General features: G+C 69.7%; 56 protein-coding genes (2 of these 56 running past the window's edge). 24 read left to right on the top strand and 32 right to left on the bottom strand.

All coding sequences use genetic code 11. From position 1 onward, the window contains the following. A protein-coding gene (locus ACUDCK_RS18415; RefSeq protein WP_116791780.1) for an ABC transporter ATP-binding protein/permease crosses the window boundary here: on the top strand, positions 1–1,686 show its 3' portion. It extends 147 nt beyond the left edge of the window; only the last 1,686 of its 1,833 coding nucleotides appear in the window; its start codon lies off the left edge, out of view; its stop codon occupies positions 1,684–1,686. A 91-nt stretch (positions 1,687–1,777) separates the two neighbouring features. Here ACUDCK_RS18415 and ACUDCK_RS18410 read toward each other — a convergent pair whose 3' ends face one another. The 5 genes from ACUDCK_RS18410 to ACUDCK_RS18390 form a co-directional block, all read right to left on the bottom strand. Beyond that, positions 1,778–2,581 carry an aspartate dehydrogenase gene (locus ACUDCK_RS18410; protein WP_054502000.1) on the bottom strand — a complete coding sequence of 268 codons (804 nt, stop codon included), beginning with the start codon at positions 2,579–2,581 and terminating at the stop codon, positions 1,778–1,780. A gap of 175 nt (positions 2,582–2,756) precedes the next feature. Further along, positions 2,757–3,668, bottom strand: coding sequence for a BMP family ABC transporter substrate-binding protein (locus ACUDCK_RS18405; protein WP_175166697.1), 912 nt, complete (start codon positions 3,666–3,668; stop codon positions 2,757–2,759). Continuing rightward, complete coding sequence (locus ACUDCK_RS18400; protein WP_175166698.1) at positions 3,665–4,642, bottom strand: Bug family tripartite tricarboxylate transporter substrate binding protein; 978 nt, start codon at positions 4,640–4,642, stop codon at positions 3,665–3,667. The genes ACUDCK_RS18405 and ACUDCK_RS18400 overlap by 4 nt, the downstream gene beginning before the upstream one ends. Before the next feature lie 175 nt (positions 4,643–4,817). Next, positions 4,818–6,206, bottom strand: a complete 1,389-nt coding sequence (locus ACUDCK_RS18395; RefSeq protein ID WP_175166699.1) for an amidohydrolase — start codon at positions 6,204–6,206, stop codon at positions 4,818–4,820. 242 nt (positions 6,207–6,448) lie between these two features. After that, on the bottom strand, positions 6,449–7,942 hold the full coding sequence (locus ACUDCK_RS18390) for an MFS transporter (RefSeq protein WP_175166700.1): 1,494 nt from the start codon (positions 7,940–7,942) through the stop codon (positions 6,449–6,451). A gap of 137 nt (positions 7,943–8,079) precedes the next feature. On the opposite strand from ACUDCK_RS18390, the gene ACUDCK_RS18385 reads away from it, so the two are divergent. Then, complete coding sequence (locus ACUDCK_RS18385; RefSeq protein WP_244976819.1) at positions 8,080–8,838, top strand: TetR/AcrR family transcriptional regulator; 759 nt, start codon at positions 8,080–8,082, stop codon at positions 8,836–8,838. On the opposite strand, the gene ACUDCK_RS18380 is transcribed toward ACUDCK_RS18385, so the two are convergent. The 4 genes from ACUDCK_RS18380 to ACUDCK_RS18365 form a co-directional block, all read right to left on the bottom strand. Beyond that, entirely contained in the window at positions 8,825–9,775 is a 951-nt protein-coding gene (locus ACUDCK_RS18380) for a Bug family tripartite tricarboxylate transporter substrate binding protein (RefSeq protein ID WP_116791776.1), read from the bottom strand. The two genes, ACUDCK_RS18385 and ACUDCK_RS18380, sit on opposite strands and share 14 nt — an antisense overlap. 55 nt (positions 9,776–9,830) lie before the next feature. Continuing rightward, positions 9,831–11,096 carry a carboxylesterase/lipase family protein gene (locus tag ACUDCK_RS18375; RefSeq protein ID WP_064527832.1) on the bottom strand — a complete coding sequence of 422 codons (1,266 nt, stop codon included), beginning with the start codon at positions 11,094–11,096 and terminating at the stop codon, positions 9,831–9,833. Positions 11,097–11,260: 164 nt separating this feature from the next. Beyond that, on the bottom strand, positions 11,261–12,211 hold the full coding sequence (locus tag ACUDCK_RS18370) for an adenosine deaminase (RefSeq protein ID WP_175166701.1): 951 nt from the start codon (positions 12,209–12,211) through the stop codon (positions 11,261–11,263). 8 nt (positions 12,212–12,219) lie between these two features. Then, a complete protein-coding gene (locus tag ACUDCK_RS18365) occupies positions 12,220–13,140 on the bottom strand; it encodes a LysR family transcriptional regulator (RefSeq protein ID WP_054502008.1) in 921 nt (306 codons plus the stop codon). 112 nt (positions 13,141–13,252) lie between these two features. Between ACUDCK_RS18365 and ACUDCK_RS18360 the strand changes: the two genes are divergently transcribed. The 5 genes from ACUDCK_RS18360 (at position 13,253) to ACUDCK_RS18340 (ending at position 17,175) form a co-directional block, all read left to right on the top strand. Beyond that, on the top strand, positions 13,253–13,978 hold the full coding sequence (locus tag ACUDCK_RS18360) for a hypothetical protein (protein ID WP_244976820.1): 726 nt from the start codon (positions 13,253–13,255) through the stop codon (positions 13,976–13,978). Between the two features lie 99 nt (positions 13,979–14,077). Next, complete coding sequence (locus tag ACUDCK_RS18355) at positions 14,078–15,673, top strand: lytic murein transglycosylase (RefSeq protein ID WP_175166702.1); 1,596 nt, start codon at positions 14,078–14,080, stop codon at positions 15,671–15,673. Further along, positions 15,670–16,305, top strand: a complete 636-nt coding sequence (locus ACUDCK_RS18350) for a class I SAM-dependent methyltransferase (RefSeq protein WP_054502010.1) — start codon at positions 15,670–15,672, stop codon at positions 16,303–16,305. Before ACUDCK_RS18355 ends, ACUDCK_RS18350 begins: the two co-directional genes overlap by 4 nt. A gap of 91 nt (positions 16,306–16,396) precedes the next feature. Further along, positions 16,397–16,972 (top strand): GNAT family N-acetyltransferase, encoded by a 576-nt coding sequence (locus ACUDCK_RS18345; RefSeq protein WP_175143141.1) that lies wholly within the window; start codon positions 16,397–16,399, stop codon positions 16,970–16,972. After that, positions 16,969–17,175 carry an oxidoreductase-like domain-containing protein gene (locus tag ACUDCK_RS18340; RefSeq protein WP_175143140.1) on the top strand — a complete coding sequence of 69 codons (207 nt, stop codon included), beginning with the start codon at positions 16,969–16,971 and terminating at the stop codon, positions 17,173–17,175. Before ACUDCK_RS18345 ends, ACUDCK_RS18340 begins: the two co-directional genes overlap by 4 nt. 47 nt (positions 17,176–17,222) lie before the next feature. On the opposite strand, the gene ACUDCK_RS18335 is transcribed toward ACUDCK_RS18340, so the two are convergent. The 10 genes from ACUDCK_RS18335 to ACUDCK_RS18290 form a co-directional block, all read right to left on the bottom strand. After that, positions 17,223–17,525, bottom strand: coding sequence for a type II toxin-antitoxin system RelE/ParE family toxin (locus tag ACUDCK_RS18335; protein ID WP_054502013.1), 303 nt, complete (start codon positions 17,523–17,525; stop codon positions 17,223–17,225). Then, the gene (locus tag ACUDCK_RS18330; protein WP_054502014.1) at positions 17,522–17,809 is read right to left on the bottom strand and encodes a CopG family ribbon-helix-helix protein; all 288 of its coding nucleotides are present in this window, start codon (positions 17,807–17,809) and stop codon (positions 17,522–17,524) included. The genes ACUDCK_RS18335 and ACUDCK_RS18330 overlap by 4 nt, the downstream gene beginning before the upstream one ends. A 184-nt stretch (positions 17,810–17,993) precedes the next feature. Then, positions 17,994–18,431: an acetyltransferase gene (locus ACUDCK_RS18325; RefSeq protein ID WP_054415951.1), complete on the bottom strand. Its 438-nt coding sequence runs from the start codon at positions 18,429–18,431 to the stop codon at positions 17,994–17,996. A 14-nt stretch (positions 18,432–18,445) separates the two neighbouring features. Next, positions 18,446–20,185: a peptidase M14 gene (locus ACUDCK_RS18320; protein WP_175166703.1), complete on the bottom strand. Its 1,740-nt coding sequence runs from the start codon at positions 20,183–20,185 to the stop codon at positions 18,446–18,448. A 57-nt stretch (positions 20,186–20,242) separates the two neighbouring features. Continuing rightward, complete coding sequence (locus tag ACUDCK_RS18315; protein ID WP_175166704.1) at positions 20,243–21,103, bottom strand: ABC transporter permease; 861 nt, start codon at positions 21,101–21,103, stop codon at positions 20,243–20,245. A 5-nt stretch (positions 21,104–21,108) separates the two neighbouring features. Then, positions 21,109–22,032, bottom strand: a complete 924-nt coding sequence (locus tag ACUDCK_RS18310) for an ABC transporter permease (protein WP_006385014.1) — start codon at positions 22,030–22,032, stop codon at positions 21,109–21,111. 173 nt (positions 22,033–22,205) lie between these two features. Further along, positions 22,206–23,738, bottom strand: a complete 1,533-nt coding sequence (locus ACUDCK_RS18305; protein ID WP_047991245.1) for an ABC transporter substrate-binding protein — start codon at positions 23,736–23,738, stop codon at positions 22,206–22,208. 54 nt (positions 23,739–23,792) lie between these two features. Next, entirely contained in the window at positions 23,793–25,646 is a 1,854-nt protein-coding gene (locus tag ACUDCK_RS18300; protein ID WP_338077838.1) for an ABC transporter ATP-binding protein, read from the bottom strand. A 9-nt stretch (positions 25,647–25,655) separates the two neighbouring features. Beyond that, complete coding sequence (locus ACUDCK_RS18295; RefSeq protein ID WP_054415947.1) at positions 25,656–26,168, bottom strand: winged helix DNA-binding protein; 513 nt, start codon at positions 26,166–26,168, stop codon at positions 25,656–25,658. Between the two features lie 172 nt (positions 26,169–26,340). Next, positions 26,341–26,829, bottom strand: a complete 489-nt coding sequence (locus ACUDCK_RS18290; RefSeq protein ID WP_116791767.1) for an Lrp/AsnC family transcriptional regulator — start codon at positions 26,827–26,829, stop codon at positions 26,341–26,343. Between the two features lie 122 nt (positions 26,830–26,951). Between ACUDCK_RS18290 and ACUDCK_RS18285 the strand changes: the two genes are divergently transcribed. Next, entirely contained in the window at positions 26,952–28,427 is a 1,476-nt protein-coding gene (locus tag ACUDCK_RS18285) for an aminotransferase class V-fold PLP-dependent enzyme (protein WP_175166705.1), read from the top strand. Positions 28,428–28,481: 54 nt separating this feature from the next. On the opposite strand, the gene ACUDCK_RS18280 is transcribed toward ACUDCK_RS18285, so the two are convergent. Continuing rightward, on the bottom strand, positions 28,482–28,847 hold the full coding sequence (locus ACUDCK_RS18280; protein WP_064527817.1) for a hypothetical protein: 366 nt from the start codon (positions 28,845–28,847) through the stop codon (positions 28,482–28,484). A 320-nt stretch (positions 28,848–29,167) separates the two neighbouring features. Between ACUDCK_RS18280 and fmdA the strand changes: the two genes are divergently transcribed. Further along, a complete protein-coding gene (fmdA, locus tag ACUDCK_RS18275) occupies positions 29,168–30,397 on the top strand; it encodes a formamidase (protein WP_064527815.1) in 1,230 nt (409 codons plus the stop codon). Between the two features lie 22 nt (positions 30,398–30,419). Continuing rightward, entirely contained in the window at positions 30,420–30,752 is a 333-nt protein-coding gene (locus ACUDCK_RS18270; protein WP_064527813.1) for a zinc ribbon domain-containing protein, read from the top strand. A 92-nt stretch (positions 30,753–30,844) separates the two neighbouring features. Here the strand turns inward: ACUDCK_RS18270 and ACUDCK_RS18265 are convergent, their stop codons facing one another. The 11 genes from ACUDCK_RS18265 to ACUDCK_RS18215 all read right to left on the bottom strand — a co-directional run bounded on the left by ACUDCK_RS18265 (position 30,845) and on the right by ACUDCK_RS18215 (position 40,923). After that, positions 30,845–31,591, bottom strand: coding sequence for an ABC transporter substrate-binding protein (locus tag ACUDCK_RS18265; RefSeq protein ID WP_445659248.1), 747 nt, complete (start codon positions 31,589–31,591; stop codon positions 30,845–30,847). A gap of 152 nt (positions 31,592–31,743) precedes the next feature. Next, entirely contained in the window at positions 31,744–32,163 is a 420-nt protein-coding gene (locus ACUDCK_RS18260) for a copper resistance protein NlpE (protein WP_175166707.1), read from the bottom strand. Positions 32,164–32,296: 133 nt separating this feature from the next. After that, entirely contained in the window at positions 32,297–33,214 is a 918-nt protein-coding gene (locus ACUDCK_RS18255) for an SMP-30/gluconolactonase/LRE family protein (RefSeq protein ID WP_054502021.1), read from the bottom strand. 16 nt (positions 33,215–33,230) lie between these two features. Continuing rightward, a complete protein-coding gene (locus tag ACUDCK_RS18250) occupies positions 33,231–34,229 on the bottom strand; it encodes a Bug family tripartite tricarboxylate transporter substrate binding protein (protein ID WP_175166708.1) in 999 nt (332 codons plus the stop codon). Positions 34,230–34,288: 59 nt separating this feature from the next. Continuing rightward, entirely contained in the window at positions 34,289–35,239 is a 951-nt protein-coding gene (locus ACUDCK_RS18245) for a Bug family tripartite tricarboxylate transporter substrate binding protein (protein WP_175166709.1), read from the bottom strand. Between the two features lie 70 nt (positions 35,240–35,309). Next, positions 35,310–36,380, bottom strand: a complete 1,071-nt coding sequence (locus tag ACUDCK_RS18240) for a cyclase family protein (protein WP_064527803.1) — start codon at positions 36,378–36,380, stop codon at positions 35,310–35,312. Between the two features lie 11 nt (positions 36,381–36,391). Next, on the bottom strand, positions 36,392–37,339 hold the full coding sequence (locus tag ACUDCK_RS18235; RefSeq protein ID WP_064527801.1) for an NAD(P)-dependent oxidoreductase: 948 nt from the start codon (positions 37,337–37,339) through the stop codon (positions 36,392–36,394). Further along, positions 37,336–38,019 carry an RraA family protein gene (locus ACUDCK_RS18230; protein ID WP_020928512.1) on the bottom strand — a complete coding sequence of 228 codons (684 nt, stop codon included), beginning with the start codon at positions 38,017–38,019 and terminating at the stop codon, positions 37,336–37,338. Before ACUDCK_RS18230 ends, ACUDCK_RS18235 begins: the two co-directional genes overlap by 4 nt. 39 nt (positions 38,020–38,058) lie before the next feature. Further along, the gene (locus ACUDCK_RS18225) at positions 38,059–39,054 is read right to left on the bottom strand and encodes a Bug family tripartite tricarboxylate transporter substrate binding protein (RefSeq protein ID WP_064527799.1); all 996 of its coding nucleotides are present in this window, start codon (positions 39,052–39,054) and stop codon (positions 38,059–38,061) included. Positions 39,055–39,080: 26 nt separating this feature from the next. Beyond that, on the bottom strand, positions 39,081–39,947 hold the full coding sequence (locus ACUDCK_RS18220; RefSeq protein WP_064527797.1) for an amidohydrolase family protein: 867 nt from the start codon (positions 39,945–39,947) through the stop codon (positions 39,081–39,083). Positions 39,948–39,954: 7 nt separating this feature from the next. After that, entirely contained in the window at positions 39,955–40,923 is a 969-nt protein-coding gene (locus ACUDCK_RS18215; RefSeq protein ID WP_020928509.1) for a Bug family tripartite tricarboxylate transporter substrate binding protein, read from the bottom strand. 84 nt (positions 40,924–41,007) lie between these two features. Here ACUDCK_RS18215 and ACUDCK_RS18210 point away from each other — a divergent pair, with 84 nt between their 5' ends. The 8 genes from ACUDCK_RS18210 to ACUDCK_RS18175 all read left to right on the top strand — a co-directional run bounded on the left by ACUDCK_RS18210 (position 41,008) and on the right by ACUDCK_RS18175 (position 45,510). Beyond that, positions 41,008–41,757, top strand: a complete 750-nt coding sequence (locus ACUDCK_RS18210) for an IclR family transcriptional regulator (protein ID WP_054502028.1) — start codon at positions 41,008–41,010, stop codon at positions 41,755–41,757. A gap of 156 nt (positions 41,758–41,913) precedes the next feature. Next, positions 41,914–42,309, top strand: coding sequence for a GFA family protein (locus ACUDCK_RS18205; RefSeq protein ID WP_144654844.1), 396 nt, complete (start codon positions 41,914–41,916; stop codon positions 42,307–42,309). A gap of 90 nt (positions 42,310–42,399) precedes the next feature. Then, positions 42,400–42,873, top strand: a complete 474-nt coding sequence (locus ACUDCK_RS18200) for an OsmC family protein (RefSeq protein ID WP_020928506.1) — start codon at positions 42,400–42,402, stop codon at positions 42,871–42,873. 22 nt (positions 42,874–42,895) lie between these two features. After that, positions 42,896–43,543: a glutathione S-transferase family protein gene (locus ACUDCK_RS18195; RefSeq protein ID WP_081273637.1), complete on the top strand. Its 648-nt coding sequence runs from the start codon at positions 42,896–42,898 to the stop codon at positions 43,541–43,543. A 74-nt stretch (positions 43,544–43,617) separates the two neighbouring features. Beyond that, positions 43,618–44,193, top strand: coding sequence for a GNAT family N-acetyltransferase (locus ACUDCK_RS18190; protein ID WP_064527790.1), 576 nt, complete (start codon positions 43,618–43,620; stop codon positions 44,191–44,193). 61 nt (positions 44,194–44,254) lie between these two features. Further along, positions 44,255–44,800 (top strand): cysteine hydrolase family protein, encoded by a 546-nt coding sequence (locus tag ACUDCK_RS18185; RefSeq protein ID WP_445659247.1) that lies wholly within the window; start codon positions 44,255–44,257, stop codon positions 44,798–44,800. A gap of 6 nt (positions 44,801–44,806) precedes the next feature. Beyond that, positions 44,807–45,031: a DUF3820 family protein gene (locus ACUDCK_RS18180; protein ID WP_006385039.1), complete on the top strand. Its 225-nt coding sequence runs from the start codon at positions 44,807–44,809 to the stop codon at positions 45,029–45,031. Between the two features lie 146 nt (positions 45,032–45,177). Then, the gene (locus ACUDCK_RS18175) at positions 45,178–45,510 is read left to right on the top strand and encodes a hypothetical protein (RefSeq protein WP_054502033.1); all 333 of its coding nucleotides are present in this window, start codon (positions 45,178–45,180) and stop codon (positions 45,508–45,510) included. Positions 45,511–45,592: 82 nt separating this feature from the next. On the opposite strand, the gene ACUDCK_RS18170 is transcribed toward ACUDCK_RS18175, so the two are convergent. Beyond that, a complete protein-coding gene (locus tag ACUDCK_RS18170) occupies positions 45,593–46,819 on the bottom strand; it encodes an MFS transporter (protein WP_059271543.1) in 1,227 nt (408 codons plus the stop codon). Positions 46,820–46,953: 134 nt separating this feature from the next. Between ACUDCK_RS18170 and ACUDCK_RS18165 the strand changes: the two genes are divergently transcribed. From ACUDCK_RS18165 to ACUDCK_RS18140, 6 genes are all read left to right on the top strand, one after another. Then, entirely contained in the window at positions 46,954–47,919 is a 966-nt protein-coding gene (locus tag ACUDCK_RS18165; RefSeq protein WP_175166710.1) for a GlxA family transcriptional regulator, read from the top strand. A 66-nt stretch (positions 47,920–47,985) separates the two neighbouring features. Next, positions 47,986–48,864, top strand: a complete 879-nt coding sequence (locus ACUDCK_RS18160; RefSeq protein WP_244976821.1) for a helix-turn-helix transcriptional regulator — start codon at positions 47,986–47,988, stop codon at positions 48,862–48,864. A gap of 178 nt (positions 48,865–49,042) precedes the next feature. After that, a complete protein-coding gene (locus ACUDCK_RS18155) occupies positions 49,043–51,190 on the top strand; it encodes a TonB-dependent siderophore receptor (protein WP_175166711.1) in 2,148 nt (715 codons plus the stop codon). 179 nt (positions 51,191–51,369) lie between these two features. Next, positions 51,370–53,502 carry a TonB-dependent siderophore receptor gene (locus ACUDCK_RS18150; protein WP_445659246.1) on the top strand — a complete coding sequence of 711 codons (2,133 nt, stop codon included), beginning with the start codon at positions 51,370–51,372 and terminating at the stop codon, positions 53,500–53,502. A 72-nt stretch (positions 53,503–53,574) separates the two neighbouring features. Then, positions 53,575–53,973 (top strand): cupin domain-containing protein, encoded by a 399-nt coding sequence (locus ACUDCK_RS18145; RefSeq protein WP_054415903.1) that lies wholly within the window; start codon positions 53,575–53,577, stop codon positions 53,971–53,973. A 44-nt stretch (positions 53,974–54,017) separates the two neighbouring features. Continuing rightward, positions 54,018–54,989: the 5' portion of a RhtX/FptX family siderophore transporter gene (locus ACUDCK_RS18140; protein WP_144654912.1), read on the top strand. It continues 201 nt past the right edge of the window; only the first 972 of its 1,173 coding nucleotides appear in the window; the start codon lies at positions 54,018–54,020; its stop codon lies off the right edge, out of view.

Raw genomic sequence — 54,989 nt, 5'->3', positions numbered from 1 at the left:
CCCTACCTGACGCCGCGGCGCAGTTGGCGCCCGCTGCTGACGCTGGCCGCGCTGTTGTTCCTGGCGATGTTCGCGGTCCGCATGACCGTGCTGTTTTCGTTCTGGTACAACGGCTTCTACAGCGCGCTGCAGGCGCTCGATCCGAACGCATTCTGGCGCTTGCTGGGCATCTTCGCGGTGCTGGCCACGGTGCACGTGATTCGTACCCTGGTCGACAGCTACGCCGGCCAGGCCTTCGACATCCACTGGCGGGTCTGGCTCAACGACCGCCTGACGCGCGACTGGCTTGGCGCGCGCGCCTACTACCGCGGCCACTTCGTGGGCGAACCGGTGGACAACCCCGACCAGCGCATCGAGCAGGACATCGCCCTGTTCGTGAGCGGCTCGCGCTCGCTGGCGATCGGCGCCTTGAGCGCGGTGGTGTCGCTGGTGGCGTTCACCGGCATCCTGTGGAACCTGTCCGGCGCGCTCGAGGTGGCTGGCGTGGAGATCCCGCGCGCCATGGTATTCATGGTGTACGTGTACGTGCTCATCGCCACCTTGTTCGCGTTCCGCATCGGCCGGCCCCTGATCCTGCTGAACTTCCTGTCCGAGCGGCTCACCGCCAACTTCCGCTACGCCTTGCTGCGGCTGCGCGAGAATGCCGAGAACGTGGCCTTCTACCAGGGCGAGGAGGTCGAACGGGCGACGCTGTGGGCGCGCTTTTCGGCCTATATCGCCAACCTGTGGGAGCGGGTATACCGGGGCCTGAAATTCGACGGCTTCAACCTGGTGGTGAGCCAGGTGGCCGTGGTGTTCCCGTTCCTGTTGCAGGCGCAGCGCTTCTTCAGCGGCGCGATCAAGCTGGGCGACGTCATGCAGACCTCTCAGGCCTTCGGCCAGGTGCAGGACTCGCTGTCGTTCTTCCGCACCTCATACGATGCCTTCGCGCAGTACCGCGCCACGCTCAACCGCCTGGCCGGCTTCCTCGACGCCAACGCGGCGGCGCGCGATCTGCCGGCGATCGCGGCGCTGCCCTTGCCGCACGCCATGGAAATCAGCGGACTGGACGTGTCGCGTCCCGATGGCCGCGCGCTGCTGCGGCGGTTGGACCTGGCGCTGCATCCGGGCCAGGCCCTGCTGATCAAGGGGCCTTCGGGCAGCGGCAAGACCACCCTGTTGCGCGCCCTGGCGGGCCTGTGGCCCTACGCGCAGGGCACGGTGCGGCGGCCGCAAGGCGCGGCCGCGCTGTTCCTGTCGCAGCGCCCCTATCTGCCGCTGGGCAAGCTGCGCGATGCCGTGGCTTATCCCGGGCATGCGCAGGCCGGCGATGACGCGCGCCTGGCGTCCGCGCTGCGGGCGGTGAATCTGGGGCACCTGGCCGCGCGGCTGGACCACGAGGCCGATTGGTCGCGCATCCTGTCGATCGGCGAGCAGCAGCGCGTGGCGTTCGCCCGCGTGCTGTTCAACCGGCCGGCGATCGTGTTCCTGGACGAGGCCACATCGGCCACCGACGAAGGGCTGGAACACATGCTCTACGGCCTGCTGCGCGAACAGTTGCCAGACGCCATGCTGGTCAGCGTCGGCCACCGCAGCACGCTGGACGCGTTCCACACCCATCGGCTGGACCTGGACGGAGAGGGGGGCTGGCGCGCCGGACCGCTGGCCGCGGCGCCGGGGCCGGTGCTGACGCGGGCGGCGGCCTGAGGCCGGCGCGAGGCGTTCTGCCGTGCGGCCGGCTCCCAGCGGCCGGCCGCTGGCACGAGCACGGGCGGCGCCCGGCGTGCCCGGGCGCCGGTCAGGTGCCGACCCGCAGCGGGCCGGTCAGCTTGCGCAGCGCCGCGATCACGCTTTGCGCGGTGATGCGGCCGGTCTTGGGATTGGCCGACGGGATGTTCTGGATTTCCATCGAGAACGAGGCGGAATCCGACACCACCTCGACGCGATGCACATTGCGTTCCAGCGACGGGTCGGCCCAGATCTCCAGCGTGGTGCGGTCCGGACCGATGCCGGCCAGCGAGACGCTCACCGCCACGTTCAGGTTGGCCGGGAAGCCCACCGCCGCCTCGCGCGGCGAACCGCGGAAGATCAGGCGCGGCTCGGTGATGCCGTCGATATCGATGTTGTTGTCGGTCAGGTAGGGCGCGCCCAGCAGGCCGCGCACCGGTTTGCGCGTGATCATCGTGACCGAATGGATCTCGCCCTCGGCGGCGGCGGTGATCGCATCCAGGCCCAGGATGGCGCCGGACGGCACCAGGATCTGGCCGTGGTGGCGGCGCGCCAGCTCGATCAGGTCGTCGTGGCGCAGCAGCGCGCCGGAGCTCAGCACCACCAGCTTCTTGCCGGCCGTGAGCACCGGCTCGGCCAGTTCGCGGAACACGGCGGCCGGGGCGCATTCGACCACCACGTCGCAATGTTCGGCCAGCGCGCCGATGGTGGTGAACACCGGCCTGGCGTTCTGCCACGCCACCGCGGGCGCGGCCTGGGGATCGCGCACGGCCACGGCGGCCAGCGTCAGGCCGGGCAGGCCGGCATCCAGGGATTGCGCCACGGCCTGGCCGATGGCGCCGAAGCCGGCGATGCCGACGCGGTAGCTGTTCATGGAAGATTCCGGGGAAGGGGCGCAGGGCGCCGTCAGATTCGCGGGCCGGCCGGCGGCAGCATCGCCGGCCAGGGTCGGCGGTCACTGTAGCGAGGGGGCGGGCGTGCGTCAATCATCGCGGACACCATGCGCTGTCCGTTCCGTTCGTTCATCGCCAGGGGGCAGGGGCATGCGGCTAGCGGGCCGGCGGGGCGAATTCCCGTCCCCTGTAGTCGGACGCGACCGCGATCTCGCCGCGAGCCAGCCGCGCAGACCAGTCGTCCAGCACGCGGCGTTCCTCCGCGCCGACGTCCGCGCCCAGCGCCAGCCGCAGCGATGCGCCCGCTTCCAGGCCGAAGTGCGTGACCGCGCCGACCCGCAGCGCGCCGGCGGCGTGATCGGCCGCGGCGCGTTCCACGCACAAGCCAGAATCGGCCAGCGCCGACGCCAGATACACGGCGGGATCGCGCGCCACCCAGTCCAGCACATTGCCGATCTGCCACAGGCCGCGGCGGCGGCAGGCGCGGGTGATGCCGTCGCGGCCGCCATCCATCATCGCGAACACCACGCGCGCGCCGTCGGCGGCCAGCGCGTCGGTCCAGGCCTCGGCCAGCGCCGGGTCGTGCTGGTTGCCGCAGAAGCCGGTCAGCGGATCCTGGCCGACTACGCGGCGCACACCGTCGGCATAGGCGGCGCGACCCTTCAGCCCGGGCCGCACGCGTTCCCCCGACAGATGCGCGGCGCCGCCGCGCAGGCCCGCCAGCACGCCGGCCAGGAAGGCCGTGTGCTCCTGCAGGATTTCATAGGACGCGACATTGGCCGCATGGTGGCTGCCCTGGGTGATGGCGAACTGCGTGCGCGCAAAGCGCGGCGCCACCCGCGCCACCGGCACATCTCCCTGGCCGCCATGCACGATGACGAGGTCGGGGGCGTCCGCGCACAGCGCCGCCAGGCGCTCGGCGCGCGCATCGGGGTCGTTGTCCTCGATCCATTCCACCTGCAGGGCGTGGCCCGCGCGCGCGGCGCGCGCCGCGCCCTGCACGGCGGCTTCGTTGAACCCGCCCCGGCCGGCCTGGCCGAACAGCACCAGCAACCGGCGCACGCTCACAGGCTGGCTCCGGTCGCCCGCACCACCGGACCCCAGGTATCGGCCTGGCGGCGCACGAAGTCGGCGAATTCGGCGGGCGACTTCTGCGCCAGCACGAAGCCCTGCCCTTCCAGTTTGGCGCGGATATCGGGGGTGCGCAGCACCTGCGTCAAGGCGTCGTACAGGCGTTCGCTGACGGCGTCGGGCAGGCCCGCCGGGCCAGACAGGCCGACGAAATTCTCGGCCACCAGGCCGGGATAGCCCAGCTCGCCCACCGCCGGAATCTCCGGCGCCTGCGGCACGCGCTGCGCGGTGGTCACGGCCAGCAGGCGCAATTGGCCGGTGCGCAGGAACGGCAGGTTCTGCGGCAGCGCGTCGACCGCGAAGCGGATCTGTCCGCCCAGCAGGTCGTTGCGCATCGCGCCCGAGCCCTTGTACGGAATGTGTTCGAGCCGCGCGCCGGTCTGGCGCGCGTACAGTTCGCCGACGATCTGGCCGACCGACGCCAGGCCGCCGCTGCCATACTGCACCGGCGCCGGCTGCGCCTTGATCCACTCTGTCAGTTGCGCGAAGGTCTCGACCGGCACCGACGGATGCACCACGAACGCGGTCGGCACCGCGCCCAGGTAGGCCACGTGGCGGAAGCTGGCCAGCGGATCGTAGTGGTGCTGGGGCATCAGCGCCGGCGAGATCGACAGCGGCGCCGAGTTCGACATCAGCAGGGTGTAGCCGTCGGCCGGGGCCTGCGCCACCTGCGTCGCGCCGATGGTGGCGCCGGCGCCGGGACGGTTGTCGATCACGATGGACTGGCCGAGCAGTTCGCCCAGCGCGGGCGCGATGACGCGCGCGGCAATGTCGCTGGCGCCGCCCGGCGGGAACGTCACCACCAGGCGGATGGGGCGCTCGGGCCAGGCGGCGGCGCGCGCCCGGCGGGTATGCGCAAGCGGCAGGGCCAGCGTGCTGGCGAGCAGGAATCGGCGGCGGGAGATCGGCATGGCGAGTCGGCGCTTTGGCGGCAAAGGGCCGTACTGTAGGAAACCATGCCGTCCGCCACAAAGACTTTATGGCGGTTTGCTTATGCCCGCCGCGTATCGCGGCGGACGGGGCGCGCGCCTTGCGCTTGCGCCGCCCGTCGCGCCGCCGGCAGAGCGCGGGCGGCGGGGCCCGTGGTCAGCCGCCTTGCCTGGCCTTGGCCATGTAGTCGACCGTCAGGTTGGACAATGCGCGCACGCCGTTGATCAGGCCCGACTCGTCCACATAGAAGCGCGGCGAATGGTTGGGCGCGGCGGTGTCGGGATTGACGTCCTTGGGCGTGACGCCAAGGTAGAAGAACATGCCCGGCACCTTCTCCTGGTAGAACGAGAAGTCCTCGGACGCCGTCGACTTGGGCTGCAGGCCGTAGTTGCCTTCACCCGCCACGCGCCGCAGCGTGCCGCCCATCTCCTCGGTCAGGCCGGGATTGTTGACGGTGGCGTTGTACAGCTCCACCACCCGCACGTCGGCCTTGGCGCCGGCGCTCTGCGCGATCTGCGTGGCCGTGCGTTCGATGCGCTGGTGGATGTCCTTCTTCATGCCCTCGTCATACGTGCGGATGGTGCCCGTCATGGCGACGCTGTCCGGCACGATGTTCATGCGGTTGCCGCCGTGGATCGCGCCCACGGTGATGACGGCCGGCTCCAGCATGCTGTTGATCTGGCGGCTGGGAATGGTCTGCAGGCCCAGGATGATCTGCGAGCTGACCACGATCGGGTCGATGCCCGACCACGGCCGCGCGCCGTGCGTCTGCTTGCCGGTGACGTCGATCCAGAACTGGTCGGCCGCGGCCATCGCCGGGCCGCTGCGCCACGACAGCTTGCCCACCGGATAGCTGCTGGAGACATGCAGGCCGAAGATCGCGTCGACCTTGGGATTGTCCAGCACGCCTTCCTGCACCATCATCTTGGCGCCCCAGATCTTCTTGCCGTCCGGCTCGAAGTCGGCGGGACTCTCCTCGGCCGGCTGGAAGATGAACTTGACGCTGCCGGGCAACTGGTCCTTCATGCCGGCCAGCACTTCGGCGGTGGCCATCAGGATGGCGGTGTGGGCATCGTGGCCGCAGGCGTGCATCACGTCCACTTCCTTGCCCAGGTAGGTGCCCTTGGCCTGGGAGGCGAACGGCACGTCCACCTGCTCCTTGACCGGCAGCGCGTCCATGTCGGCGCGCAGCGCCACCACCGGGCCGGGCTTGCCGCCCTTGAGCAGCGCCACCACGCCGGTGCCGGCCACGCCGGTCTTCACTTCCATGCCGAGCGCGCGCAGATGGTCGGCCACCAGCTCGGACGTGCGCGTTTCCTGGTTGCCCAGTTCGGGATGCTGGTGGATGTCGCGGCGCCAGGCGATGAGCTTGTCTTCGATGGCCTTGGCGCGCTGGTCGATCTGCGCGGCCAGTTCCGGCATGGGCGCCGGCGCCAGCGGCCCCTGCGTGCCGGGCGCGCTTTGCGCGGCGGCGGCGCCGCTCAGCGCCAGGTGCGCGGCCAGCGCCAACGGGGCCAGGCGGAACAGGATCTTGCGGTGTTGCATGGCATGTCTCCTCTTGGTTGTTAACCTGTTATTGGGCGGAGATATTACCGGAGCGCATGCGCGGCGGCGCGCTTGTTACGCCTGCTTAAAAACGCCGCTGTTTGATTCCGGGCGCTGGAATTCCGCGCCTTGGAATTGCGCGCCCCGCCTGGGTTTCGGCGACTCGCCGCGAGGCCCGCGCAGCGTCGTCGGACCCACGCGGTGGCGTCCGGCGTCGCCGCGACGATGCGCGCGCCTGTCGCCTACGCGGCCCGCAGCACCGGCCGCGCGCCGCGCGTGACCCACAACAGCACCAGCGCCGCCAGCAGCGAGGCCACGCCGGCGCCGGCCATGGCGGCATGGAAACCGCTGGCCAATGCGTCGGCGAACAACGCCGCCACGCCATCGGGTTGCGCCGGCAGCGCGTGCTGGGTGACCGCCACGCGCGCCACCGCCTGCGCATCCGGTTGGCCCAGCCGCGCCAGCGCCGCGGCCAGGTGCTCGACCGCGCGGCTGCTCATCAGCGCGCCGAGCAGCGCGATGCCGATGGTCATGCCGGTCTGGCGCAGCGCATTCATGGTGGCCGAGGCCATGCCCGAGCGCTCGCGCGGCACGGTCGCCATCACCGCCATGCTGGTGGCCGGCACCGACAGTCCCATGCCTAGGCCCAGCAGCACCATCAGCGAACCCGACAGCGCATAAGGCGTGTGGGCGTCGAAGCGCATCATGCCCAGCATGGCCGCGCCGACCATGGCATAGCCCGCGATCATCAGCCCGGGCAGGCCGAAGCGCTGGTTCAACCGGCCGAACACCGTCGACACGATGCCGGTGGCCACGAACTGCGGCGCCAGTTGCCAGCCCGTCTCAAGCGGCGTCAGGCCGCGCACGTGCTGCAGGTAGAGCGAGAAGAAGAACAGGCTGCTGTAGGCGCCGAATCCCATCACGAACGAGGCGAAGTTGGTGCTGGCGAAGCCGGCGTCGCGGAACAGGCCCAGCGGCAGGATGGGGCGCGCCACGGTGTGCTCGACCCAGAGGAAGGCGATCAGTCCGAGTGCGGCAACGGCCAGTGCGGCGAGGGTGGCCGGCGCCTGCCAGCCGTGTTCGCCGGCAGTGATCAGGCCATAGGTCAGCGCGCCCAGCCAGACCACGCTCAGGGCCTGCCCGAGCGGATCGAAGGCGGCATGCTCGGGATGCGCGCTTTCCTGGATGCCCCAGGCGCCCAGCGCGATCGCCAGCGCGCCCACCGGCAGGTTGATCAGGAAGATGCTCTGCCAACTGAAGTGCGCCACCAGCAGGCCGCCCAGCATGGGCCCCACGATCAGCGAGATGGCATTGCACGAGGCCCACAGGCCGATGGCGCGGGCGCGCTCGGCGGGGTCGGGAAAGGCCTGGGTCAGCAGCGACATCGCGCCCGGGATCAGCAGCGCGCCCGCCACGCCTTGCACCGCGCGGCCCGCCAGCAGCAGCGGCAGGTTGTCGGCCAGCCCGCACAAGGCCGAACCCAGCGTGAACAGCGCCACGCCCGCCAGCCACGAGCGCTTGCGGCCATAGCGGTCGCCCAGCGGCCCGGCCGACAGCATGAAGGCAGACAGGAACAGCGCGTAGGCGTCCACCACCCATTGCAGGCCGGCCATGTCGATGCGCAGCGCCGCCTGCATGGTGGGCAGGGCGACATTGACGATGCTGATGTCCAGGATGGTGATGAAACTGCCCAGGTTGACGGCGAACACCAGGGCGCGGCGGCGGGAGGCAAGCATGCGGAAGGGCCGTGAAGGGGAGGGAAAGCCGTATTCTAGTAATCGACTGACCGTCGGTCAATAAATAAAAAGACGCATTCCCGGATGTTTTGCGGGCGGCAGGCGGGGCGCGTCCTCTACACTGCGGATCGTTGAAAATGAAAGGATTCCCGCTCGCGATGGTCCGTTCCGCCAAGTCCCCCGGCAAGCCCGACGCCAAGCCCGACGCCGAGCCTGGCGCCAGGCCGGATACCCGGCCCGCCCGCAAGCCGGACTCCAGGCCCGCCGGCAAGCCGGACACCCGGCGCGGCGCCAATGCCAGCGCCGCCACGCCGCGCACCAAGCCCGCGTCGGTGCGCCTGGACGAACTGATGGCGGCCGCCGAAGATCTGTTCGTGCGCCAGGGCGTCGAGGCCACCACCATCGACCAGATCGTGGCGCAGGCCGGCGTGGCCAAGGGCACCTTCTATCATTACTTTTCATCCAAGGCGGACGTGCTGGCGGCGCTGCGCGTGAAGTTCTCGCAAGGCTTCCTGGACCGCATCGACGCGGCCATGGCGGCCTGCGCGCCGGACGATGGCGTGGCGCGCCTGCAGGCCTGGACGCGCGCCGGCGTGCACGCCTATTTCGACGGCTACGCGCTGCACGACGTCGTGTTCCACGACGTCAACCACCCGCATCGCGGCGCCGCTGAACGCGCGGCGGTGCTGGCGCAGGCCGAGGGCATGCTGCGCGCCGGCCAGGCCGCCGGCTGCTGGCAACTGGCGCAGCCCGGGCTGACCGCGATCCTGCTGTATCACGGCATGCATGGCGCGGTGGACGACAGCATCGCGCGCGGTGCGGCCGACGCCGAGGCGCTGGCCGCCAGCCTGATTCCCTCGTTCCTGCGGCTGGTGGGCGCGGCTACTGCAGCTTGATGCCCAGTTCCTTGATCAGCGGGGCCATCTGCGCGCGATCGGCGGCGATGGTGTCGGCCAGTTCCTGCGCGCTGCCGCCGATGGGTATCATGCCCAGCGCCTCCATCTGCGCCTTCATCGCCGGTTCCTTGAGGATGTCCGCGACCGATTGCTGGATCCGCGCCACGCGGTCGGCCGGCACCCCGGCCGGCGCCATCAGCCCGATCCACGGCTGCGGCGCGTAGTCGCCCATGCCCGATTCGCGCAGCGTGGGCGTGTCCGGCAGGCCGGGAAAACGTTCGGGGCTGGTGATGGCCAGCGCCCGCAGGCGGCCGCTGTCGATCAGGCCCTTCGAACTGGAAGGGGCGTCCAGGCCGACGTCGAGCTGGCCGCCGATCAGATCGTTCTGCGTCTTGCCCGACGAGGACGAGGGGATGTACAGCGCCTTGATGCCGGCGCGTCGCGCCGTCTGTTCCCACACCAGGTGGAAGGCGGTGCCGATCGAGAACGAACCCACCGTCAGGCTGCGGGCCCTGCTCTCGCGCACGAAGTCCTGCCAGGTCCTGATGGGGCTGTCGCTGGGCACGATGAAAAGGAACGGCGTGCGCGCCACCAGCGCCACCGGCTGCAGGTCCTTCTGCGGATCGAACGGCAGGTGGTCGACCGCGAACGGCACGATGGTCACGGACGACGCCACCACCATGCCCAGCGTGTAGCCGTCCGGCGCCGACTTGACCAGCGCCCCGGTGCTGATGATGCCGGACGCGCCGGGCTTGTTTTCGACCACCACCGCCTGGCCCCAGGCGGTGGACAGCTTGCTGGCGAGCACGCGCAGCATCACGTCGACCGGACCGCCCGGCGGATTGGAGACGATGATCTTGACCGGTTTGTCCGGATAGGCCGCGCCGGCGGCGGCGGGCAGCAGCAGCGCGAGCGCGATGGCAAATTGCTTGAGCATTGGTATTCCCCTTGTCGATGTTGGACGCGCCGGGTCATGCGCCCGGCGCGGGACTTCAGGCCAGCCGTTCCAGGTGCGGCGCGGCCGGCCACGCGGGCGTCTCGCCGCGGATGAAGGCAATCCAGGCGCGTTGCGTGGTCCGCGCCAGGGAGGCGGCCTGCGTCGGCGCCAGGCCCCGCAGCATCGGCGCGTCGGCAAAGGCCGCGAGCGTGTCGAAGACGAACGGCAGTTCGATGCAATGGCAGGCCTGAAAGCGCGCCGTGGGCGCCACGTCGAAGCGCGCCAGCCACGCCTGCCGACCCTGGGCCGTGGCGTCGGCGGCCCACTGCCGCGAAGGCGCGCCGAACACGGCCTCGCTGGTCAGCGCGCAGTCGGGGCCGTCGCCGCCGGGAAATGCCGCCATTTCGTCACGCGTGTAGCTGACCAGCACATCGGCGCGGCCAGCCGCCCGCCGTAAGGCAGGCTCGATGTCGACGGGCAGCACCTGGCCATCGAGCACCGGACCGAACAGGCTGCGGCGGCTGCCTTCGGCCTGCAGGGCCGTCGCCACTTCGGGCGCCTGTTGCGCCGCCAGCAGCCGCTCGACGGGCAGGGCGCGGGCCTGTTCCAGCGTATCGGCGCCGGCGGCGGCGAGGAATGTCTGGCCCAGCGCCGCGGCCTGCGCGCTGCTGCGAAAGCCGCGGCCGAGCGCCGCGCTTTGCAGGATGGCGCGGCCAAAGCGCGGCCGCCGCGCCAGCATGGCGCAGATCGACGAGGCGCCAGCCGATTGGCCCATCAACGTGACGCGGGCCGGGTCGCCGCCCAGGTCCTGGATGTTGTCGAGCACCCAGTCGATGGCGCATTCCTGGTCCAGCAGGCCGACGTTGGCGGTCTCGCCCGGCAGGTGCAGCCAGCCCAGCGCGGCCAGCCGGTAGTTCACCGCCACCACCACCAGGTCGCCGCGCGCCGCCAGGGACGCGCCGTCATACCAGTCGAGCGCGCCGCCGCCGCTTTGCCAGGCGCCGCCGTGCAGCCACACCACCACCGGCCGGCGGCGCGCGTCGGCGGCGGGCGTCCACACCGTCAGGTGCAGGCAGTCTTCCGCCTGCGGCGCCACGAAGTCGCCCATGGCGCCGCGCAGGCGCGAGGGCAGTTGCGGCGCCACGCTGCCGGGGCGGGAGGCATCGCGCGGGCCGCGCCAGCGGGCCGGCTGGGGCGGCGCGAAGCGCAGCGCACCCAAGGGCGGTTCGGCATATGGAATGGCGCTGAAGCGGCAGGCGCCGCCCTCGCGCACACCGGTCAACCTGCCGGCGCGCAGGTTGGCCTGAACGGTGTCAGTCATGGTCTGGTCCCTTGTCGTCCTGGTTTTCGGCGGACGGCGTGCAGGGCCGCCATCCGCTCGGGACTATGGTAGGGACGAATGGGGGCGGGCAGGCATGCCGGTTTCGAACCGGGTCATGCGCAACCCGCATACCTGCGCCGTGGGCGCGGCCGGGCCTGCCGCGCCTACTTCAGGATGCGCGCATCCATGCTGTTGTCGGCCAGCGCCTGGGCCTGCGCCTGGCTCATGCCCAGGTGCTCGTAGAGCGCGTGGAAGTTCTCGGTGACGTAGCCGCCGAAGTAGGCCGGGTCGTCGGAGTTGACCGTGACCTTCACGCCAGCGTCCAGCAGCGACAGGATGTTGTGCTGCGACATGTGGTCGAACACGCGCAGGCGGGTGTTCGACAGCGGACACACGGTCAGCGGGATCTGCTCGTCGATCAGACGCGCCATCAGGCGCGGGTCCTCGGCGGCGCGCACGCCGTGGTCGATGCGCAGCACCTTCAGCAGATCCAGCGCCTCCCAGATGTATTCGGGCGGGCCTTCCTCGCCGGCGTGGGCCACGGCCGGCAGGCCCTCGGCGCGGGCGCGGTCGAAGACGCGCTGGAACAGGCGCGGCGGAAAGCCCTTTTCGCTGCTGTCCAGGCCCACGGCGATGAAAGCGTCGCGGTAGGGCAGCGCTTCTTCCAGCGTGCGCATGGCCTGTTCTTCGGGCAGGTGGCGCAGGAAGCTGAGGATCAGGCCGCTGCTGATGCCGAGCTTCCTGCGGCCGTCTTCCAGCGCCTGGCTGATGCCGTCCAGCACCACCTTGAACGGCACGCCGCGGTCGGTGTGGGTCTGCGGATCGAAGAAGGGCTCGGTGTGCACCACGTTCTGCTCGTGGCATTTGACCAGGTAGTCCCAGGTCAGGTCGTAGAAGTCCTGCTCGGTGCGCAGCACGTCGGCGCCGCGGTAGTACAGGTCGAGGAATTCCTGCAGGTTGCCGTAGTTGTAGGCCGCGCGCAGGGCATCCATGTCGGGCCACGGCAACGCCACGCCGTTGCGGCGGGCCAGCCGGAACAGCAGTTCGGGTTCGAGCGTGCCTTCCAGGTGCAGGTGCAGCTCTGCTTTGGGCAGTGCATTGAGCCAGTCGTACATGGGCGCTCCTAAGAAGAGGATTGGATGGCTTCGGCCAGCGTGTCGGCGAAGGCGCGAGCCTGGCGGGTGCTGGGCCGGTCGCGGCGCCAGATGGCCGCCAGCGGCGAGCGCCGCAGGGCGGGGCGAGGCGCCAGCACCGCCACCTCGCCGCGCGCGGCGCGCACCGCCGCGACGCTGCCGGGCAGCATCCACAGATAGGGTCCGACCGTCAGCAGTTCCCGGCCGAATTCCAGGGATAGGGCGCCGATCATATCCGGAATCGGCAGACCTTCCCGTAACAGCAGCATTTCCAGTTCGCCGCGGATGCGGCTGCCGGGCAGCGCCGTGATCCACGGGTAGGCGACGCAATCGGCCAGCGTGACCTCGGGCCGTTCGGCCAGCGGATGGGCGGGCGCGCAGGCCAGCACCACGGCGTCTTCCAGCAGGGTGACCGACCGGTAGATGCGCGGATCCACCGTGGACGAGAAGCGGCTGATCAGCACGTCCAGCGCGCCGGCGTCCAGGTCCTCGATCAGCCGCTCGTGGGTGCCGATCTCCAGCGTCAGGGTGATGCGTGGATGCCGCTCGCGAAAGCGCGAGGCGGCCTGCGCCACCGGCCAGCCGGCGAACATCGAAAAGCAGCCCACCGTCAGGCTGCCCTCGTCGCCGCGCAACAGCGCCGCCAGGTCGATCTCGGCCTTGCGAAAGCCGGTCAGCAACTGGCGCGCGTGGCGGCACATGGCCTCGCCCAGCGGCGTGCAACTGGTGCCGCGCGCGGTGCGCTCGAACAGCCGCGCGCCCACCAGTTCCTCGATCTCGGCGATGGCGCGCGACAGGCCGGACTGCGTGCTGTGCAACTGCGCCGCCGCCTTGGACAGATTGCCCAGCTCGGCGACCGTCAGCACGATTTCCAGGTGCCGGGTGCGGAGTTTTCCTTTGAAGGGCGTCATGGCGGGCGGGGCAGTGGCGATGCGCCGATTATTGACCCGCGCCGGGCCCTTGGCAACGCGGCCCTGGCGTTTCGGTATAGTTCGTCGCCAGGGAGGCGGACGCGCGATGCGCATGACGACAAGGTGGAAATCCGGGCGGCCCCAGGCCGCGCCACGATGGCTGGTGGCGGGGCTGGCGCTGGCCATGCTGGCCGGCTGCGGCGTGTCGACCGTGGACGCCGTGCGCGTGACCTGGCCGCCGTTCAAGGAAGGCACGGCGCTGACGCTGCCGTCCGATCCGGCGCAGTGTCACGACCTGTCCGGCACCTACCGGGTGGCGGGTGAACCGCGGGGTGAACCGGGCTCGGGCGAGGGCGCCGCCGGCATGGCCGACCTGCGCCACTTCCTGGCCTACACCCTGGACCTGGCGGGCCTGCCGGATACCTCGGAACATGCCTGGCGCCCCACAGCGGCCGCCAGCGTCACCTTCGCGGCGGCGCCGGAAGGCTGGCGGATCCTGGCCGATGACGGCCAGGGCGGCCGCTTCACCGGCCTGCTGCCGCTGCGCGACGGCACGGCGGGCTCCCCCGGTCCGGCGGATGGCCCGCCGCTGGCCCGGACCGACATCCAGCACTTCGGCGGCTGCACCCAGGGCCGCTACTGGATCAGCGCCCGGCGCGACTGGCGCCAGTATGAATCCATGGGCGTGTTCCGCACCGTGGCGCTGCTGCGGCCACAGGCGGGCGGATTGCTGGTGAGCGTGCAGCGCGAGTCGCACAGCATCGGCCTGCTGCCGTGGTATTCGTCGGATGAGGTGCGGTCGCAGTATTGGTTCGGGCCGTCGGCCGCGGGCCGGTAGCCCCTCGGGTAACCGCCCGTATCCACGCGCGCTTTCTGGTTCGATTTCGTCGCCCGCTCGCGGTACGATCCGGGCTGACTTCGATTTTTCAGGATAACCATGCGACAGAATGCGCTTCGCACCCGAATCGATCCCCTGGCGCGCGCCGTCCTGGCCGCCACGCTGAGCGTCGCCGCCTTGGGCGCCGCCCAGGCCCAGTCGCCTTCTTCGGCCACCGGTACGCGCAGTCCCGGGGCCCAGCCTTCCTCGTCCGGACCGGTGCTGACGCCCAAGCGCAGCTTCGACGATCCGGCCACGCCGGCCGCGGCCCCTGCCGCCGCGCCCGCCGCCACGCCGGACGATTCGGCGGCCGCTCCGCCGACAAACATGCGTACGCCTGTCGCCACGCCGGCCGCCACGCCCGCGGCGGCGCCGGCCCATGCGCCTGCCGCGCCAGCCGCCACCGCCGCGCCCGCCGCGCCCGCCGCGCCCGCCGCGACCGCCACCCCCGCCGCGACCGCCACCCCCGCCGCGCCCACGGTCATCATCCCGACCGAGCTCGACACCAAGGCGTGTATCGCCAAGCTGCGCAAGGGCGCCACCGCCAACGGCCTGACCCTGGCCGACTGGGATAAGTACACCGCCAAGGCCAAGCTGCTGCCCACCACCGTGGCGTCCGCCCAGGGCCAGCCCGAGGGCCGCGAAAGCTGGTGGGACTACATCGCCAAGACGGTTGACGACGAGCGCGTGGCCGATGGCCGCGCGGTGCTCGCCAAGTACGGCAAGCAACTGGGCGACATCAGCCAGCAGTACCAGGTGGATCCGGCCACGCTGGTCGCCATTTTCGGCATCGAGACCAACTACGGCCGCCAGGTCGGCAAGACCGACGTGCTCAACGCCTGGCTGACGCGCGCCTGCACCGAGAACAAGACGCTGTGGGAAAAGAACGCCTACGCCTCCGTGCGCCTGCTGCGCGACGGCGTGGTGCCGGCCGACAACTTCGTCGGCTCCTGGAGCGGCGCCTTCGGCATGACGCAGTTCATCCCCACCTCGTTCTACGAGCTGGCGGCGGACGGCGACGGCGACGGCAAGATCGATCTGTACAACTCGCTGCCCGACGCCCTGGCCTCGACCGCCAACCACCTGCGCAAGCGCCGCGCCAAGTGGACCCACGGCCTGCCGGCGGTGGTGGAGGTGCGCGTGCCGGCCGACGTCGCCGCCGCCATTCCGCCCGCGCCCGACGCCGAATACGTCGGCTCGCAGGACCGCCGCAGCATCGCGCAGTGGGCCCAGGCGGGCCTCAAGCAGGGCGACGGTTCCGCGCTCAAGCTGGCCAGCGGCAACGACCAGCAGGCCTACCTGTTCGCGCCCACCGGCGCCAAGGGCCCGGTGTTCCTGGCCACCGTCAATTTCGATGCGATCCTGCACTACAACCAGTCGCGCCGTTACGGGCTGGCGGTGGCGTTGCTGCTGAACCGCCTGCAGGGCGGCCCGGCGCTGGCCACGGCCTGGCCGACGGACGACCCCGGCCTGTCGCGCGCGCAGATCAAGGAAGTGCAGGAGATGCTCAACGCCCGCGGCTATGACGTCGGCACCGCCGATGGCATCCCCGGCGCCAAGACCCGCGACGCGGTGCGCGCCGAACAGGAAAAGCGCAACCTGCCGCAGGACGGCCGCGTCGGCAAGCGCATCTACGACGCGCTCAAGGCCAAATGAGCGCCGCCGATCCCGCGCAAACCGTCGACGGCAGCGGGGCCGTGGTCTCGGGCACCCAGGGTTACGGCGAAAACGCCGCGGCCCTGGCCGAGCAGTACGAGAGCATCGCTTTCGCGGATGTGCATCGCGACGTGGCGCACCTGATCCCGGCAACGCCGTCTCGCATCGCCGACATCGGCGCCGGTTCGGGCCGCGACGCCGCCGCGCTGGCCCGCATGGGCCATCAGGTGGTGGCGGCCGAGCCCACGCCCGAGCTGCGGCGCGAGGGCCAGCGGCGCCACGCGCTGCCCAACCTGGAATGGGTCGATGACGCCTTGCCCGAACTTGCAGGCCTGCAAGGGCGCGAATTCGACGTCATCATGCTGACCGCCGTCTGGATGCACCTGGACGCGGACGAGCGCGCCCGTGGCATGGCGGCGCTGGCGGCATTGCTGGCGCCCGGCGGCCAGATCCTGATGTCGCTGCGCCACGGCCCGGTGCCGCCCGGCCGCCGTATGTTCGACGTATCGGCCGAGGAGACCATCGCGCTGGCGGCCGGGCATGGCCTGTCGGCGCATCACCTCGTCAGGCGCGAAGACATGCTGGACCGCGCCGACGTGCACTGGAGCTTCCTGGGCCTGCGGCGCGGCTAGCAGGGTGTGTCCACGGTGCGAAAGTGCGATGGCATGCAGGGGCGGGCATGGATATGATGCAAGGCACCGTGTGTGTCCATGCTTCGAGATCATGCCGTCCGCCCTGCTGCCCGAATCCTTCGTCACCCAGCGCTTGCGCGCCGAGCGCATGTCGTCGACCCATCTGCCCTTCATCGCGGCCATGCACGCCGACGCCGCCCTGATGGCAACCATGGGCGGCACCCGAGACGCCACGGCCAGCCGGCGCTACGTCGAGCACAACATGCTGCATTGGGCCGAACATGGCTACGGCATGTACGTGCTGAGCGAGCGCGACAGCGGCGCGCTGGCCGGCCGAGCTGGCCTCAAGCTGGCGCTGTCGGGCAAGATCGAGCGGGTCGAGATCGCCTACGCGTTCATGCCCACCTGTTGGGGCCGGGGCCACGCCTCGGAAATCACCCGCGCCTTGCTGGCGCTGGGATTCGAACGCCTGCCGGTGGACGCGCTGAGCGCCGTGGCGATACAGGCCAACGCCGCGTCGCTGCGCGTGATGGAAAAATGCGGGATGCGCTGGATCGAGACCACCGGCGAAGGCGAGGCGCGCAAGCTGCGCTACGAGATCCGGCGCCAGCAATGGCGGGCGCTGGCGGACGAAGCGGCGCCGATCGGCGCTAACATGCGGCCATGAGTCCCGCGAATACCCCCGATACCCCGAATACCACTCCGCCCGCCGACGACGATCCGCCGCCCGTGCCGCCTGAGGCCCCCGCGCCCGAGGAATGCTGCAACAGCGGCTGTATCCCCTGCGTCTACGACACCTACAACGAAGCCATGGACGAATACCGCGCCGCGCTCAAGGCGTGGCGGGCTCGGCATGGCGTGGTGGGGTAGGGGGCGGGCAACCGCCGTTTGGGCGCGGCTTTGCCGTACCGCGAGATTCAACGATTGCCCGGCGATGAATCCGGCGTTGGCCACTGCCGAGCCGCATGCAGCACACGCAGCATGCGCACCAGATCGTTCGTCACGTCGTAGATCAATAGATAGTTCGGGTGCGCCACCAGCTCCCGGGTGCCAGCGACACGGCCCGGGCGACCCAGGCCGGGATGATCGATCAGGCGTCCCGCCTGCTCTTCAAGCTGTTCATCAAGCGTCAGCGCCGCAACGGGGTTGTCCGCCTCGATGAAATCGTAGATCGCTTCCCGGTCCCGGATCGCTTCGGGCGTCCAGCGCAATGCCCTCACTTGGATGTTGCAATCCGGCGACGGGTCGCGGCGCGACGGGCCGCGAATTTGGTTTCGACCTCGGCGGCCGGCACCAGGCGGCCGGCGTTAGCGGAATCCAGGCCCGCTTGCACCTGGCGGCGGAACCAGGCGTCATGCTGGGCGGCTTCCTGTTGTTGCTGCACGTACTCCCGCATGAAGTCACGCAGAAGCTGTGCGCCGGTGCGGTCTCGGGCCTTGGCGGCCATGGCGAACTCGTTTTTCAAGGCTTCATCCACCCGAAAGGTAAAGGTAGCGTCGCTCATGGTGCGGTTCTCATGTGTTACACGATAAGTGCAGCGTAACACGCCCGTCCCGTGGCGCTTGCTGCGATCATTCGTCACCCCGGCGGGGAAAGCAACAGGGGACGCCATCAATTGGGTGATATATCGAGCACGCATATCGAACAGGCGCCCGTGCAGGCAGCGTAACTGCCTCCTCCCGTCCGCCTCAGCCCGCCAGCTTCATATGAATGATCGGCCGCGGCCGCCCCGCGGCATCGGTTTCCGAACGGCCCACGTCTTCAAAGCCATAGTGCTTGTAGAACCCATGCGCCTGCGGATTCTGTTCATTGACGTCGACCCGCAGGCTGCCGTGCAGCGACAGCGCGAAATTCAGCAGGCGCCGCCCGGCGCCCTTGCCGCGCTTGTTGGCGTCGACGAACAGCATCTCGACCTTGTTGCCGTTCAGGCCCATGAAGCCGGCGACCTCGCCGGCATCGTCCTCGCAGACCCAGACGCGCACCGACGGCAGGTAGGTGTTGAGCACCTGCGGGTACATGGCCTGGATTTCCTTTTCGGACAGGAACGTATGGGTGGCGCGCACCGAACGAAGCCAGATGTCCACCAGGGCGAGGTCGTCGCCGTGGTTGCGTTCTCGGATGTTCATGTCAGGAAGGGGCGTCAGTGTCCGGCGCGGTGGATGTCGGTCGCCGCCAGGACGGTTTCCATTTGCACAGTATGCGCGAAAACGAAGCGGTCCCCGTACACGGTTTCATCCGGAAACTCGGAGATCAGCGCCATCGGCAGCGCTTCCCGGTCGGTCTCCGTGACCTGCACGGGAATGCCGTTCAGCACATCGAATCCGGTTTCGAGCGCGTGCGCGTGGAATAGTTCAAGCTGGCGCGCGTTGAATTCCACCAGGCCGGGCACGTTGCGGGCCAGCCGCGCCGTCACGCCCTCGATCAGGCGGCGGGCGCGCTCGCGCCAGCCGGGGTGGTGGCGCAGCACCAGGAAGAAGCCCTTGGGAATGGTCCACAGCTCGAAATTGCGCGGCAGGTAGCCCGACAGGGGGCGGGTCCACTCATGGGCTGGGTAGCCGTGCAGGTTGATGTGCAACTGCGCGCCGCTGATGGCGTGGGCCTGGTGGCGCCCCTCGCGTTCGAAGAACGGCGCGTGTTCGCGGTAGGCGATGTCGTCGCCCAGCGCGCTGTAGCGCGAGGCGTGCAGCATGTGGCGCGGATGCTGTTCGCGCAGGCGGTTAAAGAGCGCGTAGCCGTCTGGATTCTCGGCGGCGATCAGCGCGAAGTGGGCGTCGCCGCGCGCCTTCAGCGCTTGCGCCGCGCGCAGCGCGCCGACCACGCCGGAGGTCTCGTTGGCATGCTGCGCGCCCGAGATGAAGACCGCCGGGCCCGGGCCGCGCAGATAGGTGCCCAGCACCGGGCGGCCCTGGCGCGACACGGCCTGGAAGGCGTCGCCGCCCAGCGCGGCCATGCAGCCGGCGATCTGCCCGGCCGCCAGCGGCTGGCGCAGCTCGGCCAGCGGCGCGTCCAGCGCCACGGGCGCCACCGGCGCCGGCGGCGCGAAGGGTTCCAGCGTCACCAGCACGCGCGCCGCGCCGTCGTGGCGGCGGATGTCGGGAATGATCTGGCCGGGCTGCAGGCCGCGGTCGCCGGAGGGACGGCCGGAGTGGTGCTGGAAGTGTTCCAGCAGCGTGAAGTACAGGTCTTCGTGCAGCGCTTCGAAGGTGCTGACGATTTCCTCGTCGACCGGCAGCGCGAAGTCCATGCCGGGCAGGTCGACGCGGATCTCCAGCCGGTCGAAATACGGTTCGTGCGCGCCCCAGGGATGGTTGCGCACCGTGTCGACGATGCTGCGAAAGGCTTGCTGGTATTCGGTGGCCTGGGCCGCGTCGGTCTGGATGGCGCCGTCGGCGTCGCGCACGCGCAGCCACCCGGTGGGCGACAGTTCGGGCTTGCCGTCCTGCGCCTGGCCAAGCTGGTTGGGCGCGAACACGCGATCTTCACGGCGTCGGCCGTCGGCGTAGACGAGCGTGACGTCGTAGTGCAGGTCGGACGCGCCCGGCTTCATCGTCACGCGCACGCCTTGCAGCAGCGCCACCAGCGGATAGGCTTCGAGCGTGAAGCGCTTGGGCAGCGCGTGCTCATGCCGCGGATAGCGCAGGTCGACCGCCACCAGTCCGTCGCGCTCGACCTCTTCCAGGAAGTAGTGCAGCAGCGGCTTGTAGGCGCTGCGAAAGCGCGCCGTCACGCCGGCCTGCGCCAGCCGCGCCTCGGCCTCGCGGCGCGCGTCGACGCCTTCGAACAGCCAGCCTTCCACCGCCGCGCCACGCCAGGCCGGGGCCTTGTAGGCATGGATCCAGGCGTCCAGCGTGCGGTCGAATGTCTTTTCCAGCAATGCCATCGTCAGTAGTCCTCAAGTGCCTGCCGGAGCAGGCCGCCCCAGGGCGGGGGCATTCATTTACACCTTGCCGGTGGGATCCAGGCGATCGCGCAGCCAGTCGCCCAGCAGGTTCAGGCCCAGCACGGTCAGCATGATCGCCAGGCCGGGGAACACGCTCACCCACCACGCCGTCTGCATGTAGGTGCGGCCATCGGCCAGCATACCGCCCCAGCTCGGGATCATGGGATCCACGCCCAGGCCCAGGAAGGTCAGGCTGCTTTCCAGCAGGATGTTGTTGGCGACGTTCAGCGTCATCAGGATCACCAGCGGGCCCAGCAGGTTGGGCACGATGTGATGGCGGATCATGGCCAGGTCGCGCACGCCGAAGGCGCGCGCCGCCAGCACGAACTCGCGCTCGCGCAGCGCCAGCACCTGGGCCCGCACCAGGCGCGCGTACTGCACCCACTGCGAGATGATCATGAAGAAGATCACGTTGAACAGGCCGCCGCCGAGGATGGCGATGAAGGTGATGGCCACCAGGATGAACGGCAGCGCCAGTTGCACGTCGGCGAAGCGCATCACGATCATGTCCCAGAAGCCGCGGTAGTAGCCGGCGATCAGGCCCATGATGATGCCGAGCAGGGCGCCGCCCAGCACCGACGCGAAGCCCACCAGCAGCGAGATCTTGCCGCCGACGATGACGCGCGCCAGCACGTCGCGGCCCAGCGGGTCGGTGCCGAACAGGTGGGCGGCGCTGGTGAAGGGCGCCATCAGGCGGGCGGTCAGGTCCATGGACTCGCCGCCATCGGGAAACAGCCAGCCCGAGGCCAGCACCAGGACGATCATGACGCCGGTCAGCGCGGCGCCCAGCACGAATTCCAGCGAGCGGTAGCGGCTGCGCGGCTTGACGGCCTTGGCGGGGGAAGTAGTGGTCTGCATGGGGCTCACCGCGTGCGGATACGGGGATCGACGATGCCGTAGGCGATGTCGACGATCAGGTTGACCAGGACGATGACGGCGGCCAGCACGGTGACCGTGCCTTGCAGCACCGGGTAGTCGCGGCCGGAGATGGCGTCGAACGCCAGCGTGCCCAGGCCGGGCCAGTTGAACACCATCTCGATGACGACGATGCCGCCGATCAGGCCGCCGAACTGCAGCCCCAGGTAGGTGATGAGGGGAATGGCGCAATTGCGCAGCGCGTGCTTGTACAGCACGATGCGCTCTTTCAGGCCCTTGCTGCGCGCTACCATGATGTACTGGGCCGACAGCGTCTCCAGCATGGTGGTGCGCACCAGGCGGATGTTGGTGGCCGACAGGATGATCGCCATGGTCAGCGACGGCAGCACCAGGCTGGCCGGACCGCTCCAGCCCGACGGCGGCAGCAGCGGGAAAGTGATCGACAGCAGCAGCACCAGCATCAGCGCCAGCCAGAAGTTGGGGAACGACAGTCCCACCAGCGACAGGATGCGGATCGCCTGGTCGGTGGGCTTGCCGCGCTTGATGGCGGCCTGGATGCCCAGCGGCAGCGAAATCAGGATCGACGCGATCAGCGAGGTGAACGCCAGCATCAGCGTGGCCGGCAGCGCGTCGCCGATCAGCTTGGCGACCGAGGTGCCGCCCATGAAGCTGCGGCCGAAGTCGCCGTGCAGCAGGCCCTGCATGTAGCTCAGGTATTGCTCGTGGAACGGCCGGTTCAGGCCCAGCGCCTGGCGGATGTTGGCCAGGTCCTGCTCGGTGACGCTGCCCGAGCCCTGGCTGAGCATCAGCGCGGGGTCGCCGGTCAGGCGCACGGCGTAGGAGACGAGCAGCGTCACGGCCACGATCACGAAGACCGCCTGCAACACGCGTTTAATCAGAAATCCGGTCATGAGGCTCCGCCAGGGCTTTCGCCCCGGCGAATCAGTAGGGTTAATGCGTCAATGCTTCACAGACATCGCGACGCCCAATCAGGCATCGCCCCCCTAGCGGGATGCCGCGGATCCGGCTCCGCCGGTCCGCAGGCATGCCCCTGGGGGAAGGCGCGCAGCGCCTCGGGGGGGCTCTACTCCACGGTCGTATCGACGAACCGGAAGCGGATGTCGCCCGGCACCTCCAGGCCCTTCACGCGCTTGTTCACGCCGACGATGGTGTTCAGGCTGTACAGCGGCAGTTCCAGCGCCTGGTCGGCCACGTAGCCGGCGATCTCCTGCAGCATGGCTTCGCGCTTCTTCACGTCATAGACAGTGCGCTGCGCTTCCAGCATGGCGTTCAGCTTGGGATCGTTGTCGTACGGATTCCACTTCTGGCCCGAGTGGTACATCAGGTAGGCCGTGTTGTCGTAGTCGTAGGTCCAGCCGCCCCACTGGTTCTGCCACATCTCGCCGGTCTTGCCGCCGGGGATGATGTCGTTGAGCAGCACGCCGGTCTCATACGGCTTGATGGTGGCGCGCACGCCCACCGCTTGCAGATAGCCCGACACCGCCTGGGCCACTTCGCGGAAGTTCGAATCGCTGCCGCGCACGTCGATCTGCACCGTCGCGCCCGGCTTGATGCCGGCGCCGGCCAGCAGCTTCTTGGCTTCGGCGGGGTTGAAGGGCAGGGGCTTCTGCTCGGGGTTGTAGCCGAACGACTGCGGACCCTGGAAGCTGGCGATGGTCTTGGCCTGGCCCAGCAGCAACTGCTTGACGATGGTGTCGCGGTCCACCGCCATGATCAGCGCGCGGCGCACGTCGCGGTTCTGGGTGATGCCGTTCTTGGTGTTGTAGCGCAGCGCGAAGGCCACCGGGCCGCCGGTCGAGATGACGTCGGCGTTGCCGGACTTCTTGACCGTCTCGATCAGGCCCAGCGGGATCAGCGTGGCGATGTCCACGCGCCCGGCCTGCAGTTCGGCGACCTGGGTGCCGGGTTCGCTGATGAAGCGGTAGACCACCTTGTCCAGCTTGGGCTTGCCGCCCCAGTAGTCGTCATTGCGCGCCAGGGTCACGTTGACCTTGGGCTGGTAGCTTTCGAACTTGAACGGGCCGGTGCCGACCGGGTGGGTGTTGAAGTTCTCCTCGCCCTTTTCCTGGATGTACTTGGGCGGCACGATCATGGCGCCGTAGCCGGCCAGCTTGGTCAGCAGCACGGGGTCGGGCTGCTTGAGGATGAAGTCGACGGTGTACTCGTCCACCACCTTGACCTCGCCGATCGAGTCGTAGTTCGACTTCTGCGGGCCCTTGGCGCCTTCCGCGCCCAGCAGGCGCTCGAACGTGAACTTGACGGCCTCGGCGTTGAACGGCTCGCCGTTGTGGAACTTGACGCCCTGGCGCAGCGTGAAGCGCAGGCGCTTGTTGTCGTCCAGGTATTCCCACTTGGTGGCCAGCCCCGGCTGCAGCTTCAGGTCGGCGCCGCGCATGGTCAGCCCGTCGTACAGGTTGCTGCCGACCGAACCCCAAAAGGTCACGAAGGTGTCGATCGGATCCCAACTGCCCGGATCCTGGTTGATGGCGACGTTGAGCGTGCCGGCGGCCTGGGCGGTCGACAGGACCGCGGGCAGCGCGCCGCCCAGCGCCAGGGCCAGGGCGGTGGCGGTGAAGGTTTTGCGTAGGGAGAGCATGTTCAACTCCTGGGACGGGAAATCGGCCGGGCCGACGTGTAGAAAACGGAAGGTTCAGGCGGCGCGGGCCACGCGGTGGCCGGGCGCGAATTCAACCAGGGGAATGATCGCCGGCTCGTCGCCCACGCGCCGCACCGGGCTGGGAATCTCGCCCTCGATCAGCGAGGTGTCGAGGTGCCGGCCGGGCTCGGCCACCGGCACGGCGGCCAGCAGCTTGCGGGTGTAGGCGTGCTGCGGCGATTCGAAGATCTGGCGGCGCGTGCCCAGCTCGACGATCTGGCCCAGGTACAGCACCGCCACGCGGTGGCTGACCTTCTCCACCACCGCCATGTCGTGGGTGATGAACAGGTACGACAGGCCGCGGTCTTTCTGCAGATCCATCAGCAGGTTCAGGATCTGCGCCTGGATCGACACATCCAGCGCCGACACCGATTCGTCGGCGATGATCAGTTTGGGGTCGCTGGCCAGGGCGCGGGCGATGCAGACGCGCTGGCGCTGGCCGCCGGAGAACTCGTGCGGATAGCGGCGCGCGTGCTCGGGCTTCAGGCCCACCTGTTCCAGCAGCTCGCCGACGCGGCGCGCGATGGCGGCCTCGTCGGTCAGCAGGCGGTGGGTGCGGATCGGCTCGGCGATGCTGAAGGCCACGGTCTTGCGCGGGTCCAGCGAGGCATACGGATCCTGGAAGATGTACTGGATCTCCTGGCGCAGGCGCTGACGGCCGGCGGCGTCCATCGAGAAGATGTCCTGGCCGTTGTAGCGCACCGCGCCCGAGGTCGGCGCCACCAATTGCTGCAGGGTCTTGCCGATGGTCGATTTGCCGCTGCCCGATTCGCCCACCAGCGCCAGCGTTTCGCCGGGGTAGACGTCGAAGCTCACTTCCTCGACCGCGTGCACGCGGTGGGTGACGCGGCCGAACAGGTTGTGGCCGACGTCAAAGCGCGTGGTCAGTTTCTCGACGCGCAGCACCGGCTCGTCGTAGCGCGCCGTGTCCTGCTCGCGGGTCTCGCCGACTTCGCGCAGCGTGTCGCCTTCCAGCACCGTCTGCGGCGTGCGCAGCGGCAGGTCGCGGCCGGTCAGGCTGCCCAGGCGCGGCACGGCGGCCAGCAGGGCGCGGGTATAGGGATGCCTGGGCGCGCGGAAGATCTCTTCCACCGGGCCCTGCTCGACCTTCCTGCCGCGCAGCATCACCACCACGTCGTCGGCCATCTCGGCCACCACGCCCATGTCGTGGGTGATGAAGATCACGGCGGTGCCCAGGTCGCGCTGCAGTTCGCGGATGGTGTTCAGGATCTGCGCCTGGATGGTCACGTCCAGCGCGGTGGTCGGTTCGTCGGCGATCAGCAGGCGCGGCTGGCACGACAGCGCCATCGCGATCATCACGCGCTGGCGCATGCCGCCCGACAACTGGTGCGGGTAGCGGTCCAGCAGTTGTTCGGCGTCCGGCAGGCGCACCTTCTCCAGCAGCGCGCGCGCCGCCTTGCGGGCGGCCGAGCGCGACAACTGCTGGTGCAGCATGATGGCCTCGATGATCTGGTCCCCGATGGTGAACACCGGGTTCAGCGAGGTCATCGGTTCCTGGAAGATCATGGCAATGTCGTTGCCGCGGATCGCGCGCATCTGCTCGTCGGACGCGGCGGTCAGGTCGACCTCGCGGTCGGCGCCGTCGCGGAACAGGATCTTGCCGGTGGCGATGCGGCCGTTGTTGTAGTCCGTCAGCCGCATGATGGCCATGGACGTCACCGACTTGCCCGACCCGGACTCGCCGACGATGGCCAGCGTCTTGCCCGGCCGCACGTCGAAGTCCAGGTTCTCGACGGCGCGGAACACGCCGTTTTCGGTATTGAAATCCACCGAGACGCCGCGCACGGAGAGCAGCGGCTGGGCGGAGGAGGCGGGAAGGCTAGACAACGTGGATTCTCACAGCGAGGTGGCGGCGCGGGCGGCCTGGTCGTACAGGCCCGACAGGGCGCGCAGGGTATTGGCCAACTGGTGGCTGGCATCGTCCGCGGCGGGGGAGTCGATGAAGGGTTTCACCAGGCATTGCTCGCGCACTTCGGCGTAGCGCTGGATCGCGGCGGCGCCGGCATCGGTGGTGGTGTAGATCACTTCCTTGCCGGTCTTGGCGCTTTGCACCACGCCCAGCCGCTCCAGCTTCTTGAGCGAATAGTTCACCAGGTGGGTGTCTTCGACATTGAGCGTGAAGCAGATGTCCGCCAGTTTCTTGCCGCGGCCGCGATGGAACACGTGGTTCAGCACCAGGATGTCCAGCGAGGTCAGCTCGGGCAGCCCGGCACAGGCCATGCAGCGGACCATCCAGCGATTGAAGGCGTGCGAGGCGATGATCAGGCCGAACTCCACCTCGGACAGCTCCGGGGCGGACGAGGCGAGATGGGAGGAGGAAACAATGGCGTCCCGGACGGAAACAGGCATGGGAGGCAGATGGGGACGGATCGACAACAAAACGTTGGCGAATTATTGACGATTTGTGGATATGCAGGCATCCGGGATAACCCGTGGATATAAGCGGTCCCCGGGGTTCATGACCACAAGTTATTCCCGCGGCGGCGTCGTGGCCGCCGTCGCGATCTGACGCGAAGCCTCGCTATGCCGCGCCCGCCGATTCCTGCAACAGCCCCAGGTCGGGCGGGCGGTTCTCGATGATGGCTTCCATGCTGAAAAAGCCCGTCACGGTGGACAGTTCGAAGTCGGTGATGAGCTTCTGGTAGAAGCGGTCGTACCCGGCGATGCCGCGGCAGACCACCTGGATCAGGTAGTCCCAGTCGCCGCCGATGCGGTAGAAGCCGGTCACTTCGGGCAGGCGTTCCACGTGCTTGCGAAAGCCGTCGGCCCATTCCTTGGCGTGATGGCTGGTGCGGATCATGACGAACACCGTCAGGTCCAGCCCGAGTTCGGCCAGGTTCACCTCGGCGCGGGTGCCGCGGATGATGCCGCAGGCGTTCAGCCGCTGCAGTCGGCGCCAGCAGGCGTTCTGCGACAGGCCGACCCGGTCGGCCAGCTCGCGCTGCGACAGCGAGCCCTCGCGTTGCAGGCAGGAAATGATATTCAGATCAAACTTGTCAATTTTTTCCATGAATTCGATCAGATGATCTGTTTTCAGCGATTTTAAGGAAAATTTAGGTGAGGTTTCAAAATTCCTTCCATCGTATGATATTCCGATAATTTTCCTGCCAGCCGTTTCATCGAATCCGCACCATGTCTACCCAAGCGACCCCGGCCGCCACAGGGCCGTTGCGCCAGTTCCAGCAATCCCTGCAATCCCCCGACATCATCGCCAGCCTGGCCGACGGCCTGATCGGCAAGGACGCCGTCATCGAAGGCCCCTTTGGCCTCAAGCCGCTGGTCTACGCCGACTACGTCGCCTCTGGCCGCGCGCTGATGCAGGTCGAGCGCTTCGTCCTGGAACACGTGCTGCCGTACTACGCCAACTCGCATACCGAGGCCTCGTTCTGCGGCGGCTTCATCACGCGCCTGCGGCGCGAGGCGCGCGCCGTGGTCGGCCGCTGCTGCGGCGCGGGCGACGAGCACGCCGTGATCTTCTCCGGCTCGGGCGCCACCATGGGCCTTAACCGCCTGGTGCACCTGTTGGGCGTGCCGGCCGCGCTGGCGGCGGGCCGCAAGGTGCGGGTCGTCATCGGCCCCTACGAGCATCATTCCAACATCCTGCCGTGGCGCGAATGCGGCGCCGACATCGTCGTGCTGGCGGAAAGCCCGCAGGGCGGCCCGGACCTGGGCGAACTCGACGCCGCGCTGCGGGCGCCGGACGGCACGCTGGTCATCTGCGCGCTGTCGGCCGCCTCCAACGTCACCGGCATCGTCGCCGACGTCGAGGCCATCACCCGCCGCGTGAAGCGCGCCGGCGCCCGGATGATCTGGGACTACGCCGGCGGCGCGCCGTACCTGGACATCCGCATGACGCCCGCGGCCGATGCGCCGATCGACGCCATCGTGTTCTCGCCGCATAAGTTCATCGGCGGGCCCGGCGCGTCCGGCATCCTGATCGTGCGTCGCGACGCGGTCGTGCCGACCACGCCCACCTTCCCGGGCGGGGGCACCGTCAAGTTCGTCTCGCCCAGCCACCACGACTACAGCGCCAGCCTGGAAGCGCGCGAAGAGGCGGGCACCCCCAACGTGGTCGGCGACATCCGCGCCGCGCTGGTGCTGCTGGTCAAGGAAGCGCTGGGCGCCGATCTGATGGCGCGGCGCAACGCCGCCTTCGTGCGGCGCGCGCTGGCCCGCTGGCAGGGCGATCCCCGCCTGGAACTGCTGGGCTCGTTGACCGCCCCGCGTCTGCCGATCTTCTCCTTCCGCGTGCGCGACGGCCAGGGCGGCTACGTGCACCAGCAACTGGTCACGCGCATGCTGAGCGACCGCTTCGGCATCCAGGCCCGCGGCGGCTGCGCCTGCGCCGGCCCGTACGTGCACAACCTGCTGGAGATCGACGAGGCCGAATCGGCGCGCATGCGCCAGGCCATCCTCGATGGCCGCGAAATCGAAAAGCCGGGCTTTGTCCGCCTGAATTTCAGCGTGCTGCTGTCCGACGCCAAGGCCGACTTCATCCTGGATTCGGTGCTGGCATTGGCCGCCGATGCGACCGAGTTCGAAGACCGCTACGACTTCGACCCCGCGCGGGCCATCTTCTTCCCGCGGCCCGCCTCGGCGGTGGCCTGACGCGGTCGGCGGCCGCGCATCGCGGGGGCCAGGCCCCGCTGCGCAGCCGTCCCTTCATTCCTTCATGTAGGGGCCGCAGGTATTGATCCAGGCGGTCTTGAGCGCGGCCAGGTTGTCGGGCCGGTCCTTCATCGCGCGCACGGTCTTCTCGGGAAATTCCCCGCCGTCGCGCACGCATTGCTCGTAGTCATCGACCAGCTCGAACTCCATGTCCAGCAGGTCCAGCCGCCCCTGGCACAGCGGCGCGTTCAGCTCCTGCCAGTTGGCGGTCTCGCGTCCCTTCTGCACGTTCACCGCTTCCTGGTAGCGGGCGGCGCTGGCGTCGAACCGCGCCACGCATTCCTTGGCCGCGTGAGCGGCGCCCGGCGGCAGGACACAGGCGAGCAGGAGCAGGATGGGCAGGGGGCGGATCGGGATCATGGACGGGGGCTTCCGGCGCGGCGGGGCCGCGAAATGCAATGGGCGGATCATAACTGCCGGACGAGTCGACACTCGCGCCGTATTCTTTTTTCCTGTTTCCCGCTAGTGGGAAACGCGCGTGTCAGCGAGTTCGCCAGCGGCGGGCGCGCACCCTGCGCGGCCGCATGCTGCATGGAAAACCAGTATGGCAATCAATGCAAACGCGTCTACCATCGTTCACACGTCAAGGAATCGAAGATCCAATCCCCACATGCGAAATTGGACGCGCCTTCCAGCTTAAGTTCTGTTTTATCAACACGTTGCGTTGGAGATGAAAGAGAATGACCGATACCCTCATTCAGGTCGACCTGACCCAGTCCCCCTACGAGAACAAGCAGATCCACAACCGCTGGCATCCGGATATCCCGATGGCCGTCTGGGTCAAGCCCGGCGATGATTTCATCCTGGAGACCTACGACTGGACCGGCGGCGCCATCAAGAACGACGACAGCGCCGACGACGTGCGCGACGTCGACCTGTCCACCGTGCATTTCCTGTCCGGCCCCGTCGGCGTCGAAGGCGCCGAGCCCGGCGACCTGCTGGTGGTGGACCTGCTGGATATCGGCGCCAAGCCCGACAGCCTGTGGGGCTTCAATGGCTTTTTCAGCAAGAACAACGGCGGCGGTTTTCTCACCGACCATTTCCCCCATGCGCAGAAATCCATCTGGGATTTCCACGGCATGTTCACCTCGTCGCGGCACATCCCGGGCGTCAGCTTCGCCGGCCTGATCCATCCCGGCCTGATCGGCTGCCTGCCCGACAAGAAGCTGCTGGACACCTGGAACCAGCGCGAGCAGGCGCTGATCGACACCAACCCGAACCGCGTGCCGCCGCTGGCCAATCCGCCCGCGCCCAAGACGGCGCACATGGGCGCGCTGCAAGGGGCCGAGCGCGAGCGCGCGGCGGCCGAGGGCGCGCGCACCGTGCCGCCGCGCGAGCATGGCGGCAATTGCGACATCAAGGACCTGTCGCGCGGCGCGCGGGTGTTCTTCCCGGTCTACGTCAAGGGCGGCGGCCTGTCGGTGGGCGACCTGCACTTCTCGCAGGGCGACGGCGAGATCACCTTCTGCGGCGCCATCGAGATGGCCGGCTGGGTGCACATGCGCGTCACGCTGATCAAGGGCGGCATGGACAAGTACGCCATCCGCAACCCGATCTTCAAGCCCAGCCCGATCACGCCGGCCTACAAGGACTTCCTGATCTTCGAGGGCATCTCGGTGGACGAGGGCGGCAAGCAGCACTACCTGGACGTGAACGTGGCCTACCGCCAGGCCTGCCTGAACGCCATCGAATACCTGAAGAAGTTCGGCTATTCGGGCGCGCAGGCGTACTCGATCCTGGGCACGGCGCCGGTGCAGGGGCACATCAGCGGGGTGGTGGACATTCCCAACTCCTGCGCCACACTGTGGCTGCCGACCGAGATCTTCGATTTCGACATCCAGCCCTCGGCCTCCGGGCCGATCAAGCACATCAAGGGCGGCGTCGACCTGCCCTTGTCGCGCGACCGCTGAGGCCGGGACCAGGGAGACCGACATGCCCATGTATGACTACGCTTGCGCCGGCTGCGGCGAGTTCGCGGCGCTGCGGCCGCTGGCGCAATGGCGCGATCCGGCCGACTGCCCGCAATGCGGGGCCGCCTCGCACCGCATCGTCGGCGGCGCGCCCGCGATCTCGGCGCTGTCGTCGGCCGTCAACCGCGCCCATGCCGCCAACGAACGCAGCGCCAACGAACCGCGCAGCTCGCGTTCCGGACACGGCATGAACTGCGGTTGTTGTTCGGGCGGACGCACGTCCGGCAAGACCCGCACCACGGCCGACGGCGCCAAGTCCTTCGCCGGTTCACGGCCCTGGATGATCAGCCACTGACGCCGTCCCGTCGATGGCGGCCCGCATGCCGGGGCGTCATCGACGGTTCGCCACGCGGCGGCGCGGCGCGTGATCCCGCCGCCTCGCTTTTTTTATTGTGGCGCGGCTTCCAGCGGCGCCACGGCGGCGCCCTGGATCTTGTGGCGCGCCAGCGCCTCGGCCACGAAACCGCTTTTCTTCATGGCTTCGACAAAGGCGGCCAGGTAGGCGCTGGCCTTGGCGCCACGGCTCTTGGGCACGCCCATGGCCTGGCGGATCAGCATGAAGTGGCCGTCCAGCAGGCGCAGGCCGCCCAGGCGCTGCGCATCGGCTTGCAGTTGCTGTTTGACGCCGGCGGCCACTTCCATGTTTTCCTTGACGAAGGTGTCGACCACCGCGGGCGAGGTGGGCGCGCGGAACAGCTCGGCGTGCTTGATTTCACGCGTCAGGTACAGGTCATAGGCGCTGCCCTTGCCGACCACCACGCGCTGGCCGGTGCGGTCCACCTCTTCCATGCGGGTGATGGGCGAATCGTCGCGCACCAGGTAAGCGCCCTCGATCACCACATAGGGCGCGGTGAAGGCGATCTGCTCGCCGCGCAGCGGATCGATCGCGAAAAAGCCCACGTCGGCCTGCTCGGCGGCGACCGCGTTGACCGATTCGCCGGCGGACTTGAACACCACCAGTTCCAGCTTCACGTCGAGCCGGCGGGCCAGTTCCGTGGCCAGGTCGACCGACACGCCGTCGGGCGCGCCGGTGTCGGGATGGGTGTTGGCCAGGATCGGGTTGCCCAGGTTGATGGAGGCGCGCAGCGTGCCCGTCGGGGCAAACGCGTCGAGCAGTTCGTGATCGGTCTTCATGGATCTTCCTTCCTCGAGGGACGCCGCCGGTGTCGCGGCGGCGCGGCATGTGCAGCCCAGAGAATAGCCGCAAGCGAGGCGCTTGCGTGCCGCTGGCGGCGCCGACGGCAGGGCGCGGGGCCCGCCGCCGGCGCGCGGCCGGTGACGCCGCGCTATTGCGCGCGGCGCAGCACGTAGTGCGGCGCCAGCGGACCGGTGGGGCGGGTGCCGTCGCGGTACAGCATGATCACCTGGTTCTCGGCGACGAAGTAGCGCTGGCTGTCGCCGGAGGCGTCCAGCCGGATGGTGCTGCCGTCGGATTCCCAACTGAAGGTGCCGGCCACCGCTTCAGGCTGCGGCTGGCGATCCAGGTATTGCGTGGCGCGCTCGTAGCGGCCGTCCTTCATCAGCGTCAGGCGGGTGCGGATGCCGGGGCAGTCGGCGCAGGGCAGGGTGCCCTCGTAGCTGCCGGGCCAGTCCAGCGAGTCGCGCGCCGTGTGGTTGTCCACGGGCACGGCGGCCGTGTGTCGGGAAGGGGCGCAGCCGGCAAGCAGGGCGACTGTCAGGGTGCAGGTCAAGGTGGTTTTCATCATGGCGAGCTCCTGTGTTGCGGTGCGTCCACGATACGGACGCACGCCCATCCTTGCTGAAACGGGATGTAAAGGCAAGCGCGGCGGGCCCGTCGCGCAGGCGCGGGATCCCGCCGGGCAAGGAACCCGGAGCGCGTCAGCGCGGGGCAGCGGCCAGCAGGCCCGGATGGGGCGCGCGGGCGGTCAGGATGGTGCCTGTCACCGACTCGGTGCAGAACAGCGTGCGGCCATCCTCGCCGCCAAAGGCGAGGTTGGTGGTCGACATGCCCTTGGGGCTGCGCCAGACGATCAGCGGTTCGGCGCGATGGTTGAGCAGCCACACGTAGCCCAGCCCCGGATTGCAGACAAGCAGGTTGCCTTCGCGGTCCACCGCCAGGCCATCCGGGCCGCTGGGGCCGTAAGAGGTGAAGAACTGGCTCACCTTGCTGACGCTGCCGTCCGCCATCAGCGGCACGCGCCAGACGCAGTTGCCGCGCGTCACCGCCAGGTACAGCACCTTGCCATCCGGCGACAGCGCCACGCCATTGGGGCTGGGGATGTTGTCGAGCAGGCAGTCGAGCTGGCCGCCGGGACGCAAGCGGTACAGTCGGCCGCTGGGATCGTGCAGGCCGCTCTGGCCCTGGTCGGTGAAGTAGATATTGCCCTGCGCATCGAAGGTCAGGTCGTTCACGCCCTTGAAGCGCTCGCTGTTGCGCCGGGCCAGGTAGGGCGTGACCTGGCCGCTGGCCACGTCCAGGACCATCAGGCCATTCTTGTAGTCCGTGATCAGCAGTCGGCCGTCGTCCAGGAACTTCATGCCGTTCGGTTCGCCGTCGTATTCGGTCACCAGGGTCCACTGACGGTCGGGCCCGATGCGGAACACCCGGCCCCAGGGGATGTCGGTGACGTACAGATTGCCGTGGCGGTCGAACACCGGGCCTTCCAGGAACGAATCGACCGGCGCCCCGGCGCGGTTGGCGTCGGCCCAGTCGCTGCGCTGGAGGCGGCGGAAAGCGTCGGGCATGGCGCTCCATGCTTCGAAGGGCGCCACCTCGGGCGGTTGCAGGAAAAACATGGCGTCTCCTCGGTGTCTATTTGGCGTCGTAGCCGATGCTGCGCGCGACGTTGCCCCACATCACGTTGCTGTCGGCCAGGATGCGGCCGAATTCCGCCGCGTCGGCGGCGCGCGGCTCGGCGCCCATCTTGGTGGCGAAGGTCTGCATTTCCTCGGACGCCATGGCCTTGGCGACCTCGCGTTGCAGGCGTTCGGTGACTTCCGGCGGCGTGCCTTTGGGCGCCCACAGGCCGGTCCAGTTGACCACGCCGAAATCCTTCACGCCAGCCTGCGCGAATGTCGGCACGTCGGGAAGCACCGCCAGCCGCTTGGCGCCGCTCACGGCCAGCAGGCGCAACTGTCCGCCCTGCGCCGGCCCCATCAGGCCGGTGGTCGAGGCGAACTGGAAGTCGATCACCTTGCCCAGCACCGCCTGCGTGGCTTCGGCGGCGCCCTTGAACGGCACGTGCATGAATTTCACGCCCGTCGCCCGCGCCAGCCCTTCGGCGGCGAAGTGCGGCGTGGTGCCGGCGCCGCCCGAGCCGTACGTCACCGAGTCGGGCTTGGCGCGCGCCCGCGCCACCAGGTCGTCGAGCGTGCGATACGGGCTGTCGGCCGCCACCGCCAGCGCCATGGGCGCGAAGATGAAGGCCGTGACCGGCTGCAGGTCCGCCGCCGGATCGAAGGGCAGTTTCTTGAAGATGTGCGGCAGCAGCGAATAGGTGGTGTCGTTGGCCACCAGCGTGTAGCCATCGGCCGGCGCGCGGGCCACCTGGCTGACGCCGATGGTGCCGGTCGCGCCGGGCTTGTTCTCCACCACGAAACTCTGGCCGGTCTGCGTCGACAGCATCTGCGCGACCTTGCGCGTGGCCACGTCGACCGCGCCGCCCGGGCCGTAGGGCACCACGATCCGCACCGGGCGGCTGGGCCAGGCGTCCGCGGCATGGGCAACGCCGCCCGCCAGGAGTGTCGCGGCGGCCGCGACGAGCAGCGCGGTGCGCCGGGGGGAGTAGCGGGTGCGATTACGGTGATTCATTTGTCGTCCTCTGTTTTTATGCGGGAATGTCATTCGGCCTTGAGTCCTCGCAGGCCGCGTCACTCCTTGTGGATGCCGGCATCGGCCAGGATACGGGCCGAACGTTCCATCTGGTCGTCGATGAAGGCGCGGAATTCGGTGGCGGTCGAGCCCACCGGCTGCGCGCCGAGTTCCTGCAGGCTGTGGCGCAGCGCCGGGTCCTGCAGCGTGGCGCGCAGCGCCTGCTCGATGCGCGCGGCCACCTCGGGCGGCACGCCGGCCGGCGCCAGCACGCCGTTCCACTCGTACACCGAATACTGCGGCACGCCGCTCTCCGCGACGGTGGGCAGGTCGGGCAGCGCCGCGATGCGCTCGGGCGATGTGACCGCCAGCGCGCGCAGCTTGCCGCTCTTGACCAGCGGGTAGGACGCCGCCATGTTGCTGAACATCATATCGATCTGGCCGCCCATCAGGTCGGTCAGCGCCGGCGCGCCGCCCTTGTAGGGGACGTGGGTGAGTTCCAGCTTGTTTCCCTGCGCGTACCAGGCGGCGGCGATGTGTTGCGCGGTGCCCTGGCCGGGCGTGCCGAACGTCAGGTGGCCCTTGCGCGCGGCGGCCGTGAGGTCCTCGATGCGCTGGTAGGGCGACTGCGCCGGCACCACCAGGAGGTTGGGCGTCAGGCTGATCAACGAGATCGGCAGGAAATCCCGCCGGCTGTCGTAGCTGAGTTTCTTGTAGAGCGAAGGATTGATGGCGAACGCCGTGGCGTCGTAGAGCAGCGTGTAGCCGTCGGCGGCGGCGTGCGCCACGCTGGCCGCGCCGATGGTGCCGCTGGCGCCGGGCTTGTTCTCGACCACCACGGTCTGGCCCAGGCGCGCGCCCAGCTTCTGGGCCACCAGGCGGGCCTGGGCATCGGCGGCGCCGCCGGCGGAATAGGGCACCACCAGCTTTAGCGCGCGGTCGGGATAGTCGGCGGCGGCCACGCTGGCGCAGAACGCAAGCGCCAGGGGCAAAAGGCGGAACAGTTTCACGAGATCGTCTCCTTGTGGAAAGCGCGCCGCCTGTGCCGGCGGCTGCGCCTGGTTGGTTTTTTTCAGCGTTTCAGACCGTGGCGATGGGCGTGGCCGGTGAGCCGGCCGCGCCCGGCAGGCGCAGCGGGGGCGCGGTCAGCAGGAAGCGGTGGCGCCCGTTGGCGCGCAGCCAGCGCGCCAGCGGCGTCAGCCACCACAGTTCACCCAGGTGGATGCCGTTCTTGAACAGGCAGTGCTCGTGCAGCGGCAGGCGCGGGCGTCGCAGCGGCGTGGCCGCGCCCCCCAGGGCCACCGGCCGCACCAGCTCGACGGCGGGGTTGTCGGCGATCAGGCAGGCCAGGCGCGCGTCGACGATCCAGCGCAGCAGGCGCGCATCGTCGCCGTCCAGGCCGCTGCCGGTGGCGTGCAGGTGCGCGACATCGGGCTGGCGGTTCATCGACATCAGCGTGTCGCCGAAGCCGGTGTGCAGGCACACCATGTCGCCCGGCTCGATGGCCACGCCGTCGGCCTCCAGGATGCGCATCAGCGCGTCGTAGCCCACGGCGGCGCGCGTGCGGCCGACATGGGCCTCCAGGTCGATCAGCACGGCGCGGCCCTGCACGCCATGTTCGGCCAGTTGCTCGATGCCGAGTGCCCCGGCGCGGGGGCCGGGAAAGCGGGCCCAGTCGGCCACGGCCTGCGGATCCTCCGCGGCCGCGACGATTTCGGCGCCGGCCCGAAAGCCGTTGTAGAACACCGCCTCGGCCCGCCCGTCGCCATCGGCATCGAACCGGCTGCCCATGTGCGCCAGGCTGTCCCACTGCGTGGAATACTGCGTATTCATCAGCAGCACGTCGTCGCACACCACATCGGTGAGCAGCGGATCCTCCGACGCATAGGACCAGCAAAAGCCCTGGGCGCCCGCGCTCTTGCCATCGCGCAGCGTGGCGTAGCGTTGCGGCGGCAGGCGCCGCGGGTTCAGCGCCATGCCGCCCGGCACGTCCAGCGGCAGCGACAGGCAGAACGTCAGGCCCTCGCGGACTTCCGCGATGCCCTGCAGCACCTTGGCGCGGTCCACCAGGTTCATGCGGCCGCGCTGGTCGTCGGGGCCGAATTCGCCCCAGTTGCTGTCCGGCGGCGCGTGCTTCCATCGTTGCTGCATGGCGCGGCTCCTCAGGCGGGGGCGGCCGCGCGGGCCAGCACGTCCAGGGCATTGCGCGCGGCGGCCACGCCCATGTTGACGTAGGCGGCGCTGGTCACCCCGCCGACGTGCGGGCTGAGGAGAATGCGCGGCTCCTGCTGGAAGGGGTGGCCGGCCGTCATGGGCTCGACGGCGAAACTGTCCAGGCCGGCGGCGCGGACCTGGCCCGAGCGCACCGCCTGCAGCAACGCGTCTTCATCGACCAGGCCGCCGCGCGCGGTGTTGACCAGGACCACGCCGGGCTTGCACTGCGCCAGTGTCGCCGCGTTGACCATGCCGCGGTTCTCGTCGGTCAGGGGGCAATGCAGCGATACCACGTCGGCCTCGCGCCAGATCGCGTCCAGCGGCACGCTGGCGATGTACTCGGGCAGATCGCGCGCGTAGGGATCGAAGCCGATCACGCGCATGTTCATGCCGTGCGCCATGGCGGCCATGCGCCGGCCGATGGCGCCCAGGCCCACCAGGCCGATGGTCTTGCCGTCCAGCTCCAGGCTCTTGTGCGTCGACTTGTCCCAGTGTCCGGCGCGCATGCGCCCATCCAGGCCCACGACCGATTTGGCGCAGGCCAGCAGCAGCGCCAGGGCGTGTTCCGCCACGGCGGCGGCGTTCACGCCCACGGCGGCCACGACCTGGATGCCGCGCTGGGCGGCGGCGGCCTTGTCGATGGTGTCGGTGCCGCTGCCGTGCTTGGAAATCACGCGCAACGCGGGCGCGGCGTCCATGGCGGCGGCGCCCACCTTGCTGTAGCGCACGATGATGGCGACCGGGTTGTGCTCGCGGCACAAGGCCACGATTTCCTCTTCGGCGGGTGTCTTGCCGGCAAACACCAGATTGAAATCCTGCAGCAGCGCGATGGCTTCCGGGGCCAGGTCGGCCGCGGTCACGACGATGGCGGCCTTGCCTGTGGCGGTCTTGTTCACAGCGATTCCCCTTCCTTGAGCACGCCGGCGGCGCGCAGCGCCGCCGACAGCCACTTGGCCTCGGTGTCGCCGGCCTGGATCGCGGCGATGCGCGCGGCCTCGTCGCGCACCTTCTTTTCGGCGGCCGGCAGCAGGCCTTCGATTTTCTCGCGTTCGACCACCACCACGCCGTCGGCGTCGCCGATGACGAAGTCGCCGGGGTACACGGTCACGCCGCCGACCGACACGGGATGGCCGATGCGGCCGGGCACGTTCTTGGTGGGGCCGTTCGGGTTGGTGCCGGCGGCGAACACCGGATAGTCCATTTCGATGATCTCGACGCTGTCGCGCGCCGCGCCATCCATCACCACGCCGGCGATGCCGAGCTTGCGGCAGGCGTTCATCATGATGGTGCCCATCAGCGCCGAGCTGAGGTCGCCCTTGCCGTCGATCACCAGCACGTCGCCCGGCTTGGCCAGGGAAATCGCGGCGTGGATCATGAGGTTGTCACCGGGGCGCACCTCCACCGTCAGCGCCGTGCCGGCCAGCTTCATGCCCGGATGCAGCGGGCGGATGCGGCCGCTGAGCGCGCCGCGGCGGCCGGCCACGTCGGCCAGGATGGCCGGTTGCAGTGCCGCCGCGCGGCGCACGATGTCGGCGCCGACGCGCGGGAAGTCCTTGATGATGTCCTGGTTTGCCATGAGTGTTCCTGTGAAGAAAGAGAAAGTCGGGAGGGCGGGTCAGGCCGGCTTGATGCCGGCATCGCGGATGACCTTGCCCCATTTGTCGAAGTCCGCCCTGCGGGTGGTGTCCAGGGCCTGCGGCGTGCCGCCGGCCAGCGTGATGCCGAGCTGCTCGGCCAGCGCCGTGAGCGCCGGGCTCTGCAAGGCGCGTCCGATCCCGGCGTTGAGCCGGGCGATGACGGGCGCGGGCGTGGCGGCGGGGGCGAACACGGCCTGCCATTGCTCCACCACGAAATCGCTGAAGCCGGCCTCGGCCATGGTTGGCACCTGCGGCAAGGCCGGCAGACGCTGCGCCGACGTGGCGGCGAGCGCGCGCAGCGCGCCGGTCTGCACGTGCGGCAACGCGGCCGCCGCGGGAATGAAGGCGAATTGCACCTGCCCGGCCAGCGTGTCCTGCAGCGCGGGCGTGTCGCCCTTGTAGGGCACGTGCAGGAACCGCGCGCCGCTCTTTTGCTGCAGCAGTTCGCCCTGCATGTGCAGGATCGTGCCCGTGCCGCCCGAGGCATACGCCAGGCTTTGCGGCGCCTTTTTCGCGGCCGTGATCAGGTCGGCGACCGTGTGGAATGGCTGGTCCTTGCCCACCACCAGGAGATGGGGAATGGTGCCGATCATGATGACGGGGGCGAAGTCCTCCACCGGGTCATAGGTCAGCTTGCCGAGGACGTGCGGCGCGATCGCCTGGGGCCCGATCGAGGTGCCCAGCAGCGTCAGGCCGTCCGGCTCGGCGCGCGCCACGCGGGCCGCGCCAATGGTGCCGGTGGCGCCGGGACGGTTGTCGACGATCACGCGCGTGGCCAGCAGCGCATCCAGTTGCTGCGCGATGGCGCGGCCCAGCACGTCGGTGCTGCCGCCGGCCGGATAGGGCACCACCCAGGTGATGGTCTTGCCGGCGGGCCAATCCTGCGCGGCGCGCGCGCTGAAGGCCGCGCCCGCCGCCACGGCCGCGCCAAGCGCGAGGAAGCGCCGGCGCGAGAGCGAATAAGAGGTCTGCATGGGTTGTCTCCGTGTTGTTCTGGTATTCATGCCGCAAAGCCGTACAGGGCCGCCGGGTTGTGCACCAGGACCTGGCGCAGCCGGGCGCTGCCGGCCCAGTCGGCCAGCCGGTCGAGCTGGCGCGCGTCGTCGGGCATGGGCTGCATGCCGGCCGACGCCGAGGCGTGTGGCCAGTCGCTGCCCCAGACGATGCGTTCGGGATTGGCGTCGAGATAGCCGCGGGCCAGCGCATCCAGCGCGGGATCCTCGATGCTGTGGCGCGGGCTGACGAGGTAGCCGCCCGACAGCTTGAGCCAGGCGCGGCCCTGGCCGAGCAGGCGCAGCACCAGGGCATGGGCCGGATGCGCGCCGGCCTGCGCCGGGCTGATGCGGGCCATGTGATCGAACACGATCGGCGCCGGCAGGGCCGACAGCAGGCCATCCAGTTGCGCCAGCCGATCGGGCGGCATCAGCAACTGCACATGCCACCCGAGCGGGGCGACCCGCGCCGCCAGCGGCAGCACCTGGTCGATGGTGCTCGTCACCCCCAGCGAAAGGTTGAGCCGGATGCCGCGCACGCCGGCGTCATGCAAGGCTTGCAGTTGCGCATCGCTTTCGCTGCCATCGATCACGGCCACGCCGCGCGCCTGCCCGCCCAGTTGGGCCAACGCATCGAGCATGGCGCGGTTGTCGGCGCCATAGGTCGATGGCGTGACCAGCACCGCGCGCTGGGTGCCAAGGCGGGCCTGGATCGCGCGGTACTGCGCCATGGACGCGTCCGGCGGCAGCAGCCTTGCGCCCTTCACCGCCGGGTAGAGGGCGTCATACGCGTGGATGTGGCAGTCGCACGCCCCGGGCGGGGCGGCGGTGGCCGGCCTGGCGTCGCCGCTGGAGTAGGCGTAAAGGGCAGCCACGGCCGGATCACTCCACCTTCGCGCCCGAGTCCTTGACGATCTTGCCCCAGCGGATGCGGTCGTCGTGGATCAGCTTGGCGAACGCTTCCGGGGTGTCGGTAAGCACGCGCGCGCCCTGTTCCTGGTACTTGACGCGCAGCTCCGGCGTCTGGAGCGCCTTGTTGAACTCGGCATTCAGGCGCTGCACGATGTCCTTGGGCGTGCCGGCCGGCGCGGCCAGGCCGAACCAGGTCACGGCCTCGAAGCCGGGGAAACCGCGCTCGGCAATGGTGGGCACGTCGGGCATGTCGGGCACGCGCTGCGCCGAGGTCACCGCCAGCGCCCGCATCTTGCCGTTGCGCACGTGGCCGATGAGCGTCGGCACGGACGACAGGTACATGTCGATCTGTCCGCCGATGAGATCGTTGGACGCCTGCGCCGCGCCCTTGTAGGGGATGTGCGTGAGCTGGATGCCCGCCGCGTTCTGCAATTGCACCGCCGCCAGGTGGGCCACCGTGCCGTTGCCGGAGCTGGCGAAGTTCAAGGCCCCCGGCTTGGCCTTGGCCGCCGCGATCATGTCCTCGAAGGTCTTGAGCGGCGAGTTGGCCGGCACCACGATCACCAGCGGCGCGTCGGCCACCAGGCCGATGGCGGTGAGGTCCTTCTCGGGGTCGTAGGGCAGCTTGGCGTACAGCGTCGGGTTGATCGCCAGGTTGCTGGTCTGGCCCAGCACCAGGGAATACCCGTCCGGCGCCGACTTGGCGACGGCGTCCACGCCGATGTTGCCGCCCGAGCCGGGGCGGTTTTCGGTGACGATGTTCCAGCCGGTGTTGCCAGCCACCTTGATCGCCGCTTCGCGGGCCAGCACGTCGGTGCCGCCCCCAGGCGGGAACGGCACGATCAGCCGGATGGGTTTGTCGGGGTAACCCTGGGCGGCGCCCAGGCTGGTCATGCACATCAGGGCCAGGCCCGACAGCAAGCGTGCGAACGGCTTCATGTTTTGTCTCCGATATTTGTTTTTGATGGAAGGAATTGTCGGAGGATGTTCCGTCCAATACAATACGAGTTCATACAGCGGAACATGTTTCATATGACGAACGATGACCTGCCTCCGGAATCCACCGACGCGCCGAGCGAAGAGGGCGTCGTGGCCGTGCGCCGCGCGATGCGCATCCTTGAAGCCTTTGGCGTGGAGGATCCGCATCTGTCGCTGGCGGAACTGAGCCGGCGCACCGGCTGCCATCGCTCCACCGTGCTGCGGCTGGCGCGCACCCTGGCCATGGACGACTACCTGGCGCAGCGGCCCGACGGCACCTGGCGCCTGGCGCGCGCCGCCGGCTGGCTGGGCGCGTGTTACCAGGCCACCTTCAACATCGTCGAGGTGGTCCAGCCGATCCTGCGCGAGCTGTCGGCGGCAACCGGCGAGAGCGCGACGTTCTACGTGCGCGAAGGCAAGCAGCGCATCTGCATGGCGCGGGTCGAAGGCCCCAGGTCGATCCGGCACCACGTGCGCGTGGGCGCGGCCCTGCCGCTGGAGCTGGGCAGCCCCGGCCGCGTGCTGCTCGCCTTCTCCGGCGAACCGGGCGAACCCTATGAGTCGGTGCGCCGCGCCGGCTACATGGTGTCGCTGGGCGAACGCGATCCCGAGGTCTCCAGCATCTCCGCGCCGGTCTATGGCATCAATTGGGCGCTGCAGGGGGCGGTGTGCATCTCGGGGCCGATTTCGCGCCTGGGCGAAAGCGTGCTGCATGAACTGAAGGAGCCGATCCTCGCCGCGGCCAGTCGCCTGTCGCGCTCGCTGATGGGCGCGCGGCAAGGGCAGGGCGCCTGACGCGGCTGCGGCGGCCGGCCAGGCCTTGCGCCGTGGCCGCGCATGTCCGCCGCCGCCCGCCATCCTGGCCGTATCGGCGCGGCGCGCCAATCAGGCCCGCGCTACGCTCATCGGCGGGCCCGCGGCATCGTGCCGCGGGCGCGAAGGAGCCTCATCATGCAAGGAAGCTGTCTGTGCGGCGCCGTGGCCTACCAGGCGCGGCGCCTGGCCGGGCCCATCGTCCATTGCCATTGCGCCACCTGCCGCAAGGCGCACGCGGCCGCGTTCGCCTCGACCGCCCGGGTGGCGCGCGCGGATTTCCGCTGGACCCGTGGCGTGGACGCGCTGGGCGCCTATGAATCGTCGCCCGGCAAGATCCGCCACTTCTGCACCCGCTGCGGCGCGCACCTGATGGCGCACTGGGTGGCGCAGCCGCAGGTCATCCTGCGCGTGGCGACGCTGGACGACGATCCCGGCGCGCGGCCGCTCGCGCACATCCACACCGCGCACGACGTGCCGTGGCTCGATCATGGGCCGGGCGTTCCGTCCTATCCGGACACCATGCCGGGATAGCGCGCGCCGCCGTCCCGTTTCCGGCGCGTGGCGCATGCGCTACGCTAGCGATCTTTGCGCGCCGGCGTGGCGCGCCGCGAGGAAGCCGCAATGAAAGGCGAACACCATTACGACGTCGGCGTGACCTGGACCGGCAATACCGGCAAGGGCACCGCCAGTTACACCGCATATGCCCGCGACCACGTGATCCAGTCGCCGGGCAAGCCCGATATCGCCGGTTCGGCCGATCCCGCGTTCCGCGGCGACCCGGCGCGCTGGAATCCCGAGGACCTGTTGGTGGCCTCGCTGTCGGCCTGCCACAAGCTCTGGTATCTGCATCTGTGCGCGGTCGAGAACATCATCGTCACAGCCTACCGCGACGACGCCCACGGCGTCATGCGCGAAGACCCCGAGCGCGGCGGCGCCTTCGCCTCGGTCACGCTGCGGCCCGAGGTCACCATCGCCGCGGGCGGCGATGCCGGACTGGCCGAAGCGCTGCACGCCCGCGCCCACCATTTCTGCTACATCGCCAATTCGGTGAACTTCCCGGTGCTGTGCGAGCCGCGCATCGTCGTGGCCGGCTGACACGGGAGGACAGGCCATGACCCTGCCGACGATCTGGGGCCGGCGCAGTTCGTTCAACGTGCAGAAAGTGCTTTGGCTGGCGGGCGAATTGGGCCTGGCCTACGAACACATTCCCGCCGGCGGACAATTCGGCCTGCTCGATACGCCGGATTTCCTGCGCATGAACCCGCATGGCCGGGTGCCGCTGCTGCGCGATGGCGACACGGTGGTGTGGGAGTCGCACGCGATCCTGCGTTACCTGGCCGCGCGCCATGGCGCCGAGGCCTTCTGGCCGGCCGATCCGGCGCGCCGCGCGCGCGCCGACGGCTGGATGGACTGGGCCCAGACGGCGTTGCAGCCGGCATTCCTGTCGGGCGTGTTCTGGGGCTACTACCGCACCCCCGAGGCGCAGCGCGACCTGCCCGCCATCGCGCGCAGCCTGGCCGCCACCCATGCCTGCCTGCGCCAGCTCGACGCGGTGCTGGCCACGCAACCCTATCTGGGCGGGCAGGCCCTGACGCTGGCCGACATTCCCGCCGCCACCGCGCTCTACCGCTACTACGAGCTGGACATCGCCCGCGAGCCCCTGGCGCACGTGCGGGCCTGGTACGACCGCCTGCGCGAGCGTCCCGCCTATCGCGAGCACATCATGGTGCCTTTCAGCGAATTGAAGGGGCGGCTGGATTTCTGACGGGCGCGGGCCTGTTAATCTGTTCCTGGCCGGCGCGAGCGCACCGGCCCATCCTTTGCCACGTAGCCCTCTTCATGTTCCTGCCTCTTTCCGACTGGCCGCGGCGCGCGCCCGAACTGGGTATCGCCGGTCTGCGCCTGCGCCCGCTGCGCGACACCGACGCGGCCGATTGGCATGCCTACCTGCGCGACGACAACGTAACCCGCCACACCAGTTGGCAACTGGACGGCCCGGATGCGCTGGCGTCGCTGATCCAGGGCTATGCCGACCCCGCCGCCAGCCATTGCGTGCGGCTGGCCATCGTCGAGGCCGACGACCGCCTGATCGGAACCATCGGTTTGAACGAGATCGCGCCGGGCGCGCGCCGTGCCGAAATCGCCTATGACCTGGCGCCTTCGCACTGGCGCCGCGGCATCGCCACGCAGGCCTGCGAAGTCGTGTCCACGTGGGCCTTGCAGACGCTGGGCCTGGCGCGGGTGCAGGCCACCGTGCTGGATACCAATACGGCGTCGGCCGGCGTGCTGGAGCGCTGCCGCTTCCACCGCGAAGGGCTGCTGCATCATTACCGGCAGGTGCGCGGCGAGCCTCGCCATTTCTGGATGTACGCGCGCATCTGGCCGCCCCCGCTGGTGGGCGCCGAATGCGGCTAGGCTTGCTTTCCCACGCCGCGCGCCCGGTGGGGCCGGGCCGCCATTTCCTTTCGCGAGAACCATGACTTCCGCTTTGATTGTGATCGACGTGCAACGCGCGCTGTTCGAAACCACGCCCGAGCCGGCCGATGCCGGCGCCGTGCTGGCGCGCATCAATGACCTGGCCGGGCGCGCCCGCGCCGCCGGCGCGCCGGTGATCTACGTGCAGCATGAAGCGCCCGGCGGCAAGCTGGCGCATGGCGAGCCCGGCTGGCAGCTCGACACGCGCCTGCATCCCGCCGATGGCGATGTGCGGGTGCGCAAGACCACGCCCGATTCCTTCCTGCGCACCGGCCTGGACGATGCCTTGTCGCGGGCGGGCGCCACGCATCTGGTGGTGTGCGGCTACGCCAGCGAGTTCTGCGTCGATACCACCGTGCGCCGCGCCGCGGCGCTGGGCTATCCGGTGACGCTGGCGGCCGACGCCCACACCACCCACGACAGGCCGCACGCGGCGGGCGCGCAGATCCGCGCGCACCACAACGCCACGCTGTCGTCGATCTCCAGCTTCGGCGTGAAGATCGCCGCCGTGCCGGCGGCCGACATTGGCTTTGGCGAAGCGAGGTAGCGGCCCATGGATCCCGAACTGCTGCAGTTGCTGGTGACGCGCACCATGCCTTTCGGCAAGTACCAGGGGCGCCTCATCGCCGACCTGCCGGGGCCGTACCTGGCCTGGTTCGCGCGCAAGGGTTTTCCGCCGGGCGAACTGGGGCGCCTGCTGGCGTTGATGCACGAGCTGGACCACAACGGCCTGTCGTCCCTGCTGGCGCCCTTGCGCCAGCCGCCGGCGGCGCGCTGAACGGCGCCGGGGAAACCGCAAGAAACAAATCTCGCGGCTGGCGTAGCGTCTTGGCACGCCCCGCGGGCGCGCGTGGGGCTACGATAGACCGGCGCGTCACCGGGCGGGGTATCTGGCCCGGGCGCGACCAACAAAGAGAGGTCGTCATGAAGAAACTCCCGTTCACCGCCGTCCTGCTGGCCCTGGCCTGCCTGGGCGGCGCGGCCCAGGCGCAGAACGCGGCGCCGGTCACGCAGGAATTCCAGTATCCCAGCCAGCGCTCCAAGGACGGCAGCCTGTCGCCGCCGTCCACCTTGCGCATGACCGTCACGCCCGACCCGAATGCGGCGCCGGCCGTGATCCGCGACACGCCCGAGAGCCAGGCGCAATACGTGCGCTGCCGCGAGGTCTCGGACCGCGCCGCCGTCTCCAACGCCCAGATGCAGGCCGGCGTCGCCCAGTGCCTGCGCGAACTGGAGCAGCGTCGCCAGCAGCAGTAGGCGCCGCGCCTGCCGGGCTTGATCCGGCAGGGCAGCGTCAGGTTGGGCTCGGTCAGGCCAACCCGCTTCAGGCAGGGCCTGGTCAGGCCGGGCCGGCTGCCGTGGCGGCCCTGGCCGATCCGCGCGCCCAGTGCCAGGTCATCAGGCCGGCGGCAAGCACCACCGGCAGCATGGCGGCATTCAGCGCCTCCCAGCCAAACGCGTCCAGCGCCGGACCGGCCGCCAGCGTCGCCACCGCGGTGGCCGCGTAGCGCAGCATTTCGGCCGCGCCTTGGGCGCGGGCCCGCTCGGAGGGACGGTACGACTGCGCCAGCAGCGTGGTGCCGCCGACGAACATGAAATTCCATCCCACGCCCAGGCAGAACAGCGCCGCGTAGAACGCCGGCAGCGATGGCGAGGCCATCGCGATCAGCGCGCAGGCCACGTTCAGCAGCATGCCCGCGCCCAGCACCCTGGGCAGGCCGAAGCGCTGGATCAGCGCGCCGGCGAAGAAGGCGGGCGCATACATGCCGACCAGATGCCACTGCATGATGTTGGCGCCGTCGCCGATGCTGTGGCTGCACGCCACCGCCGCCAGCGGCGCGGCCGTCATGATGAACATCATCGACACCGATCCCACCACGTTGTTGGCCAGCGCGGCGATGAACACCGGCTGGCGCGCCACCGCCCGCAGCGGGCGCGCCGGCAGTCCGCCCTGGACTTCGCCCGCGGCCACGGGCGCCTCGGTATCGCGGTAGAAGCCGAACAACAGGGCGGCGGACAACAGCGCCAGCAGCGCCACCATGAGGTAGGCGCCGGCAAACGTCACCGGCGCGAACAGGTCGCGGCTCCAGGCCGCCAGCGCCGGCCCGGCGATCGCGGCGATGACGCCGCCGGTCATCACCACCGAGATCGCGCGGCTCTTGGCGGCCGGCTCCACCGCGTCCGCCGCCGCCAGCCGGTAGTACTGCGCGAACGCCTGGAACACGCCGACCAGCGCGGTGCCCGCGCAGAACGCCCAGAAATCGGCATGGAACACCGCCCACACCGAGATGCCGCCGCCCGCCGCGCCCGCCAGGGCGCCCAGCGCGAAACCGTTGCGGCGGCCGATGCGCTGCATCAGCAGCGAAGCGAACCAGGTGACCACGGCGCCGGCGACGGTGATCAGCGCGAACGGCAGCGTGGACAGCGCCTTGTCCGGCGCCAGCATGTGGCCGGTCAGCGCGGTCAGGGTCAGGTCGATGGAGATGGCCGCGATGAACAGGCCCTGGCACACGGCCAGGATGCGGGCGTTGCGGCGGCCCGTGGCGGGCGAGGGCGAGGAAGGCATGGGAAGAAAAAGAGAGCGGGGGTTTGACAGACCCCACTGTATCGACGCAGACTTTGGCGTGAATGACATAATTACCTCAAAAAACGCCAAACCCGAACACCAATCCCAGCCCCCACCCTGAACCCCAAGCCGTCATGACCCACCACGTCGCCTTCCTGCTGGTGCCCGATTTTCAGTTGCTGGACATGTCCGGCCCGGCCGCGGTGTTCCAGACCGCCGGCCGTTTCGCGCAGACCGCCGCCGGCCCCGCGTATGCGGTGCACGTCGTCTCCGAACACGGCGGCCCGGTGCGCAGCTCCTGTGGCATCGGCGTCCAGACGGTGTCCTGGCACGGCACGCCCGCCGATACCCTGGTGGTGCCTGGCGGGGAGGGCGCGCGCGCCGCCGCCGTCACGCCCGCCCTGCGCGCCCGCCTGCTGGCGCAGCGGCAGGCGGGCCGGCGCCTGGCCAGTGTCTGCACCGGCGCCCTGGTGCTGGCGGGCGCGGGCCTGCTCGACGGCCGCCGCGCCACCACCCATTGGCGCCATGCCGCAATGCTGGCGCGCGAGCATCCGGGCGTGCGGGTCGAGCCCGACCGCATCCATATCCGCGATGGCGATACCTGGACCTCGGCCGGCATCACCGCCGGCATCGACCTGGCGCTGGCGATGGTGGAGGCCGACCTGGGCGCCGAACTGGCGGCCACCACCGCGCGCGAAATGGTGGTGTATCACCGCCGCTCGGGCGGCCAATCGCAGTTCTCGGCCCTGCAGGACCTGGCGCCCGACAGCGAGCGCATGCGCGGGGTGCTCGAACATATCCGCGCCAACCTGGGCGCGGCCCTGACGGTGGAGCATCTGGCCGAGGTGGCCTGCGTCAGTCCGCGCCAGTTCCTGCGCAGCTTCAAGGCCGATACCGGCGAAACCCCCGCCAAGGCGGTCGAGCGCATCCGCGCCGAGGCGGCGCGGGCCTGCATCGAGGCTGGCGACGACAGTATCGACAGCGTGGCGCGGCGCGTCGGTTTCATGGACAGCGAACGGATGCGGCGCGCCTTCCTGCGGGTCTACGGCCAGCCGCCCCAGGCGCTGCGCCGCGCCGCGCGCAACGCCGCGTTGGCATGAGCGAGGCGAAAACGGTAATAATAGTCACTCTCAATAAAGTATCGGGCCCCGGGCGGGCCCGCGACCGTGACCGCTTCTCACCCCGAACTCGATTGGGCCGTTCCGGCCGCCACGCCCGCCATGTCGCTGGCCGGCGGCACGTTGCGCTTCGAGCGCGGCGAACGGGTGCTGGAAGACCTGGCGCCGGGCCTGAAGCTGGTGCTGGTGCTGGACGGCGAGCTGCGCTACCGCGTGCCGGGCGCGCCGGCCGCCCAGGTCAGCGGGCCGTTGCTGCACCTGAGCCTGTGCCGCGATCCGCTGCGCATGGAACACGAATTCGGCGCGCGCCGGTCGCTGCGCTTCGTGTCGCTGCGCACCTCGCTGGAACACCTGCGCGAGTCCTTATCCCTGGAGCCGGCCGACATCGCGGGCCTGTTGCGCGCGCCGCGCGACGGCGAACCCTATGCCGACGCCAATTTGCGGCTGGCCGCGCCGCTGCAGGCCTTGGGCCGGCAGATGCTGGCCTGCCCCATGCAGGGCGCGCTCAAGCGCATGTACCTGTCCGCCAAGGCGCTGGAGCTGACCGCGCTGGCGCTGGGCGCGCTCCAACCGGCGTCGGCCGCATCGACCCCGGGCGGACCGTCGCGCGCCGACGTTGAACGCCTGCACCACGCGCGCGATCTGCTGCTGGCCGATCTTCAGCATCCCCCCACGTTGCCCGAGCTGGCGCGCCGTGTCGGCGTCAACGTCAACAAGCTCACCACGGGCTTTCGCCAGTTGTTCGGATGCAGCGTCTATGCCTGCGTGCGCGAGCAGCGCATGGCGCAGGCGCACGCGCTGCTCGCCGCCGGCGAGATGAGCGTATCGGAGGCCGCCTATGCCTGCGGTTATACGGATTCGCATTTCAGCAAGGCCTTCCAGCGGCGTTACGGCGTGCTGCCGCGCGCGCTGATCCGCAGCCGCTGACCGCGCCGCCGGTTGTCGGCGTTCTGGCCCCACCCGTCGCGCGGGATCGCGCGCATGCCGATGCGCGTTCGCGCCCGCGCGGTTTCCATGGCAAGAGTCTTACAAACGCCTGCGCGTTGCGGTTTCTCCTCGAAATTGTATGAGAATAATTCTCAGTATTAACGAAGGAGAAGTACCCATGCGTTCTAGGTTCGGGAACAACGCGCGGCGCGTGCGGTTGGCGCGCCAATGGCCGCTCTGGCTGGCGGTGGCGACGGGGCCGGCGCTGGCCGAAGGCACCCAGGAGCCCACGGGCGCCGCCACCTTGCCCACGGTCACCGTCAGCGGCGAGCGCGAGGCCGGCGCCGCGCAACAGCCGACGCTGGGCAAGCTGCCCTTGAGCGTGCGCGAGACGCCCCAATCGATCTCCGTGATCGGCCAGGAACAGATCCGCCAGCAGAACCTGCACACCCTGGACGACGTCATGCGGCACGCCACCGGCATCACGGTGCAGCCGCACCATCACCTCACCACCGGCTACTACGCGCGCGGCTTCCAGATCGAATCCTTCGAGCAGGACGGCGTGCCGGCCATGATGGGCAACCGCGCCGCCGCGCCGGAAGACATGGCCATCTACGAGCGCGTCGAGATCCTGCGCGGCGCCAACGGCCTGTTGCACGGCGCCGGCAATCCCTCGGCCACCGTCAACCTGGTGCGCAAGCGGGGGCAGCGGCAATTCGCCTTCGGCGGGGAACTCAGCGCCGGCAGTTGGGACAACTATCGCGCCGAAGTCGACCTGGGCGGACCGCTGAACGACAGCGGCCGCGTGCGCGGCCGCGTCGTCGGGGTCATGGCCGACCGCGGCTTCTTCTATGAAAGCGCGAACGAGAAGACCGGCCTGTTCTACGGCACTGCCGAGGTCGACCTGGGCCCGGACACCGTGCTGTCGGCGGGCCTGCTGCACAGCCGCGTGCGCTCGCATCCGCCGCCCAGCATGGGCGGACTGCCGCGCTACAAGGACGGCGCGCCGATCGGGCTGCGGCGCTCGGTCAACCTGGAGTCCGCCGGCAGCCGTTCCGACTGGAACACGACGCGCGTGTTCGCGGACCTGGACCACCGCTTCAGCCAGGGCTGGCGTGCGCGGCTCAGCGTCGATCATCTTCGCTCCGATTCCGAGATGAAGTACCTCACCGTCAACGGCGGGATCGACCGCGCGACGGGCCTGGGCGCCAAGCTGTCGGGAGGAGGCATCAAGTACGACAACAGCCAGACCAGCATCGACGCCTACGTCAGCGGCCCGGTCGAACTGTTCGGGCGGCGCCACGAGCTGCTGTTCGGCGCCAATTCACTGCGGACTTCGTACGAGAACCTGAATGCCGATGTCACCAGCCCTCAGTTGAACATGCCGATGGACGTGTTCCACTGGCATCCGCGCGATGTGCCCGACTACGACATCGGCCCCTACAAGTCTGCGAGCATCAATCGCGACCGGGAGCAGGGCGTGTACGGCATGGGCCGCTTCTCGCTGGCCGATCCGCTGACGCTGGTGCTCGGCGCGCGCATGGACTGGAGCCGGCTGGAAACGCCCAAAGCGAGCCAGCGCACCAACGCCAGATTCACGCCCTATGGCGGCCTGATCGTCGACCTGGACCGGCAGTGGTCGCTGTATGGCAGTTACGCGCAGGTATTCATGCCGCAAATCGACCAGCTCGATCGCGACGGCCAGCCGCTCGATCCGGTCACGGGCACCAACACCGAGGCCGGCGTCAAGGGTGAACTGATGGACGGCGCGCTCAACGTGTCGCTGGCGCTGTTCCAGATCCAGCAAAAGAACCGCGCCCAGGCCGACCCGTCGGTGGTGTGCGCGGGCCGACGCTGCCCCTCGGTCGCCGGGGGCGAGGTCCGCAGCCGCGGCTTCGAGGCCGAGGCCGCCGGCGCCATCACGCCTTACTGGACGGTGGCGGCGGGCTACACCTTCAACACCACCAAGTACATGGTGGACACGCGCGCCAGCGGCCAACCCTATGCCAGCTTCACGCCCAGGCACATCTTCCGCCTGTGGACCGAGTACGCCCTGCCGGCGCTGGAGCGGCGCCTGAGCATCGGCGGGGGCGTACAGGTGCAATCGGGCTTTTACAACGTGGCCAAGACCATCACGCTGCGCCAGGGCGGCTACGCGCTGGCCGACATGCGCGTGGCCTATCGCGTCGACAAGCACGTCACGGTGGCGCTCAACGCCAACAACCTGTTCGACCGCGTCTACTACCAGCGCCTGAACGATGCCAACTGGACCAACTACTACGGCGAGCCGCGCAATTTCATGCTGACGGTGCGCGCCGAGTATTGACCGTCGTCATCGCATGAGGCGGCCGCGCGCGTCGCGTGGTGCGCGCCGGCCGCCTCGGCCCGCCCGGTAAAAAACTTCCGCAATCGCCAGCGAGACTTCCGCAATCGCCAGTGGCGCGCCACGTCGCTCTCTAGAATGGTTTGAGAATAATTCTCAGTAACCAGGAAAGAGGAACGGCGGTGCGATCAAGGTTCAGGAACAGGGCGGCACGGCCGCGCAAGGGCGCGGCGCGCCATTGGCCGGTGTGGCTGGCATTGACGGCGGCGGGGCCGGTGGCGGCGCAAGCGTCCGACGATGCCGCGACCTTGCCGGCGGTCACCGTCAGCGGCGAACGCGACGCGACCGCGCCGGCGCCCACGATGGGCAAGCTGCCCTTGACGGTGCGCGAGACGCCGCAGTCGATCACCGTGATCGGCCAGGAACAGATGCGGCAGCAGAACCTGCAGAGCCTGGATGACGTCATGCTGCACGCCACCGGCATCACGGTGCAGCCGTACCAGTTGCTGACCACGGCCTACTATTCCCGCGGCTTCAAGGTCGATTCGTACGAGCAGGATGGGGTGCCGGTGCTGATGGGCAACATGGCCGCGTCGCCGCAGGACATGGCGGTGTACGAGCGCGTCGAGATCCTGCGCGGCGCCAACGGCCTGCTGCATGGCGCCGGCAATCCCGCCGCCACCGTCAACCTGGTGCGCAAGCGTCCGCAGCGCGAGTTCGCCTTCAGCGGCGCGGTCAGCGCTGGCAACTGGGACCGCTACCGCGCCGAGGCCGACCTGGGCGGCCCGCTCAACGCCAGCGGCAGCGTGCGCGGCCGTCTCGTCACGGCCTTTGAAGACCGCGGCTATTTCTACGACGTGGCGGACCAGAAGTCGGCGCTGTTCTACGGCATCGGCGAGGTCGACCTGGGCCCGGACACGGTACTGTCGGCCGGGCTGCAATACCAGCGCATCCGCTCCACCACCAACATGGCGGGCGTGCCACGCTACAAGGATGGCGGCGACATCGGCCTGAAGCGCTCGACCTACCTGGACGCGGCCTGGGACCGCTTCAACTGGAACACGACGCGCGTGTTCGCCGACCTGGAACACCGCTTCGGCCAGGGCTGGAGCGCCAAGCTCAGCGCCAACTACCTCACCGCCGACAGCAACCTGAAGTACGCCGGCGCCTATGGCGCGATCGACCGCCAGACTGGCCTGGGCTCGGCGCTGATGGGCGGCGCCTACAAATTCGACAACACCCAGGCCAGCGTCGATGCCTACGTCAGCGGCCCCGTGGAGCTGTTCGGCCGGCGCCACGAGCTGCTGGTCGGCGGCAATGCGCAGCGCACCACGTCCGAGCAGTACACCGGCCAGTTGACGCCGGCGCTGCGCGTGCCGGTGAACGTGTTCGACTGGGATCCGCGCAGCGTGCCGGAGCCGGGCGTCGGCCCCTATACCTCGCCGGGCGAGACGCGCGCGCGCCAGCAGGGCGTCTACGGCATGGGCCGCTTCTCCCTGGCCGATCCACTGACGCTGGTGCTGGGCGGCCGCATGAGCTGGTGGAACCAGGACGCGCCCGGTTCGCGACAGCGCATCGACCCCGAATTCACGCCCTACGGCGGGCTGATCGTCGATCTGGACCGCCAGTGGTCGCTGTACGGCAGCTATGCCGAGGTGTTCCAGCCGCAGACCCAGCTCACGCGCGACGGCCAGGGGCTGGACCCGGTCACCGGCACCAACTACGAGGCCGGCATCAAGGGCGAACTGATGGACGGCGCGCTGAACGTATCGCTGGCCGCGTTCCAGATCCGCCAGAAGAACCGCGCGCAGCAGGATCCGGCCTGGCCCTGCGTCGGCCAGAACTGCTACTACGTGGCGGGCGGCGAGGTGCGCAGCCGCGGCTTCGAGGCCGAGGCCAGCGGCAGCATCACGCCGAACTGGACGGTGGCGGCCGGCTACACCTTCAACACCAGCAAGTACCTGACCGACACGCAGGCCGGCGGCCAGCCCTTCGCCAGCTTCACGCCCAGGCACATCTTCCGTCTGTGGACGAACTATGCGCTGCCGACGATGCAGCGGCGCCTGAGCGTGGGCGGCGGCCTGCAGGTGCAGTCCGGCTACTCGACCGTGTCGGGCCCGGTCACGCTGCGCCAGGGCGGCTATGCGCTGGTCGACCTGCGTCTGGCCTATCGCGTCGATAAGCACCTGACCGCGGCGCTGAACGTCAACAACGTGTTCGACTGCGGCTACTACCAGAGCCTGTCGGGCACGGCCTGGAACAACCGCTACGGCGAGCCGCGCAACGTCATGCTGACCCTGCGCGCCGAGTACTGAGCGGTGTGCGATCGATGGACGGCGCAGGCGCGCCGTCCATCCGTTTTTTCAAGGAGAGACAACGTGGCTGCAATGACGCCTGTGCCAGTGTTCGACTGGCTCGATCATTTCATGGCGCTGGCTGGCGATGGCGGCATGCGCGACATCGGCAGGCTGCGGCGCCTGGCGCCGCACGAAGGCTGGCTGGTCGGCATCAAGGCCGCGGCCAGCGACGCCGACGTGCACGGCGATGTCTGGGAACGCCATCCCGCCGGCGAGGAAATGCTCTGTGTGCTGGAAGGCAGCGTGGTGCTCACGCTGATGGACGAGGCCGGCGCCGAGACCGATGTGCTGTTGGACGCCCGGCGCGGCGCCGTGGTGCCGCGCGGCATCTGGCACCGCCTGCGCGTGGCCTGTCCGGCCCGCATCCTGTTCGTCACGCCCGGGCAGGGCAGTGAACACCGCCGCGTGGGCGCGGCAACGCAAGCTTGAAGGAAATCGACGTGAAGCAAACCGCGAATGCGCGCCTGTTCGTCATGATCGGCGCGCTGTATTTCTCCCAGGGCATTCCGCTGGGCGTGGCCATGGAGGCATTGCCCACGCTGCTGCGGCGCGACGGCGCGCCCCTGCACGCGCTGGCCTGGCTGCCGCTGGTGGGGCTGCCCTGGGTGCTGAAGTTCCTGTGGGCGCCGCAGGTCGACAACCGCTGGCGCGCCGCGCTTGGCCGGCGCCGTAGCTGGATTCTTCCGATGCAGGCCGTGGTGCTGGCCTGCCTGGCGGCGGTGGCCATGACCGGCATCGCCGCCGCCAGCGCGCCCTGGGTGGTGGGCCTGATGGCCCTGGCCTCGCTGGCCAGCGCCACCCAGGACATCGCCACCGACGGCCTGACCGCCGAGCGCTTCGATGGCCAGGCGCTGGCGCGCGCCAACGCCGTGCAGGTCGGCGGCACCATGGTCGGCTTTTTCGCCGGCGGGCCGGGCTGCCTGGTGCTGGCGGGGTGGCTGGGGCAGGGCGTTGCGCTGACGCTGCTGGCGGCGGTGGTGGCCTTCAGCCTGCTGATGGCGCTGGGGTGGCGTGAAGCCGCCTTGCCCGCGCCCGCCGCCGCGCCGCGGCGCGCCACCCTGGCGCGCTTCGCGCGCCGGCCCGGCGCCTGGGCGCTGGTGCTGGCGGCGTTCCTGGCGGCCATGACGGCGGTGGCGGGCTATGGGCTGTCCAAGCTGTTCCTGGTGGACGCGGGCTGGCCGGTGGAGGCGGTGGGGCGACTTGGCATGGCGGGGGGCGCGGTGACCGTCTTGCTCGGCTGCGGCGGCGGCGCCTGGCTGGTGGGCCGCATGGGCGCACGCGGCGCGCTGGCCCTGGGGCTGGCGGCGTCGGGCGCGGCCGCCGCGGCCTGGCTGGCGCAGGCGCAGGGTTGGGCGGCGCAGCCCACGCCGACGGCCTATCTGGCCCAGGCGCTGGGTTCGTTCGGCGCGGGCGCGGCCTCGGTTGCGCTGATGACGCTGGCGATG

This window comes from Achromobacter sp. CF-sbj1-Ac2-l (genome assembly GCF_052698165.1).
Note: the sequence above shows the minus strand (reverse complement) of the source record. Positions and strands in the feature narration are given on the sequence as shown.

Bases quoted from the DNA above. Each gene is read 5' to 3' on its own strand.
- ACUDCK_RS18325 (WP_054415951.1), bottom strand. From the start codon at position 18,431: ATGAACATCCGAGAACGCAACCACGGCGACGACCTCGCCCTGGTGGAC.
- ACUDCK_RS18385 (WP_244976819.1), top strand. From the start codon at position 8,080: ATGAAAGGATTCCCGCTCGCGATGGTCCGTTCCGCCAAGTCCCCCGGC.
- ACUDCK_RS18400 (WP_175166698.1), bottom strand. From the start codon at position 4,642: ATGCCGATCTCCCGCCGCCGATTCCTGCTCGCCAGCACGCTGGCCCTG.
- ACUDCK_RS18280 (WP_064527817.1), bottom strand. From the start codon at position 28,847: ATGATCCCGATCCGCCCCCTGCCCATCCTGCTCCTGCTCGCCTGTGTC.
- ACUDCK_RS18260 (WP_175166707.1), bottom strand. From the start codon at position 32,163: ATGATGAAAACCACCTTGACCTGCACCCTGACAGTCGCCCTGCTTGCC.
- ACUDCK_RS18320 (WP_175166703.1), bottom strand. From the start codon at position 20,185: ATGGCATTGCTGGAAAAGACATTCGACCGCACGCTGGACGCCTGGATC.
- ACUDCK_RS18270 (WP_064527813.1), top strand. From the start codon at position 30,420: ATGCCCATGTATGACTACGCTTGCGCCGGCTGCGGCGAGTTCGCGGCG.
- ACUDCK_RS18215 (WP_020928509.1), bottom strand. From the start codon at position 40,923: ATGAAGCCGTTCGCACGCTTGCTGTCGGGCCTGGCCCTGATGTGCATG.
- ACUDCK_RS18170 (WP_059271543.1), bottom strand. From the start codon at position 46,819: ATGCCTTCCTCGCCCTCGCCCGCCACGGGCCGCCGCAACGCCCGCATC.
- ACUDCK_RS18180 (WP_006385039.1), top strand. From the start codon at position 44,807: ATGGATCCCGAACTGCTGCAGTTGCTGGTGACGCGCACCATGCCTTTC.
- ACUDCK_RS18295 (WP_054415947.1), bottom strand. From the start codon at position 26,168: ATGCCTGTTTCCGTCCGGGACGCCATTGTTTCCTCCTCCCATCTCGCC.
- ACUDCK_RS18240 (WP_064527803.1), bottom strand. From the start codon at position 36,380: ATGCAGCAACGATGGAAGCACGCGCCGCCGGACAGCAACTGGGGCGAA.
- ACUDCK_RS18155 (WP_175166711.1), top strand. From the start codon at position 49,043: ATGCGTTCTAGGTTCGGGAACAACGCGCGGCGCGTGCGGTTGGCGCGC.
- fmdA (WP_064527815.1), top strand. From the start codon at position 29,168: ATGACCGATACCCTCATTCAGGTCGACCTGACCCAGTCCCCCTACGAG.
- ACUDCK_RS18330 (WP_054502014.1), bottom strand. From the start codon at position 17,809: ATGAGCGACGCTACCTTTACCTTTCGGGTGGATGAAGCCTTGAAAAAC.
- ACUDCK_RS18365 (WP_054502008.1), bottom strand. From the start codon at position 13,140: ATGACGCCCTTCAAAGGAAAACTCCGCACCCGGCACCTGGAAATCGTG.
- ACUDCK_RS18285 (WP_175166705.1), top strand. From the start codon at position 26,952: ATGTCTACCCAAGCGACCCCGGCCGCCACAGGGCCGTTGCGCCAGTTC.
- ACUDCK_RS18410 (WP_054502000.1), bottom strand. From the start codon at position 2,581: ATGAACAGCTACCGCGTCGGCATCGCCGGCTTCGGCGCCATCGGCCAG.
- ACUDCK_RS18145 (WP_054415903.1), top strand. From the start codon at position 53,575: ATGACGCCTGTGCCAGTGTTCGACTGGCTCGATCATTTCATGGCGCTG.
- ACUDCK_RS18185 (WP_445659247.1), top strand. From the start codon at position 44,255: ATGACTTCCGCTTTGATTGTGATCGACGTGCAACGCGCGCTGTTCGAA.
- ACUDCK_RS18375 (WP_064527832.1), bottom strand. From the start codon at position 11,096: ATGACTGACACCGTTCAGGCCAACCTGCGCGCCGGCAGGTTGACCGGT.
- ACUDCK_RS18290 (WP_116791767.1), bottom strand. From the start codon at position 26,829: ATGGAAAAAATTGACAAGTTTGATCTGAATATCATTTCCTGCCTGCAA.
- ACUDCK_RS18265 (WP_445659248.1), bottom strand. From the start codon at position 31,591: ATGAAGACCGATCACGAACTGCTCGACGCGTTTGCCCCGACGGGCACG.
- ACUDCK_RS18205 (WP_144654844.1), top strand. From the start codon at position 41,914: ATGCAAGGAAGCTGTCTGTGCGGCGCCGTGGCCTACCAGGCGCGGCGC.
- ACUDCK_RS18190 (WP_064527790.1), top strand. From the start codon at position 43,618: ATGTTCCTGCCTCTTTCCGACTGGCCGCGGCGCGCGCCCGAACTGGGT.
- ACUDCK_RS18165 (WP_175166710.1), top strand. From the start codon at position 46,954: ATGACCCACCACGTCGCCTTCCTGCTGGTGCCCGATTTTCAGTTGCTG.
- ACUDCK_RS18305 (WP_047991245.1), bottom strand. From the start codon at position 23,738: ATGCTCTCCCTACGCAAAACCTTCACCGCCACCGCCCTGGCCCTGGCG.
- ACUDCK_RS18380 (WP_116791776.1), bottom strand. From the start codon at position 9,775: ATGCTCAAGCAATTTGCCATCGCGCTCGCGCTGCTGCTGCCCGCCGCC.
- ACUDCK_RS18370 (WP_175166701.1), bottom strand. From the start codon at position 12,211: ATGTACGACTGGCTCAATGCACTGCCCAAAGCAGAGCTGCACCTGCAC.
- ACUDCK_RS18360 (WP_244976820.1), top strand. From the start codon at position 13,253: ATGACGACAAGGTGGAAATCCGGGCGGCCCCAGGCCGCGCCACGATGG.
- ACUDCK_RS18390 (WP_175166700.1), bottom strand. From the start codon at position 7,942: ATGCTTGCCTCCCGCCGCCGCGCCCTGGTGTTCGCCGTCAACCTGGGC.
- ACUDCK_RS18355 (WP_175166702.1), top strand. From the start codon at position 14,078: ATGCGACAGAATGCGCTTCGCACCCGAATCGATCCCCTGGCGCGCGCC.
- ACUDCK_RS18200 (WP_020928506.1), top strand. From the start codon at position 42,400: ATGAAAGGCGAACACCATTACGACGTCGGCGTGACCTGGACCGGCAAT.
- ACUDCK_RS18175 (WP_054502033.1), top strand. From the start codon at position 45,178: ATGAAGAAACTCCCGTTCACCGCCGTCCTGCTGGCCCTGGCCTGCCTG.
- ACUDCK_RS18210 (WP_054502028.1), top strand. From the start codon at position 41,008: ATGTTTCATATGACGAACGATGACCTGCCTCCGGAATCCACCGACGCG.
- ACUDCK_RS18395 (WP_175166699.1), bottom strand. From the start codon at position 6,206: ATGCAACACCGCAAGATCCTGTTCCGCCTGGCCCCGTTGGCGCTGGCC.
- ACUDCK_RS18225 (WP_064527799.1), bottom strand. From the start codon at position 39,054: ATGCAGACCTCTTATTCGCTCTCGCGCCGGCGCTTCCTCGCGCTTGGC.
- ACUDCK_RS18340 (WP_175143140.1), top strand. From the start codon at position 16,969: ATGAGTCCCGCGAATACCCCCGATACCCCGAATACCACTCCGCCCGCC.
- ACUDCK_RS18315 (WP_175166704.1), bottom strand. From the start codon at position 21,103: ATGCAGACCACTACTTCCCCCGCCAAGGCCGTCAAGCCGCGCAGCCGC.
- ACUDCK_RS18230 (WP_020928512.1), bottom strand. From the start codon at position 38,019: ATGGCAAACCAGGACATCATCAAGGACTTCCCGCGCGTCGGCGCCGAC.
- ACUDCK_RS18310 (WP_006385014.1), bottom strand. From the start codon at position 22,032: ATGACCGGATTTCTGATTAAACGCGTGTTGCAGGCGGTCTTCGTGATC.
- ACUDCK_RS18350 (WP_054502010.1), top strand. From the start codon at position 15,670: ATGAGCGCCGCCGATCCCGCGCAAACCGTCGACGGCAGCGGGGCCGTG.
- ACUDCK_RS18250 (WP_175166708.1), bottom strand. From the start codon at position 34,229: ATGAATCACCGTAATCGCACCCGCTACTCCCCCCGGCGCACCGCGCTG.
- ACUDCK_RS18345 (WP_175143141.1), top strand. From the start codon at position 16,397: ATGCCGTCCGCCCTGCTGCCCGAATCCTTCGTCACCCAGCGCTTGCGC.
- ACUDCK_RS18255 (WP_054502021.1), bottom strand. From the start codon at position 33,214: ATGTTTTTCCTGCAACCGCCCGAGGTGGCGCCCTTCGAAGCATGGAGC.